General features: G+C 64.0%; 48 protein-coding genes. 23 read left to right on the top strand and 25 right to left on the bottom strand.

The window, feature by feature from the left end:
• Positions 1–351: 351 nt before the first annotated feature.
• From DFR48_RS01805 to DFR48_RS01795, 3 genes are all read left to right on the top strand, one after another.
• Positions 352–1,566 carry a pyrophosphate--fructose-6-phosphate 1-phosphotransferase gene (locus DFR48_RS01805; RefSeq protein ID WP_114361431.1) on the top strand — a complete coding sequence of 405 codons (1,215 nt, stop codon included), beginning with the start codon at positions 352–354 and terminating at the stop codon, positions 1,564–1,566.
• A gap of 49 nt (positions 1,567–1,615) precedes the next feature.
• A complete protein-coding gene (locus DFR48_RS01800; RefSeq protein ID WP_114361430.1) occupies positions 1,616–2,251 on the top strand; it encodes a LysE family translocator in 636 nt (211 codons plus the stop codon).
• 111 nt (positions 2,252–2,362) lie between these two features.
• Positions 2,363–3,292, top strand: coding sequence for a lytic transglycosylase domain-containing protein (locus DFR48_RS01795; protein ID WP_170141775.1), 930 nt, complete (start codon positions 2,363–2,365; stop codon positions 3,290–3,292).
• Positions 3,293–3,294: 2 nt separating this feature from the next.
• On the opposite strand, the gene DFR48_RS01790 is transcribed toward DFR48_RS01795, so the two are convergent.
• The gene (locus DFR48_RS01790; protein ID WP_114361429.1) at positions 3,295–4,668 is read right to left on the bottom strand and encodes a serine hydrolase domain-containing protein; all 1,374 of its coding nucleotides are present in this window, start codon (positions 4,666–4,668) and stop codon (positions 3,295–3,297) included.
• Positions 4,669–4,885: 217 nt separating this feature from the next.
• Here DFR48_RS01790 and DFR48_RS01785 point away from each other — a divergent pair, with 217 nt between their 5' ends.
• The 4 genes from DFR48_RS01785 (at position 4,886) to DFR48_RS01770 (ending at position 9,045) form a co-directional block, all read left to right on the top strand.
• On the top strand, positions 4,886–6,133 hold the full coding sequence (locus DFR48_RS01785; protein ID WP_114361813.1) for a BtaA family protein: 1,248 nt from the start codon (positions 4,886–4,888) through the stop codon (positions 6,131–6,133).
• A complete protein-coding gene (locus DFR48_RS01780; protein WP_114361428.1) occupies positions 6,133–6,798 on the top strand; it encodes a class I SAM-dependent methyltransferase in 666 nt (221 codons plus the stop codon). The genes DFR48_RS01785 and DFR48_RS01780 overlap by 1 nt, the downstream gene beginning before the upstream one ends.
• A 126-nt stretch (positions 6,799–6,924) precedes the next feature.
• Positions 6,925–7,704 carry a glycoside hydrolase family 25 protein gene (locus DFR48_RS01775; protein WP_114361427.1) on the top strand — a complete coding sequence of 260 codons (780 nt, stop codon included), beginning with the start codon at positions 6,925–6,927 and terminating at the stop codon, positions 7,702–7,704.
• A 150-nt stretch (positions 7,705–7,854) separates the two neighbouring features.
• Positions 7,855–9,045 carry a lytic murein transglycosylase gene (locus DFR48_RS01770; RefSeq protein ID WP_114361426.1) on the top strand — a complete coding sequence of 397 codons (1,191 nt, stop codon included), beginning with the start codon at positions 7,855–7,857 and terminating at the stop codon, positions 9,043–9,045.
• Between the two features lie 7 nt (positions 9,046–9,052).
• Here the strand turns inward: DFR48_RS01770 and DFR48_RS01765 are convergent, their stop codons facing one another.
• From DFR48_RS01765 to DFR48_RS01755, 3 genes are all read right to left on the bottom strand, one after another.
• Positions 9,053–10,474 (bottom strand): cation:proton antiporter, encoded by a 1,422-nt coding sequence (locus DFR48_RS01765; protein ID WP_245415486.1) that lies wholly within the window; start codon positions 10,472–10,474, stop codon positions 9,053–9,055.
• A 472-nt stretch (positions 10,475–10,946) separates the two neighbouring features.
• Positions 10,947–11,855: a methylenetetrahydrofolate reductase [NAD(P)H] gene (gene metF, locus DFR48_RS01760; protein WP_114361424.1), complete on the bottom strand. Its 909-nt coding sequence runs from the start codon at positions 11,853–11,855 to the stop codon at positions 10,947–10,949.
• Between the two features lies 1 nt (position 11,856).
• Complete coding sequence (locus DFR48_RS01755) at positions 11,857–12,867, bottom strand: ArsR/SmtB family transcription factor (protein ID WP_114361423.1); 1,011 nt, start codon at positions 12,865–12,867, stop codon at positions 11,857–11,859.
• 200 nt (positions 12,868–13,067) lie between these two features.
• On the opposite strand from DFR48_RS01755, the gene DFR48_RS01750 reads away from it, so the two are divergent.
• Genes DFR48_RS01750 through DFR48_RS22380 form a run of 3 tightly spaced genes read left to right on the top strand, consistent with a single transcriptional unit; the run spans position 13,068 to position 15,173 of the window.
• Positions 13,068–13,712 carry an MT-A70 family methyltransferase gene (locus DFR48_RS01750; RefSeq protein ID WP_245415485.1) on the top strand — a complete coding sequence of 215 codons (645 nt, stop codon included), beginning with the start codon at positions 13,068–13,070 and terminating at the stop codon, positions 13,710–13,712.
• Positions 13,709–14,764, top strand: a complete 1,056-nt coding sequence (locus tag DFR48_RS01745; protein ID WP_114361422.1) for a hypothetical protein — start codon at positions 13,709–13,711, stop codon at positions 14,762–14,764. Before DFR48_RS01750 ends, DFR48_RS01745 begins: the two co-directional genes overlap by 4 nt.
• Positions 14,751–15,173 carry a type II toxin-antitoxin system VapC family toxin gene (locus tag DFR48_RS22380; protein WP_114361421.1) on the top strand — a complete coding sequence of 141 codons (423 nt, stop codon included), beginning with the start codon at positions 14,751–14,753 and terminating at the stop codon, positions 15,171–15,173. The genes DFR48_RS01745 and DFR48_RS22380 overlap by 14 nt, the downstream gene beginning before the upstream one ends.
• On the opposite strand, the gene ettA is transcribed toward DFR48_RS22380, so the two are convergent.
• Positions 15,174–16,823 carry an energy-dependent translational throttle protein EttA gene (gene ettA / locus DFR48_RS01735; protein WP_114361420.1) on the bottom strand — a complete coding sequence of 550 codons (1,650 nt, stop codon included), beginning with the start codon at positions 16,821–16,823 and terminating at the stop codon, positions 15,174–15,176. It abuts the gene before it with no gap.
• Between the two features lie 117 nt (positions 16,824–16,940).
• Positions 16,941–18,668, bottom strand: coding sequence for a hypothetical protein (locus DFR48_RS01730; protein WP_114361419.1), 1,728 nt, complete (start codon positions 18,666–18,668; stop codon positions 16,941–16,943).
• A 236-nt stretch (positions 18,669–18,904) separates the two neighbouring features.
• Here DFR48_RS01730 and DFR48_RS01725 point away from each other — a divergent pair, with 236 nt between their 5' ends.
• From DFR48_RS01725 to DFR48_RS01715, 3 genes are all read left to right on the top strand, one after another.
• Positions 18,905–19,837: an alpha/beta fold hydrolase gene (locus DFR48_RS01725; RefSeq protein WP_114361418.1), complete on the top strand. Its 933-nt coding sequence runs from the start codon at positions 18,905–18,907 to the stop codon at positions 19,835–19,837.
• Positions 19,838–20,021: 184 nt separating this feature from the next.
• Entirely contained in the window at positions 20,022–21,218 is a 1,197-nt protein-coding gene (gene caiB / locus DFR48_RS01720) for a succinate--glutarate CoA-transferase (protein WP_114361417.1), read from the top strand.
• Between the two features lie 2 nt (positions 21,219–21,220).
• Positions 21,221–22,873: a thiamine pyrophosphate-binding protein gene (locus DFR48_RS01715; protein ID WP_114361416.1), complete on the top strand. Its 1,653-nt coding sequence runs from the start codon at positions 21,221–21,223 to the stop codon at positions 22,871–22,873.
• A 38-nt stretch (positions 22,874–22,911) separates the two neighbouring features.
• On the opposite strand, the gene DFR48_RS01710 is transcribed toward DFR48_RS01715, so the two are convergent.
• On the bottom strand, positions 22,912–23,811 hold the full coding sequence (locus tag DFR48_RS01710) for a LysR family transcriptional regulator (protein ID WP_114361415.1): 900 nt from the start codon (positions 23,809–23,811) through the stop codon (positions 22,912–22,914).
• A 95-nt stretch (positions 23,812–23,906) separates the two neighbouring features.
• Between DFR48_RS01710 and DFR48_RS01705 the strand changes: the two genes are divergently transcribed.
• Positions 23,907–24,527 carry a LysE family translocator gene (locus DFR48_RS01705; RefSeq protein WP_114361414.1) on the top strand — a complete coding sequence of 207 codons (621 nt, stop codon included), beginning with the start codon at positions 23,907–23,909 and terminating at the stop codon, positions 24,525–24,527.
• A gap of 38 nt (positions 24,528–24,565) precedes the next feature.
• Here the strand turns inward: DFR48_RS01705 and DFR48_RS01700 are convergent, their stop codons facing one another.
• The 4 genes from DFR48_RS01700 to DFR48_RS01685 form a co-directional block, all read right to left on the bottom strand.
• A complete protein-coding gene (locus DFR48_RS01700; RefSeq protein WP_374591088.1) occupies positions 24,566–24,736 on the bottom strand; it encodes a Rid family hydrolase in 171 nt (56 codons plus the stop codon).
• Between the two features lie 191 nt (positions 24,737–24,927).
• On the bottom strand, positions 24,928–25,269 hold the full coding sequence (locus DFR48_RS01695) for a RidA family protein (protein WP_114361413.1): 342 nt from the start codon (positions 25,267–25,269) through the stop codon (positions 24,928–24,930).
• Positions 25,270–25,313: 44 nt separating this feature from the next.
• Entirely contained in the window at positions 25,314–25,652 is a 339-nt protein-coding gene (locus tag DFR48_RS01690; protein WP_114361412.1) for a protein tyrosine phosphatase family protein, read from the bottom strand.
• A 78-nt stretch (positions 25,653–25,730) separates the two neighbouring features.
• The gene (locus DFR48_RS01685; protein WP_114361811.1) at positions 25,731–26,564 is read right to left on the bottom strand and encodes an aldose 1-epimerase family protein; all 834 of its coding nucleotides are present in this window, start codon (positions 26,562–26,564) and stop codon (positions 25,731–25,733) included.
• A gap of 228 nt (positions 26,565–26,792) precedes the next feature.
• Between DFR48_RS01685 and DFR48_RS01680 the strand changes: the two genes are divergently transcribed.
• A complete protein-coding gene (locus tag DFR48_RS01680; protein WP_114361411.1) occupies positions 26,793–28,127 on the top strand; it encodes a L,D-transpeptidase in 1,335 nt (444 codons plus the stop codon).
• 68 nt (positions 28,128–28,195) lie between these two features.
• Here DFR48_RS01680 and DFR48_RS01675 read toward each other — a convergent pair whose 3' ends face one another.
• Positions 28,196–28,459 (bottom strand): hypothetical protein, encoded by a 264-nt coding sequence (locus DFR48_RS01675; RefSeq protein WP_114361410.1) that lies wholly within the window; start codon positions 28,457–28,459, stop codon positions 28,196–28,198.
• Positions 28,460–28,815: 356 nt separating this feature from the next.
• Here DFR48_RS01675 and DFR48_RS01670 point away from each other — a divergent pair, with 356 nt between their 5' ends.
• Positions 28,816–29,178 (top strand): 5-carboxymethyl-2-hydroxymuconate Delta-isomerase, encoded by a 363-nt coding sequence (locus DFR48_RS01670; protein ID WP_114361409.1) that lies wholly within the window; start codon positions 28,816–28,818, stop codon positions 29,176–29,178.
• Between the two features lie 229 nt (positions 29,179–29,407).
• Here DFR48_RS01670 and DFR48_RS01665 read toward each other — a convergent pair whose 3' ends face one another.
• The 9 genes from DFR48_RS01665 to DFR48_RS01625 form a co-directional block, all read right to left on the bottom strand.
• Positions 29,408–30,880, bottom strand: coding sequence for a TIR domain-containing protein (locus DFR48_RS01665; protein ID WP_114361408.1), 1,473 nt, complete (start codon positions 30,878–30,880; stop codon positions 29,408–29,410).
• Between the two features lie 313 nt (positions 30,881–31,193).
• Entirely contained in the window at positions 31,194–31,913 is a 720-nt protein-coding gene (locus tag DFR48_RS01660; RefSeq protein WP_114361407.1) for a ParA family protein, read from the bottom strand.
• 217 nt (positions 31,914–32,130) lie between these two features.
• Positions 32,131–33,276, bottom strand: a complete 1,146-nt coding sequence (locus DFR48_RS01655; RefSeq protein WP_114361406.1) for an iron-containing alcohol dehydrogenase — start codon at positions 33,274–33,276, stop codon at positions 32,131–32,133.
• Entirely contained in the window at positions 33,273–34,658 is a 1,386-nt protein-coding gene (locus DFR48_RS01650; RefSeq protein ID WP_114361405.1) for an aldehyde dehydrogenase family protein, read from the bottom strand. The genes DFR48_RS01655 and DFR48_RS01650 overlap by 4 nt, the downstream gene beginning before the upstream one ends.
• A 24-nt stretch (positions 34,659–34,682) precedes the next feature.
• On the bottom strand, positions 34,683–36,053 hold the full coding sequence (locus tag DFR48_RS01645; protein WP_114361404.1) for a glutamine synthetase family protein: 1,371 nt from the start codon (positions 36,051–36,053) through the stop codon (positions 34,683–34,685).
• A 98-nt stretch (positions 36,054–36,151) separates the two neighbouring features.
• A complete protein-coding gene (locus tag DFR48_RS01640) occupies positions 36,152–37,198 on the bottom strand; it encodes a TRAP transporter substrate-binding protein (RefSeq protein ID WP_112688005.1) in 1,047 nt (348 codons plus the stop codon).
• Positions 37,199–37,315: 117 nt separating this feature from the next.
• On the bottom strand, positions 37,316–38,641 hold the full coding sequence (locus DFR48_RS01635; RefSeq protein WP_112688003.1) for a TRAP transporter large permease: 1,326 nt from the start codon (positions 38,639–38,641) through the stop codon (positions 37,316–37,318).
• On the bottom strand, positions 38,638–39,147 hold the full coding sequence (locus tag DFR48_RS01630; RefSeq protein ID WP_114361403.1) for a TRAP transporter small permease subunit: 510 nt from the start codon (positions 39,145–39,147) through the stop codon (positions 38,638–38,640). The genes DFR48_RS01635 and DFR48_RS01630 overlap by 4 nt, the downstream gene beginning before the upstream one ends.
• 129 nt (positions 39,148–39,276) lie before the next feature.
• On the bottom strand, positions 39,277–40,047 hold the full coding sequence (locus DFR48_RS01625) for an N-formylglutamate amidohydrolase (RefSeq protein ID WP_114361402.1): 771 nt from the start codon (positions 40,045–40,047) through the stop codon (positions 39,277–39,279).
• 180 nt (positions 40,048–40,227) lie between these two features.
• Here DFR48_RS01625 and DFR48_RS01620 point away from each other — a divergent pair, with 180 nt between their 5' ends.
• From DFR48_RS01620 to DFR48_RS01595, 6 genes are all read left to right on the top strand, one after another.
• Positions 40,228–41,100: a MurR/RpiR family transcriptional regulator gene (locus DFR48_RS01620; RefSeq protein ID WP_114361401.1), complete on the top strand. Its 873-nt coding sequence runs from the start codon at positions 40,228–40,230 to the stop codon at positions 41,098–41,100.
• A gap of 148 nt (positions 41,101–41,248) precedes the next feature.
• The gene (locus DFR48_RS01615) at positions 41,249–42,355 is read left to right on the top strand and encodes an ABC transporter substrate-binding protein (RefSeq protein WP_114361400.1); all 1,107 of its coding nucleotides are present in this window, start codon (positions 41,249–41,251) and stop codon (positions 42,353–42,355) included.
• 106 nt (positions 42,356–42,461) lie between these two features.
• A complete protein-coding gene (locus tag DFR48_RS01610) occupies positions 42,462–43,352 on the top strand; it encodes an ABC transporter permease (protein WP_114361810.1) in 891 nt (296 codons plus the stop codon).
• On the top strand, positions 43,349–44,131 hold the full coding sequence (locus tag DFR48_RS01605) for an ABC transporter permease (RefSeq protein WP_114361399.1): 783 nt from the start codon (positions 43,349–43,351) through the stop codon (positions 44,129–44,131). Before DFR48_RS01610 ends, DFR48_RS01605 begins: the two co-directional genes overlap by 4 nt.
• An 11-nt stretch (positions 44,132–44,142) precedes the next feature.
• Positions 44,143–45,204 (top strand): ABC transporter ATP-binding protein, encoded by a 1,062-nt coding sequence (locus DFR48_RS01600; protein WP_114361398.1) that lies wholly within the window; start codon positions 44,143–44,145, stop codon positions 45,202–45,204.
• A gap of 88 nt (positions 45,205–45,292) precedes the next feature.
• Positions 45,293–46,444: an ABC transporter substrate-binding protein gene (locus tag DFR48_RS01595; RefSeq protein ID WP_114361397.1), complete on the top strand. Its 1,152-nt coding sequence runs from the start codon at positions 45,293–45,295 to the stop codon at positions 46,442–46,444.
• Positions 46,445–46,609: 165 nt separating this feature from the next.
• On the opposite strand, the gene metH is transcribed toward DFR48_RS01595, so the two are convergent.
• On the bottom strand, positions 46,610–50,383 hold the full coding sequence (metH, locus tag DFR48_RS01590; RefSeq protein WP_114361396.1) for a methionine synthase: 3,774 nt from the start codon (positions 50,381–50,383) through the stop codon (positions 46,610–46,612).
• Between the two features lie 198 nt (positions 50,384–50,581).
• On the opposite strand from metH, the gene DFR48_RS01585 reads away from it, so the two are divergent.
• Complete coding sequence (locus DFR48_RS01585; protein ID WP_114361395.1) at positions 50,582–51,844, top strand: AGE family epimerase/isomerase; 1,263 nt, start codon at positions 50,582–50,584, stop codon at positions 51,842–51,844.
• A gap of 223 nt (positions 51,845–52,067) precedes the next feature.
• Here DFR48_RS01585 and DFR48_RS01580 read toward each other — a convergent pair whose 3' ends face one another.
• The 3 genes from DFR48_RS01580 to DFR48_RS01570 are packed head-to-tail and all read right to left on the bottom strand — an operon-like array spanning position 52,068 to position 56,350.
• Positions 52,068–53,270 (bottom strand): efflux RND transporter periplasmic adaptor subunit, encoded by a 1,203-nt coding sequence (locus DFR48_RS01580; protein ID WP_114361394.1) that lies wholly within the window; start codon positions 53,268–53,270, stop codon positions 52,068–52,070.
• 5 nt (positions 53,271–53,275) lie between these two features.
• Positions 53,276–55,636, bottom strand: a complete 2,361-nt coding sequence (locus DFR48_RS01575) for an ABC transporter permease (RefSeq protein WP_114361393.1) — start codon at positions 55,634–55,636, stop codon at positions 53,276–53,278.
• A gap of 6 nt (positions 55,637–55,642) precedes the next feature.
• The gene (locus DFR48_RS01570) at positions 55,643–56,350 is read right to left on the bottom strand and encodes an ABC transporter ATP-binding protein (protein ID WP_114361392.1); all 708 of its coding nucleotides are present in this window, start codon (positions 56,348–56,350) and stop codon (positions 55,643–55,645) included.
• Positions 56,351–57,671 lie beyond the last annotated feature (1,321 nt).

The following is a 57,671-nucleotide window of genomic DNA, read 5'->3' as shown; positions in this document are numbered from 1 at the left end:
ATCAAGCATCACCAGATAACCGGCGAAAATGCAAGCGGAGCCCGTCTTCGACCAGGTTAAAGTTTGTTCACAATCCGGTGGTCCAACCGTGGCCGCGGACAGTGGTTCCGACCGTCGCGGAAGGGCCGGATGCCGGCGATCCGCAGACCGGCGTTCTTATCCACAGCCTTGCTCGCAGGCCGCTCCCGGATTGAAACGATTATATCCGCGCGGCCGCCGCATTTGTTGCCACACGAGCCGGAAACGCCCGGATTTCCTGATTTTTTCCCTTTACAGCCCTGCCCGTCTGTCGCATCCATTCGCGCCGAACGCTTGTACTGAGAAGCGCACCGAGGCGCTGAAGGAGGAACGATGGCCAAACAGAAAGTTGCAATGCTGACCGCCGGCGGTCTCGCCCCCTGCCTGTCGTCCGCAGTCGGCGGACTGATCGAACGCTATACGGACATCGCCCCCGACATCGAACTCATCGCCTACCGCTCCGGCTATCAGGGCGTGCTGCTCGGCGACAAGATCGAGATCACCGCGGACATGCGCGAGAAGGCGCATCTCCTCCATCGCTACGGCGGCTCGCCGATCGGCAACAGCCGCGTCAAGCTGACGAACGCCGCGGACTGCCACAAGCGCGGACTGACCAAGGAAGGCGACAATCCGCTGCGCGTCGCCGCCGAACGGCTCGCCGCCGATGGCGTCACCATCCTCCACACGATCGGCGGCGACGACACCAACACGACGGCCGCCGATCTCGCCGCCTTCCTCGGCGCCAACGGCTACGACCTCACCGTGGTCGGCCTGCCGAAGACCGTCGACAACGATGTCGTGCCGATCCGTCAGTCGCTCGGCGCCTGGACGGCGGCGGAAGTCGGCGCCCGCTTCTTCGATCACGTCTCGAACGAGCAGAGTGCGGCACCCCGCACGCTGGTGATCCACGAGGTCATGGGCCGCCACTGTGGCTGGCTGACCGCAGCAACCGCGCGTGCCTACATCCAGCGGACGCGCAACAACGAGTATGTCGAAGGGCTGATGATGAACACCCAGCTCAAGAACATCGACGGCCTCTACCTGCCGGAAACCCATTTCGATCTCGAGGCCGAGGCCGCGCGCCTCAAGGACATCATGGACCGCACCGGCTTCGTCACGCTCTTCGTCTCGGAAGGCGCCTGCCTCGACGAGATCGTCGCCGACCGCGAGGCCGCCGGCGAGGAGGTCAAGCGCGACGCCTTCGGCCACGTGAAGATCGACACGATCAACGTCGGCAACTGGTTCCAGAAGCATTTCGCCAAGCTCCTCGACGCCGAACGCTCGATGGTGCAGAAGTCCGGCTACTATGCCCGCTCCGCCCCGGCGAACTACGAGGACCTGCGGCTGATCCAGAGCATGGTCGACCTCGCCGTCGAAAGCGCGCTCAACAAGGTCTCCGGCGTCACCGGCCACGATGAGGACCAGGGCGGCAAGCTGCGCACCATCGAGTTCCCGCGCATCAAGGGCGGCAAGGCCTTCGACGTGAAGACGCCGTGGTTCGCGGAAGTGATGGATTTCATCGGCCAGAAATTCACCCCGGCCGATTGACGGCCCCGGAGAAAGGTGGCTTGCTTTCTTCAAAAGAGGAGTGAGGCAAATGTCACTGGAACACTGGCTGGCCTTCGCCGCCGCCTCGGCGGTGCTTCTGGCGATCCCCGGACCGACCATCCTGCTGGTCATCTCCTATGCGCTCGGCCACGGGCGCAAGACGGCGCTGGCCACGGTCACCGGCGTGGCGCTCGGCGACCTCGTCGCGATGACGGCCTCGGTCGCCGGGCTTGGCGCCTTGCTCGCCACCTCGGCTACCGCCTTCACGATCATGAAGTGGATCGGCGGCGCCTACCTCGTCTATCTCGGCATCCGCCTCTGGCGGGCGCCGGTCGGTGACGAGCCGATCGCCGACAACGACAACCTGCCGGAAGAAAAGCCGCTGCGCATTCTCGGCCACGCCTTCGCGGTCACCGCGCTCAATCCGAAGAGCATCGTCTTCTTCGTCGCCTTCGTGCCGCAGTTCATGCTGCCGTCGGCCCCCTTCCTGCAGCAGGTCGTCGTGCTCGAGGCAACCTTCGTCACGCTCGCGATCGTCAATGCGCTCATCTACGCCTTCATCGCCGACTCGGCCCGCCGCTTCATCCGCAAGCGCTCCGTGCGCAAAGCCGTGAACCGCACCGGCGGCACGCTGCTCATCGCAGCCGGCGCCGTGACGGCGGGTTATCGCAAGATCGCCGCGTGAAACCGCAAATTGCGGCGGGCTTGCCGCAATTCCGCCCAGCGGCTATGAAAACCCATGTTAACTTTTCGTAAGCTGCTTCGCGGCAGTCGTCGTTTACATACGGATGGCCGGATGATTTCTCGATTGGACCGCAAGACCTCGCTCAGCCTCGCCGGCGTGCTTGTCGCCGGGATTGCAGGCTGTACGAGCGGCATGGACCAGGCGGCCAGGCAGGAACTGAAGGCCAATCCCACGGCCGGCGCGCCGGTCGCGCAGACCGCTGCGGCGACGCCGGCGACCACCGAATCGAACACCGCCCTGATCTCGACCGCCGGTGCCGAACCCGGCCCGATCATCCCCGGAACCTCGACGCCGGCGCCGGTCCCGACCTTCAAGGCGATCGCGCTCGCAAACCCGGCGGCGACGCCCACGGCGCTGGCCATGGCCGCCGGCCAGGAACAGCTCGCGATGCAGACCGCCGCCATGCCGGCAACGCCCGACGCTGTGCCGGAACTGGCCAGCGCCGAATCCGTGTTGCCTGAGGAAGTGACGGCGATCCAGACCGTTGTTCCGACGCAGAAGCCGGCCGGCGTGCTCGCCTACGCGGCCCCCTCCGCATCCTCCTCGCTCGCAGCCCTCGACACACAGTTCGACATCTCCCCGCCCGGCGCGCCGCCGGCGGTCGAGAAGGAGAAGGTGCCGCAGGCAGCCAAGGGTCCGACCGTCATCAACGCCCTCATCAGCAAATACGCCGCGTTCTACAAGATCCCCGAGGAACTCCTCCACCGCGTCGTCCGCCGCGAAAGCACCTACAACCCGCAGGCCTACAACAACGGCCATTACGGGCTCATGCAGATCAAGTACAACACCGCGAAGTCGATGGGCTACGAAGGTCCGGCCTCGGGCCTGTTCGACGCCGAGACCAACATCAAGTACGCCGCCAAGTATCTGCGCGGCGCCTGGCTGGTGGCCGACAACAGCAATGACGGCGCAGTGCGCCTCTATGCGCGCGGCTATTACTACGACGCCAAGCGCAAGGGCATGCTCCACGTCCTCGAATAGGATCAGTCGAGCGCGTCCGCGAGTGCTTTGACAAGCAGCTGTGGACGATAGCCGAGCTTTGACGGCGTGAGCCCGAGCCTGACCACCACCAGTTTCTTCGAAGGAACGATCGCGATCGTCTGGCCGTCATGACCGACGACCCAGAAGGTGTCGTCGGAAAGCCCGTATCTGCTGTCGGGCTCGTCCCCTGGTCCCACGGCCCAGGCCTGGATTTCCGTATAGGTGCCGCCCGAGGCGCGCGTCGGCCGCTGCATCGCCGCGACGAAACCCGCCGGCAGCAGCCGCTCTCCCTTCCAGACCCCGTCCTGCAGCAGGAACTGGCCGAAGCGCGCCCAGTCGCGGCCCGTCGCATACATGTAGGAACTGCCGACGAACGTGCGGACCTCATCTGCCTCGAGGACGGCGCTCGCCATGCCGAGCGGCCGGAACAGAGCTTTCCGCGGATAGCCGAGCGCCGCGTCGCGATCGCCGATCCGGCCCATCCAGATCTTCGAGAGCAGCACGCTTCCCCCGGATGAATAGCTGAAGGCCTTACCGGGTTCGGCGGCAAGCGGCCGCGCGGCGGCGAAGGCCGCCATGTCCGGCTCCAGGTAGAGCATGCGCGTGACGTCGGTCACGTCACCATACTCCTCGTTGAAGGCAAGGCCGCTCTCCATCGCGAAGAGGTCGCGGATGCGGATCGCGGCGCGACCGTCACCCTTCCATTCGGACAGCAGGTCACGGTCGTCGAGCGCGATGCGTCCTTCGGTCATCAGCCGGCCGATGATCGCCGCATTGACGGTCTTGGTCATCGACCAGCCGAGGAGCGGCGTTGTCGCCGAGAACCCGGCGCCATAAGCCTCGCCGACCAGCCGGCCGTTCTTGATCACGACCACGGCCCGCATGCCGGGACCGGCAAGGGTGGCATCGGCGAGCACGGCCCCGAGCGTCGGATCGGTCGGCGTCGCCGCCTCGCCGTCCGGCCACGGCACGTCGGTGGGGGCGGCGGCAACCTGTTCGAGAACCGGCGCAGGAATGGGTCCGGCCATCGCGCCACCGCCGTCCGGGGCGCTCGCGCAGCCGAGGCCCTCGCGGTAGACGGCACTGTTCGGCGCGACGAAGCCGAGAAGGCGGGCGGTCACCCGCTTGTTCTCGCGGTCGGTGTCGAGGCCGACGAGCTTCAGGAGCGGATGGCCCGGCGCCTGGACGTCGACCCTCAGCACCTGGTCGGGATCACGACCGGCGACGAAGACGTTGGAGCAGACGATCTTTGCGGCATAGCCGGTGCCGACCCGCAACAGCGCCGGCGGCGCCACGGCGAGCCAAACGACGACGGCCCCGACGGCCGCCGCGAGCAACAGGAAGAAGCCCTTCATGATTCGCCTGATCAGTCTCATCCGCGCTACGCTCCTCTTTGCCGGGCGCTTGCCGCCTCGTGCGGCCGCACCATAGCGCCGCCGGTTCGTCTCCTGCAAAGTCTTTGAAGCCCGGCTGGAAAAGCTGGCTGCTTTCTCCCCGACCAAAACCGACCCGATCGCCCGCCAACAGGGCGCTTCATCAAACTGTTGCATCGCCGCGCTACATGCCGGAGACCTTCAACGGATGGCCTTCCCGATGACAGACCTCGCCCCGGAGACCGAACTTCCCCGCAGCAGCAAACTCAAGGCCGCGCTCCTCCAGCACAGGGCGCTCAGTAGGGATGGTCTCTCCGAACGGCTGTTCGGCATGCTCTTCTCCGGCCTCGTCTACCCGCAGATCTGGGAGGACCCGGAGGTCGACATGGCCGCGATGGAACTCGGCGAAGGCCACCGCCTCGTCACCATCGGGTCGGGCGGCTGCAACATGCTCGCCTATCTCTCGCGCTCGCCCGGGCGCATCGACGTCGTCGATTTGAACCCGCACCACGTGGCGCTCAACCGCCTGAAGCTCGCCGCCTTCCGCCACCTGCCAGACCATGCGGCCGTCGTGCGGATGTTCGGTATGGCGGGAATGCGCACCAACAGCTGCAACTTCGACCGTTTCATCGCGCCCAATCTCGATGCCGAAAGCCGTCGCTACTGGAGCGGACGCCGGCTCGACGGGCGCCGGCGGATCACCGCCTTCAACGGCAATTTCTGCCGCACCGGCCTGCTCGGACGCTTCATCGCCGCCGGCCATCTGCTCGCCTCCCTGCACGGCGTTCGCCTCGACGGCATCACCCGCGCGAAGACGCTTTCCGAGCAGCGGCGCTATTTCGACACCCGCGTCGCGCCCCTCTTCGACAAGCCGCTGGTGCGCTGGATCACGCGGCGCAAGAGCTCGCTCTTCGGCCTCGGCATCCCGCCGCAGCAATATGACGAACTCGCAAGCCTTTCAGATGGCAACAGCATCGCACCGGTCCTGAAGAGCCGTCTTGAAAAGCTCGCCTGCGACTTCCCCGTCGCCGAGAACTGGTTCGCCTGGCAGGCCTTCGCCCGCCGCTATCCGCGACCGCAGGAGGGTCGGCTCCCGACCTATCTCCGCAAGGAGAACTATGACGCGATCCGCGCCAATACCGGTCGCGTCGCCGTCCATCATGCGAGCTTCACCGAACTGCTCGCCGGCAAGCCGGCGGCGAGCGTCGACCGCTTCGTCCTCCTCGACGCCCAGGACTGGATGAGCGACCGCCAGCTCAACGCGCTGTGGAGCGAGATCACCCGCACCGCCGCTCCCGGAGCGCGCGTGATCTTCCGCACCGCGGCCGAACGCAGCGTGCTGGACGGGCGCCTCTCGTCCGCCCTCCTCGACCAGTGGCATTATCTTGCCGAACGCTCGCGCGAACTCGGGGTCGAGGATCGCTCGGCGATCTATGGCGGCTTCCACATCTACGAGAGAAAAGGCTGATGGCGGAGATCTTGTTCGGGCAGGACGACCGGAACGGCCATGCCGAGCGCATGGACCGCATGTACCGCTACCAGCGCCACGTGTACGACCTGACGCGGAAATACTATCTCCTCGGCCGCGACCGGTTGATCGCCGAACTTGCTGTGCCGGAAAACGGTTCGCTGCTGGAAGTGGGCTGCGGTACCGGCCGCAATCTCCTGCTCGCCGCCCGCCGCTATTCCGGCGCCAGGCTCTACGGCCTCGACATCTCCGCCGAAATGCTCGCCCAGGCGGAGCGCAATTTCCGCGGCCGGCCGCTGCCCGTATTCCGGCTCGCGGATGCGACAGGCTTTTCCGCAGAAGAATTCGGGATCGCCGGTTTTGACCGGATCATGATCTCGTATGCCCTTTCGATGATCCCCGACTGGGAGAGCGCAATCGACGCAGCAATCGCGGCGCTGGCGCCAGGCGGTTCGCTGCACATCGTCGATTTCGGTCAGCAGGAGCGCCTGCCGGCCTGGTTCCGGCGCCTGCTCAGGGCCTGGCTTTCCCGCTTCCACGTCAGCCCGCGCGCGACCCTGCGGGAGGCTCTGGAAACGCGGGCGACGGCCGCCGGCGCGGACCTTCGCTTCGAAACCGTGGGCCGCGGCTATGCCTGGATTGCGGTCGTGCGGATGCCCGGCTGACATCGACAGTTGCAAATAACCGCTTTTTAACGATGATAGTGCCACAATTGGGCTTGCACCTGTTGTGTCCTGCGTTCGTGTGCGCCGCCTCAGGAGTACGGTTCAAATTTCATCTACGGGCCTTCGATGCGGTTGCTTGTCCTGGCTTTCCTGCCCCTTTTCCTGCTTCTCGGCGGCTGCACCTCCGCGAGCTACGACCTGATGGAAACATCGTCGATCAAGCCGCGCTTCCAGGATACCGACCCGCAGGATTTCGGCGACAACACGCCCTACCGTCACAAGGTCCACGGCATCGACGTCTCGAAGTGGAACGGCGACGTCGACTGGGCCTCGGTGCGCAGGTCCGGCGTGTCCTTCGTCTTCATCAAGGCGACCGAGGGCAAGGACAGGATCGATCAGCGCTTCGATGAATACTGGCGCGCAGCGGCAGCAGCCGGCCTGGCGCACGCGCCCTACCATTTCTACTATTTCTGCTCGACCGCCGACGAGCAGGCCGACTGGTTCATCCACAACGTGCCGAAGGCCTCGATGCATCTGCCGCCGGTGCTCGACGTCGAGTGGAACCCGAGCTCGAAGACCTGCACGCTCAGGCCGGACGCCGCGACGGTCCGCGCCGAGATGAAGCGGTTCATGGACCGGATCGAGGCCTATTACGGCAAGCGGCCGATCATCTACACCTCGGTCGACTTCCACCGCGACAATCTCGCCGGCTATTTCCAGGACTATCATTTCTGGGTGCGCTCTGTGGCGAAGCACCCGCAGGAAATCTATGCCGACCGCCGCTGGGCCTTCTGGCAGTACACCTCGACCGGCGTCGTGCCGGGCATTCGCGGCCAGACCGACATCAATGTCTTCGCCGGTACCGAACAGAACTGGAAGAAATGGGTCGCTTCCGTCTCGCAGTAACGGAATCCCGCGCGGGAACGTTCGACGACCGGGCGTGACGATCGAACGCCCCGTGCCCCGCACAAGGTCACCCGAAGCCGGCGTCCTTTCCTCGCTTTGGCCAAAATCTCTTCCGATACCACGTCCACCGAAACCCATGAGGAAGTCCGCATGTCCGCCCGTACCCGCCTGACCACCTTCGTCACCCTCGCAAGCCTGCTCGCCTCGACCGCCGTTGCCGGCGCGGCCGAGTGCGGCGGCGATCTCGCCGCCTTCCTGCAAGGCGTAAAGGCCGAGGCCGTATCGAACGGGGCGTCCCCCGACGCTGCCGATCGGGCGCTCGCCGGCGCCGCGATCGACCAGAAGGTGCTGTCGCGCGACCGTGCCCAGGGTGTCTTCAAGCAGACCTTCCTCGAATTTTCGAAGCGCACCGTCAGCCAGGCACGCCTCGATCTTGGCCGGCAGAAGATGAAGGAGTATGCCGATGTGTTCGCCAAGGCCGAGCGGGACTACGGCGTGCCGCCCGGCGTGATCACCGCCTTCTGGGCGATGGAGACCGACTTCGGCGCCGTGCAGGGCGATTTCAACACCCGCAACGCGCTGGTGACGCTCTCCCACGACTGCCGCCGCCCCGAACTCTTCCGGCCGCAGCTCTTGAACCTCATCACCATGGTCGAGCACGGCGATCTCGATCCCTCGACCAATACCGGCGCCTGGGCGGGCGAGATCGGCCAGGTGCAGATGCTGCCGAAGGACATCGTCGCCTACGGCATCGACGGCGACGGTGACGGCCACGTCAACGTCAAGAAGAGTTCGCCGGACGCGATCCTGACCGCCGCCCGCTTCATCCAGAGCCTCGGCTGGCGCGCCGGAGAGCCGTGGATCCAGGAAGTCACCCTTCCGGAAAACCTGCCCTGGGAGAAGACGGGCCTCGAAGGCGGCATGACCGCGGGCGACTGGTTCGCGCTCGGCGTCAAGCCGCGTGACGGCAACACCGCGTCCGCCGCCCTCCCCGTCGGCCTTGTCCTGCCGCAGGGACGGAAAGGTCCGGCCTTCCTCACCTATCCGAACTTCAGCGTCTATCTCGAGTGGAACAAGTCCTTCATCTACACGACTTCGGCGGCCTATTTCGCCACCCGGCTGATGGGGGCCGAGCCCTACCAGAAGGGCAATCCGGAACCGGGCCTCAGCGACACCGAGATGAAGGCGCTGCAGACCCGTCTTCAGACCCTAGGCTATGACGTAGGCGAGATCGACGGCATCCTTGGTTCCGGCACCCGCATCGCCGTGCAGAAGGAACAGCTGCGCCTCGGCATTCCCGCCGACGGTTGGGCGACGCCCGCTCTGCTCAACGCCCTCTGAGAAGCCTTCAGTCGTCGTCGCCGCGATGCGCGCGGCGACGCTGTTCGTAGGCGACGCGGGCCGCCCGGAGACGGACCCGCAACCAGTCGATGCCGCGGGCCAGCACGTCGCGCCCGCGGCTCACCTCATGCAACTCATGCGCATAGGCGACGGCGAGTGCCTGCCTATAGTTCTCGAGCCCCTCGGAGGCCATGTTCTCCAGCCGGTGCATCACGTTGACCCAGAGCGGCGAGACGAGCAGCGAGACGGCCGAGACGGCGATCGACAGCCGGAAGAGATCATAGCCGAGCGCACCCGCCGCATAGCCCGCCGACGACAGTACGAACGAGAACTCGCCGATCTGCGCCATCGACAGGCCGGCAACCAGCGCCGTCTGCGGGCTCGACCCGGTCTTGCGCAGCAGGAAGATGTTGAGCACGGATTTCGCCGCGATCACGAAGAGCGACACGAACAGCACCTGCCAGAAGCGTTCGGCGATGAAGTCAAGATCGATCAACAGGCCGATCGACAGGAAGAAGACGACGAGCAGCAGGCTCTGGATCGGCTCGATCACCGGGATCACGCGGCTGCGCAGCGTCGAATTGCCGACGATGATGCCGGCGAGGAAGGCACCGTAGGCGGGCGAGAGCCCGGCGACACCGGAGACCGCCGCGGCGGTAAAGCAGACGGCGAGCGCGCCGAGCGCCAGCATCTCCACCTTGTCCTCGATGGCGTCGGCGAACGGCACCTTCAGCTTCATGTGCCGCCCGAACCACCACAGGAGACCGCCGAGCAGCGCCAGCGCGACCGCCATGCGGATCGCGATCAGCCGGTAGTCGACGACCTCCCCGCCGAGGCCCGAAACGAAGATCAGCATCGGGACCACGGCGATGTCCTGCGCAATCAGCACGCCGACGGCGATCCGCCCGGCGTCGCCGCGCAGCACGCCCATCTCCTCCAGCATCTTCATGGCGACGACCGTCGAGGAGAGCGCGATGATGAAGCCGAGGATGATCGTCTCGGAACTGGAGGCGCCGGAGATCGTGGCGATGCCGAGCGCGAGCACCATGGCCGCGAGCAGCTGCCCGGCCATCACCAGAAGCGCCTGCCGGAGCGACAGCACGAAGGCCTTCACCGAAAGCTCCATGCCGATGAAGAAGAGCAGCACCACGACGCCCATTTCGGCGAGCACCGCGACGTTCTCGGAACTCGAGATCAGGCCGGCGCCGGTCGGGCCGAGCGCCACGCCCGCGGCGATGAAGCCCACGAGCGGCGGCTGGCGCAGCCACAGGAACAGAAGGCCGAGCAGGGCCGCGACGGCGACCACGGTCGCAATGCCGACGAGTGCGGTGGCGTGGCCGGCGTTTTCGGCAACGGCAGTATCCAGCTGAAATCCTCCTGCGGCGATTCTCGTTCCGCGCCATGATGCACGCGACGTCGCCGGAGGCAAACACGGGCCCGCCGGCTGCGTCACGGCATCGTCCCGCGGACGTATCATTCGGAGACGGACGGCAGCCGAAGGAGCCCCGTGCGGGCAACTCCGTTAAACAAATCCACTGAAAAGCTGCAGAGCACCGAGGCCTTGATTTTCAGGGAGATGCGACAATATGACGGACGTGGAGCGGCCGCGATCACTGCATCGCAGCACACAATTCGCTTCCCAACCGACACAAAAAGGACATATTATTCCCCGGTCAACGCAAGGAGGCACACATGGGACTGACCAATTCCTTGAATGTCCTGATCGTCGGTGCAGCGTTTGTTTTCATAGCCACCATGCTGTTCATCTGAGCCAACAGATGACCAGCCGCCGGAACAGGGCATAGCAGCGTCCTAGCTGGCTAGAATATGCAAGAATTCTTAAAAAGGCGTATACCGACACCGTTCGGTATGCGCCTTTTCAGTTCAGCCGGCGCCCAAGCTCACGCCGCAGCGCCGGATCGCGCCTCGCCGTCGCGCCCCAGGCCCAGCTGTTTCAGCACAGCGGAAACGAGCGGCGCCCTGTTCATCGTATAGAGATGGAAATCCGTGATGCCGCGGCGGACGAGATCCTCGATCTGCTCGGCGGCGACCTCGGCTGCGACCTCCGCACGCGCCTGCGGCTGGTCGTCGAGGCCGGCGAACCGCTCGTCGAGGAAAGCGGGGATGCTCGCGCCGCAGAGCGAGGCGAAGCGCTTCAGCTGCGTGAGGTTCTGGATGAGCATGATGCCCGGCACGACCGGGATCGTGACACCCGCGGCGCGCACCCGTTCGAGATAGCGCTCGAAGACGTCGTTGTCGAAGAAGAACTGAGTGAGCGCCCGCGCCGCGCCGTTGTCGGCCTTGCGCTTCAGCATGTCGATATCGGCGGGAACGTCGGGGCTTTCCGGGTGCTTTTCCGGATAGGCCGAGACGGAGATGTCGAAATCGCCGATCTCCTTCAGCCCTGCGACGAGCTCGGCGGCATTGGCGAAACCGCCCGGATGCGGGGCATAAGCCGCGCCGACCCCGCCCTGCGGGTCGCCCCTGAGCGCCACGAAGCGGCGCACGCCGGCGGCGATGAACTCCTCCGCCACGTGGCGGACCTCCTCCCGCGTCGCGCCGACGCAGGTGATGTGCGCTGCCGTCGGCAGGCTCGTTTCGGCGATCAGCCGCCGCACCGTCGTCAGCGTCGGCGCCTTGGTGCTGCCGCCTGCGCCGTAGGTCACGGAAACGAAGTCGGGATTCCAGCCGGCGAGTTCCTCGATCGTCGTCCAGAGCTGCCCTTCCATCTCCTCCGATTTCGGCGGAAAGAACTCGAACGAGATGCCGAGCCGCCTCTTGCCTTGCGGATGCCGATCCTCTCGCGTCATGTCATTCCTCCCGAGTTTCGATGCTGTTTGCGCGGGTACCCTCGCCGCCCTGCCGGCGCGCAACCCAGATGGTGACGGTCAGCGCCTGCGTCGCCGGGCTTGCCGGCGGCAGGTCGACCACCTTTTCGACGGCGAGCCCGTATTTGGCGAGCCAGTCGGCCATCACCGGATGCGAGAAGCCTAGCCGGACATGGGCGTGCTCTTCCCTGAGGTGTTCGAGGCTGTGCGGCGCAAGGTCGATGATCACCAGCCGGCCGCCGACTTTGAGCATCCGCGCCGCTTCCCCGATCGCCAGTTCCGGCTGCACCAGGAAGTGCAACACCTGGTGGATCGTGACGACGTCGTATTCGCTGCCGTCGAGCGGCAGGTTCAGGATGTCGCCGTGGCGCACCGTCGCCTTGAGGATACCCGCCTTGTCGAGATTGGCGCGCGCCACTGCGAGCATGTCGCGGCTGGCGTCGATGCCGACGGCGCGGCGGTAAAGGTCGGAAAGAAGCTGCAGGATGCGGCCCGTGCCCGTGCCGAGGTCGAGGAGCGCATCCACCTGCTCCGGCCCGAGGACCTCGAGAAGGGCCGCCTCGACCTGCCGGTCGTCCACATGCAGCCGGCGGAGCTCGTCCCATTCGGACGCGTTGCGGCTGAAATAGGCCTGCGCCTTGTCGGCGCGGGTGCGCTTGACCGCGGAGAGCCGCTCGCCGTCGCGGAGCAGGACGGGATCGTCCACCCGTGCGGCCGAAAGAATGATGCCGGCGAGTGCGGCGGCATCGCCGTCCTGCTTCAGGCGGAAATAGGCCCAGGCCCCTTCCTGGTAGCGGTCGATCAGTCCGGCCTCGCCGAGAAGCTTCAGGTGCCGGGAGATGCGCGGCTGCGACTGGCCGAGGATTTCCGTCAAGTCCGTGACCGTCAGGTCGCCGGCGGCAAGCAGGGCGAGTAGCCGAAGCCGCGTCGGCTCCCCCGCCGCCTTCAGCAGTTCGACAAGCGCATCCACGCCAAATTCCATCGGCTTCGCCATTCCAATCCCCGATCAAGATATAAAGATATGTTTATGTCATATAAATGAGAGACGCAACCAAACTTTTTAACAAATTGAAATTGAAAATGATGGGAGAAAGCCGTTCGAATCGCTGCCGCCGAAGACTCGCGGGGTGGAATCGTGCGAGTTTGACAACGTCGCCTTTTGTTCCTATTTTGTTCCAACTCTTGGAGTTCCCATTGAGCAATGAAGTGATGAGCGCGAGCTTGGACCTGGTTAACAAAACAAACGGCGAGAAATTCCACACCGTTCTCGCTGATCCCCCATGGCGCTTTGTTAATCGAACCGGCAAGGTGGCGCCAGAGCATCGGCGCCTTTCTCGCTACGGAACAATGAGCACGGCTGAGATATGCCAACTCCCGGTCGCATCGCTGACCGCTTCGCCGGCGCACCTGTACCTTTGGGTTCCCAACGCCCTTCTGCCTGACGGGCTGCGGGTCATGCAGGCATGGGGCTTCGAATACAAGTCGAATATCGTCTGGCACAAATTGCGCAAGGACGGCGGCTCCGACGGCCGCGGGGTCGGATTTTACTTCCGCAATGTCACCGAAATCCTGCTGTTCGGCGTGCGCGGAAAGAATGCCCGCACCTTGCCGCCGGCACGTAGTCAGGTGAACTACATCGGCAGCCGCAAGCGCGAGCATTCCCGCAAACCGGACGAGCAATACGATCTTATCGAAAGTTGCTCAAAAGGACCTTATCTGGAATTATTTGCACGTGGCACTAGGCCAGAATGGACGTACTGGGGCAACCAGGCCGACGAAAACTACAAACCGACTTGGAAGACGTATGCCTACAATTCGGCAATGGAGGCAGCGGAGTGACGTCGAACAAACCTCAACGTGAAAGCCCTTGGAGAATCGGAAGTTTCACCAAGAACTTCAGTTGGGGAAGCGTTGACAACGGCTTCAAGCGTCTACATCACGCGATAAATGTTGGGTTCAAAAGAGATCTTAAGCCAGTACCGCGAGAGCTCTTCTGGGAACGGCTTGAGAGGGGTGGTTTCGTACCTCATATTCCATCAAATTTCTTTGTCTTCAACGGGACTATCGATCGCGAGAACTATATTTTTCCGGATGAGCTAGTATTTAAAGCACTCTCGTCTGAACATGATCGGTCGTTCGACAAACTGGCTCTTTTCACCCTGCTCTTGAGCGAAGTTGGCAAGTGGAAAGGCGCGAGGTCGGGACAATCACAACCCTCTGAATGGGCTAGGTACTTCATACTCGAAAGACTGCAAGGCAAGGACACTTGGGCGCCAACTCATTATTCTGCTAATGAGATCGAGAAATTCCTCAGCGAAACCAATCGTTTTGAAGGTGGAAGCGGAACCCGAAAACTGGCGACAAACCTCGCCTATTTTTTCTCGCTCGCGCGATTAGATCAGTTTGCCGAAGAAGATAACTTGAGCTGGATAACTGACAGCGTTTTTTTGGCGTTAGACAGATACTTTATGATCAAAAAGCCAGAAAACTTCGGCGTCGAGTGGGCTATAGACACGTTAGCTGAAAATGGTATCGCAGACCTAGCGGGTCCGTTTGAGGAGACTTTCCTCACCTATGAAGCTATCAGTGCGAGGCTATATACCGAAAGCAAGGGCGTAGATCGCCTAAAAGGAACGACCAGCACGGTTATCGGCGTATTGTCGAGAGAACCATTGTTGTACAAAGAATTACCCGCAATAGTCGGAAACTGGCTAAAAAATAGATTATTCGTAGAATTTGTCGACAAAGATAGACTTGAGCAATTGAAAAGCTTCAATGCTGAGCAGTTTTATGACAAAGCTATAGAGAAACTGCACAATAGCCTACCAAAGCCAACTCTGAATGGAAATGAACTTATAGCCTTGGTACGACCGCAAGATGACAGTGATTGATTCCTGCATAATTATAGACGTAATGAGCAACGATAGCTTTTCCACGGCATCGAAGACCGCATTGGTTGACCGAGCGCGGAAGGGAAGGCTGTTCGCTCCAGATATAGTTTTCTCGGAAGTATGCCTAGCCTACCCAAGCGCGAGCGACGCAAAGAGATTATTCCGAGACTTGGATATAAATATAGTTCATTTAGACGAAGAGTGCCTGTTCCTTGCAGCATCCACGTTCAACAGCTTTTCCTCAAGAAACAAGAAGACGAAGCGCCAACAAATACGCACTCAAAAGCGAATACTTCCCGACTTCTATATCGGGGCATTTGCTCAACACCAAGGCCTGCCTCTACTTACGCGAGATCTGAAACGGAAGTGGGGAACGGACTTCCCCACCCTCCAGATAATTACGCCATAATTACCGCGTCAGCCGCTTGTAGGTCACCCGCTTGGGGTTGACCGAGTCCGGGCCGAGGCGGCGGATCTTGTCCTTCTCGTAGTCCTCGAAGTTGCCTTCGAACCATTCGACATGGCTGTCGCCCTCGAAGGCGAGGATGTGGGTCGCCAGCCGGTCGAGGAACATGCGGTCGTGCGAGATGATGACCGCGCAACCGGCGAAGTTTTCGAGCGCGTCTTCGAGCGCGCCCAGCGTTTCCGTATCGAGGTCGTTGGTCGGTTCGTCGAGCAGCAGGACATTGCCGCCGGCCTTCAACATCTTGGCGAGATGCACGCGGTTGCGCTGGCCGCCCGACAGGTTGCCGACCTTCTGCTGCTGGTCGCCACCCTTGAAGTTGAAGGCGCCGCAATAGGCACGGGAATTCATTTCGAACTTTCCGAGCTTGATGATGTCGTTGCCACCGGAGATTTCCTCCCAGACATTCTTGGATCCATCGAGCGAATCGCGGCTCTGGTCGACATAACCGAGATGGACGGTATCGCCGATGCGGATCTCGCCGCTGTCGGGCTTTTCCTGGCCGGTGATCATCCTGAAAAGCGTCGTCTTGCCGGCGCCGTTCGGGCCGATCACGCCGACGATGCCGCCGGGCGGCAGCTTGAAGGAGAGATTTTCGAAGAGCACGCGTCCGTCATAGGCCTTGGTGATGTTCTCCGCCTCGATGACGACATTGCCGAGCCGCTCGCCGACCGGAATGATGATCTGCGCTTCGCCGGGACGCCGGTTCTCGGCCGCCGCCACCAGCTCGTCATAGGCACGGATACGAGCCTTCGACTTCGCCTGGCGAGCCTTCGGGCTCGAGGCGATCCACTCCTGCTCACGCGACAGAGCCTTCTGGCGGCTGCCTTCCTCGCGCTCTTCCTGCGCCAGGCGCTTCGCCTTCGCGGTCAGATAGGCGGAATAGTTGCCCTCGTAGGGAATGCCGCGACCGCGGTCGAGCTCGAGAATCCAGCCGGTGACGTTGTCGAGGAAGTAGCGGTCGTGGGTGACCATCAGGATGGCGCCCGGATATTCGCGCAGGTGCTTTTCGAGCCAGGCAATCGTCTCGGCGTCGAGGTGGTTGGTCGGTTCGTCGAGCAGCAGCAGGTCGGGCTGGCGCAGGAGCAGCTGGCAGAGCGCGACGCGGCGCTTCTCGCCGCCGGAGAGATTGTCGATCGTCGCGTCGCCGGGCGGGCAGCGCAGCGCTTCCATCGCCATTTCCACCTGGCTTTCGAGATCCCAGAGGTTCTGGCTGTCGATGATGTCCTGGAGCTTGGCGCCCTCTTCCGCCGTCTCGTCGGAATAGTTCATCATCAGTTCGTTGTAACGGTCGAGGATCGCCTTCTTGTCGGCCACGCCTTCCATGACATTGCCGAACACGTTGAGGCCCTCGTCGAGCTGCGGCTCCTGCGCGAGATAGCCAAGGGTGGCGCCCTCCGCGAGCCATGCTTCGCCGGTCCACTCCTTGTCGAGACCAGCCATGATCTTCAGCACGGTCGACTTGCCGGCGCCGTTCGGGCCGAGGATGCCGATCTTGGCGTCCGGATAGAAGGAGAGGTGAATGTTCTCGAGGATCTTCTTGTTGCCGTAGGACTTGTTCAGTCCGGCCATGTGATAAATGAACTGCCGTGCCATGGAAAATGTGCTCCCCGGGGGAAAAGAACTGGATGTGCCGCTATGTAGGCGAAAGGGCCTTGCGGGGCAACTGCCAATCCCCGGCGGGACACCGCAGCGCCGTGAACATGGAGCGCCTCAGCGCAGCGCCTGGTGGTCGATGCGGAAGAGCTGGAAGCCGTCTTTCGGTGAATCGACGATCCTGACGAGCCCCGGCCAGTCGCCGCCACGCGCCAGCGTGGCGTAGAGCGTGTCGTTCGGGACATAGCCGACGATCGGATAGCGGCAGACGGCGACATAGTCGAAGGGAGCGGCAGCTTCCCGGCGGACGGCGCTCTCCGTCGAGACGAAGAGGTCGAACATGCGCTTGAGCCCCGGCGCCGCGCGGTGGAACGAGATCGCACCGACGCTCATGCCTTCCGGCAGCCTGCCGGCGATGTCGAGGCCGAGCGAAGACGGCGCCATGATGCGCCCCGGCGGCAGCCCCGCAAGCGCGTTCACATCCACGCCGGTGCACGTGTCGAAGGTCAGATAGTCGATGACGTCGGGGCGGAATGGCTCGGCCGGCACCAGCCGGTATAGGCCGTAGCCGCCGACCAGCACCACGAGCGTCGCCGCGGTCGTCGCTCTGGCGACGGCGACATTCCTTCGCGCGATCTCCGCCCATACGACCGGCAGGAAGAGCAGGACGCATGCGCCCGGAAAGCGGATGAACCGCGTCTGCAACAATGTGAACAGGAACAGCGCCACGGCGACGGCGTAGATGATCACGACCGGAACCTCCCCTCGCCGCGTGCGCCGCCAGACGAGCGGCAGGGCGGCAGTAGCGACGATCGCGATCAGACCGAGGCAGACGACCTTGATCGTCTCGCCCGCCGCATAGAAGTCGAGGAACGTCTTCTCCTGCCGGACCCGGTCGAGCCACAGCGCATGGAGCTTGGCGTCGATCATCTGGAAGGGGCCCCGCAGGCACGTCGGAAAGCCGAAGGCGAGCAGAAGGGCAAGCAGCCCGCCCGGCACGACGACGGCGGCGAGGCGGGCGACGGGACGAGCCTCGCGGACGAAATGGGCGGCTGCGAAGCTGATCGCGCCATAGCCGGTGAGTGCGGCGAGATAGGGCGCGGAGAAGGCGTCGCACCGCGTGGCGAGCATCTCGCCGGGCCCGATCAGCAGGAGGGCCGCAGCCGGCATCACAACTGCGACCGATGCTGAAAGCGCGCGTTGCACCGGCCCGCTGCCTGCAAGGCCGAAGACCCACGCCGCGCCGACGCCGAGCATCACGATCAGAACCACGGGTGCCAATTCGAGCCCGACGGCGACGGAGAGGACGCAGGCGAGGCCCGCCAGCATGCCGCCCGCCGCCGACCACAGCGAGACGCCGTAAAGTGCCAGCATCAGCAGCAGGAGCTGGACGTTGTGGTGATCGATCCGGCCGGGACTGAATTCCCAGAGCGAGAGCGGCATCATCACGAACGCGGCGATGACGTGCACCGGGCGCACGAGGCCGGCCTCACCGGCGATGCGCTGCATCGTGGCGACCGCGAGCCAGCAGAAGCCGGCCAGCATTACCGGCTGCCAGACGTGGAAGGCGAAGGCCAGCGCCCGTTCGCGACCGAGAAAGGGCTGGGTCAGCTGCGTCAGGACGACATAGGGCAGATCGACGAGACGCGACCACGGAGAGAGATAGACCTCCGGCATCCGGATCGCCGGGATCGTCAGGTCGTACCAGCTTCCGCGGTCGAGAAGCGTCCGGATTTGCAGCGACCTCAGGAGATCGTCGATGTCGCGGTAGTAAAAGCGGCCGTCCATGACGTCGAACGCCACCAGCAGCGCCGCGACGGCAAAGGCGGTCACGACGAGCGTCATTCGCCCGGATGTTTCCGCCCCGCGGCTCATACCCGATGATTTCGTCGCGTCGACCATTCCCCACCTCGCCGGCAAAGGCCGGGCTCTCGTTGACACCGAAGGACCAAATCCGGCAAGACTCGCGGAGCAGGCACGGCTGGTCGGAACGACACACAGTCAATGGCCCGAGATCAAGCAAAAATAACTTAAGATTGCAATAACGAACGCATTGCACAACCAGAACAACGAGACTCCGGATGTTTGAGACGACCGATTTTCACGAGGCACCCTCGGGCGCCAGGCTCGCCTATCATCATGCGCCGGCAGAGGGCACGCCGCGCGCCATCCTGCTCGTCAATCACGGCCTCGTCGAGCATTCCGGGCGCTACCGTGGCTTTGCCGAGGCGATGGCCGCCCGCGGCTTTGCGGTCTATGCCCACGACCACCGCGGACACGGCGAGACGGTCGCCGAAGGGGCGCCGCTCGGCCGCTTCGCGCCGGCCGGAGGCGCCGAGAAGGTGATCGCCGACGTCAAGGCGATGCGCGATCTCGCCGTCTCCCGCCATGGCGCCCTTCCGGTCCTTCTCTTCGGCCACTCCATGGGCGGCCTGATCGCGCTCAACGCCGCGGTCTCCCACCCGCAGGATTTTCGGGCCCTCGCCGTCTGGAATTCAAACTTCAACCCCGGCATTGCCGGCCGCTTCGCCGAGGCGGTGCTTTTTGCCGAGCAGATGCTGAAAGGCTCGGACGTGCCGAGCACCATCCTGCCGCTTGCCACCTTCCGCGCCTGGGGCCGCTCCATTCCCGGCCGGCAGTCCGACAGCGACTGGCTCTCCCGCGACCGGGCGGAGGTCGAGAAATACGACCGGGACCCGCTCTGCCGGTTTGAGGCGAGCGTCTCGATGTGGCGCGACGTCTTCGCGCTCACCTTCCGCGCGCCAGTACCCGCCATGCTCGCCCGCCTGCCGAAGCACCTGCCGATCCACCTCGTCGGTGGCAGCAAGGACCCGGCGACGCGCGGCGGGCGCGAGATCACCTGGCTCGGGCGCCGTCTCGAACGCCACGGCTTCACCGACGTCACGACCCGGATCTACGACGAGATGCGCCACGAGACGCTGAACGAGTTGGGCCGAGAGGAAGCGATCGCCGACTTCGCCGACTGGGCCGAGCGTGCGCTCGCCGGCCGCTGACCGTCCCTCGGAGCGCTTCAGCGTCCGAAACGGAATGATCCCATGAGCGAAATTCAAGTGCCGGCTGGACATTTCGGCGCTATACCAGACGCTTAGCAACCGCTCTTCGAGGCGGACGGGGCCGACCTTATTCGACCGCTGCAAGATCGCCGCCGGTGGGACGCCCCGAAAACGAGGACGACGCATGACCGAAGCCCAAGAGCCCCGCCCACCGCTTGCCGGCATCCGCGTCATCGAACTGGCGCGGGTGCTTGCCGGTCCCTGGGCCGGGCAGATGCTGGCCGACATGGGTGCGGACGTCATCAAGGTCGAAAACCCGGAGGGCGGCGACGACACCCGCGCCTGGGGCCCGCCCTTCGTCGAAGGCAAGGACGGCGAGAACCTTTCGGCTGCCTATTATCACTCGACCAACCGCAACAAGCGTTCGATCGCCGTCGACCTGAAGAGCGAGGAAGGCCGGGACATCGTCCGCCGGCTTGCCGCCACCGCCGATGTCCTGATCGAGAATTTCAAGCTCGGCGGGCTCGAAAAATACGGCCTCGACTACGAGAGCCTGAAGGCGATCAACCCGAAGCTGGTCTACTGCTCGATCACCGGCTTCGGCCAGAACGGTCCTTATGCCGAGTTCGCCGGCTACGACTATATCGTCCAGGGCATGTCCGGCTTCATGTCGATCACCGGCGAGCCGGACGGCCAGCCGATGAAAGCGGGCGTGGCGATCGCCGACATCTTCACCGGCATCTATGCCGTCACCGCCATCCAGGCGGCGCTGATCCACGCGATGAAGACCGGCGAAGGCCAGCACATCGACATGGCCCTCCTCGACGTGATGGCCGCGGTGCTCGCCAACCAGAACATGAACTATCTCGTCTCCGGCAAGGCGCCGGTCCGCCTCGGCAACGCCCATCCGAACATTTCCCCTTATGAGGTCGTGCCGACCGCCGACGGCCACCTGATCCTCGCCGTTGGCAATGACGGCCAGTTCAGGCGCCTCTGCACCATCCTCGGCATTGCCGCCACCGCCGACGACGAACGGTTCTCGACCAACAAGGCGCGCGTCGCCAACAAGGCCGAGGTCCGCCGCATCGTCTCGTCCGAAACCGCCAAATGGATGAAGCGCGACCTCCTGACGGCCTGCGAGAGCAATGCCGTCCCGGCCGGCCCGATCAACTCGATCGCCGAGATGTTCGAGGACCCGCAGGTGAAGGCGCGCGGCCTGCGCATCGATCTCGCCGACGCCGACGGCAACAGCATTCCGGGCGTGCGTACGCCGATCGTGCTCTCGAAGACCCCGCTGCGCTACGAACGGCCGAGCCCGCGCATCGGCGAACACCAGGACGAGGTTCTCGCCGAACTGGCGGACATCGAAGGAAAGGCTTGAAGATGAAGAAGACCGGCGGACAACTGATCGTCGACGCGCTGCTCGCCAACGGCGTCGAGCGCGTGTCCTGCGTGCCCGGCGAAAGCTATCTCGCCGTGCTCGATGCGCTGCGTGACAGCGGCATCGAGACCATCGTCTGCCGCCAGGAAGGCGGCGCCGCGATGATGGCCGACTGCTGGGGCCGGCTCACCGGCAAGCCCGGCATCTGCATGGTGACCCGCGGCCCCGGCGCCACCAACGCCTCGGCCGGCCTCCACATCGCCCGGCAGGACTCGATCCCGATGATCCTCTTCATCGGCCAGATCGGCCGCGACATGAAAGAGCGCGAAGCCTTCCAGGAGGTCGAGTACCGCCGCGCCTTCACCGAATTCGCCAAATGGGTCGGCGAAATCGACGACGCCCGCCGCATTCCGGAGTTCGTGACCCGCGCCTTCGCCGTGGCGACCTCCGGCCGCCCCGGCCCCGTCGTCCTGACGCTGCCCGAAGACATGCTGGTCGAGCTGGTCGAGGCGCCGGCACCCCGCCCCGCCACCCCGGTCGAAAGCCATCCGGGTTCCGCCCAGATCGCGGCCTTCGCGGAGATGCTCGCAAAGGCCGAGCGGCCGATACTCGTCCTCGGCGGCACCCGCTGGAGCGAGGACGCCGTCGTGACGATCGAGGATTTCGCCGATCGCTGGAAGCTGCCGGTCGGCTGCTCCTTCCGCCGCCAGATGCTCTTCGACCACCTGCACCCGTCTTACGCCGGCGACGTCGGCATCGGCATCAACCCGGCGCTGGCGAAGGAAATCAAGGAGGCCGATCTCGTCGTCCTTCTCGGTGGCCGCTTCTCCGAAATGCCGTCGTCGAGCTACACCCTGCTCGACGTCCCCTACCCGTCGCAGAGCCTCGTGCACGTCCATCCCGATCCGTCGGAACTCGGCCGCGTCTATCGCCCGGATCTGGCGATCTGCGCCGCGCCCGAGGATTTCGTCGCCGCCCTGAAGACGGTTCAGGCACCGCAGTCGCCCGTCTGGGCCGCGCGGACCGAGGCGATGCATGCCGCCTATCTTTCCTGGTCGACGCCGCCCTCGAGCGGTCCCGGCGCGGTCCATATGGGACCGATCATGGAATGGCTGGAAGAGAACACCGCGAAGGACACGATCTTTACCAACGGCGCCGGCAACTACGCGACCTGGGTGCACCGCTTCCATCGCTTCCGCGCCTACAACACGCAGGCCGCCCCGACCTCCGGCTCGATGGGCTACGGGCTTCCCGCCGCGGTCGCCGCCAAGCAGCTCTTCCCCGAGCGCGAGGTCGTCTGCTTTGCCGGCGACGGCTGCTTCATGATGCACGGCCAGGAATTCGCGACCGCGATGCGCTACAACCTGCCGATCATCGTCTGCCTGGTGAACAACGGCATCTACGGCACGATCCGCATGCATCAGGAGCGGGAATATCCGGGCCGCGTCAGCGCCACCGACCTCACCAATCCGGATTTCGCAGCCCTCGCCCGCGCCTATGGCGGCCATGGCGAAGTGGTGGAGAAGACCGAGGATTTCGCCGCAGCGTTCGAGCGCGCCCGCGCCTCCGGCAAGCCGGCGATCCTCGACATCAAGCTCGACCCCGAGGCGATCACGCCCGCCCGCACGCTGACGCAGATCCGCAACAAGGCGTGACCGCAGCGGCGGACATGGGGCGACGCTTGCGCGCCCTCTTACTCCCCTGAAGAAGGGCCGGGCTCGGCGACAGCGAGCTGTGTCAGCCAATCGCGAAACACCGTTTGCGCCTGACTCGCTTGGCCGTTGCCGGGCGAGAGCAGGACATAGCGGCTGCCATCCTTCAAGAAACCCGCAGGCGATGACAAAAGGCCGGCACTGAGGTCATCGCGCACCAGATGCCAGGGCCCGATGGCAACGCCGAGTCCGGCGATCGCGGCCTGAAGGCTGAAATAGAAATGTTCGAAGGCGAGATCGGGATGTCCGCCGAGTGGTGTGCCGGTGAGACCTGCCCAGCTCTGCCAGGCAGACATCCGGGTGCGGCTGTGCAGGAGGGGAGCGCCCGGCCGCAGATGGCCATTATCGAAGAAGCGCTCGTGCAGATCCGGCCGGCAGACGGGACCTACCCATTCGCAAAACAAGGGCTCTGCCGCATAGGCGGCAGGCAGCAGAAAGTCGTCGCGGCGGATCGCAAGATCGATCCCCTCGCCCAGCGTCACTGGCCCACCACCGGCGACGAGCCTGATATCCGCCTGCGGATGCATCCGCTTGAGATCGGGAATGCGCGGGATCAGCCAGCGCATCATCAATGTCGGCTCGCAGGAGACAGTGACCGGCGCGTTGGCCTGCTCCGCGCGGATGTCGCGTATGGCGGCTTCGATATGCCCGAGCCCGTGCGCCACCGCCTGTGCCAGTCGCCGCCCCTCATCCGTCAGAAAAACCGCACGATTTCGCCGGGTGAAAAGCGCCGTTCCGATATCACCTTCCAGCAGACGCACCGCACGACTGACAGCACCATGCGTCAGGTTAAGCTTCTCTGCAGCCTTGCTGATACTCTCCACCGCAGCGGCAGCGCGAAAGCATTCGAGGGCAGGAAGTGAGGTGATCGGTCGCTTCATATGTGTCAGTTTAAATCACACTCTTTGTCAGAAGTCATCGTTATTCATCCCGCGGCCAATGCGCTATCCGAACCGTATTTCCAAAGGAGCTTCGCATGACCGAGTGGCTTGCCGTCATCACCATCACCATTCTCGCCGTCATCAGTCCTGGACCGGACTTTGCCATGGTGTCGCGCAATTCGTTGACGCTTTCGCACAAAGCGGGTCTGCTCACGGCGATTGGCATTGGCGCGGGCGTGCTGGTGCATGTCTGTTACACGCTGCTCGGCATCGGCGTAATGATCCGCTATTCCCCCAGGTTTCTTGATGTGATGAAACTCCTGGGGGCGGCCTACTTGGTCTGGCTCGGAGCAAAGATGCTGATGAGCCGCCCGCGCAGCGACGATATAGCACCCCGCGCACTGACCCTCTCCAATACCGGCGCGCTCAGGATGGGATTCTGGACGAATGCCCTCAACCCGAAGACATCGATTTTCATCGTCAGCCTGTTTACCCAAGTCGTCGGTGGCGCCACTCCGCTTTTCACCCGCATCGCCTATGGCGGGTTCATCTCTCTGGCACATATCCTCTGGTTTGCCGTGGTGGCGCTTTTCTTTGGCGCTCCGGCACTCCGCCGGAGACTGCTGAGGTCCAGCCACTGGATCGACCGGGCCTTCGGCGTTGCCCTGATCGGCTTCGGACTCAGCCTCGCCGTCTCGGATCTATCGCTTGCGTAGAGTCACGCGACCGGAAACCATCGTGCAACAAGACGGCATCACATCCCGGCCGGAATGCGGGCAATCACCTCGATTTCGAAGTCGAGGCCAGCAAGCCGGTTGAGGCGCACCGCCGTCCGGTTCGGGTAGGACGTGGAGGGAAAGACCTCCCGTTTGACCGCCATGATAGCAGGAAACCGCATCTCCGGGTCGGTGTGAAAGGTCGTCACGTCGGCGATATCGATCAGGGCAAAGCCCGCAGCACATAAGGTTGCCCCAGATTGACGAAGGTCAGGCGCACCTCATCCCCGAAAACCGACCCCGGGCTCCCGCCGCTGCGGCGGCCGACCCACAGGGCGACGTGTGCAAACGAAAAAGGGCCGGGATTTCTCCCGGCCCCGCATTCACGAAACGGTGGCGATCAGACCGCGGCCGTCACGACGAACTCGACCTTGTAGGCCGGCGTCGCGAGTGCGGCCTGGCTGGTGGCGCGGGCCGGCGGGTTCTTCGGGTCGATCCAGGCTTCCCAGACGGCGTTCATTTCGGCGAAGGTCGACATGTCGGAGAGATAGATGATCGTCTGCAGGATCTTCGACTTGTCCGAACCGACGGCGGCCAGCAGCCGGTCGACTTCGGCGAGCGCCGACTTCGACTGTTCGGTGACGGTCGCGCCCTCGCCGACCTGACCGGCGAGATAGACGGTGTTGCCGTGGACGACCGCGCCGCTCATGCGGGCGCCGGGTTCGATGCGCTTGATGCTCATGACAATTCTCCTGTTGGATGTCGAAGGATGAAGGCGGCAGCCGCTCAGTCGCGCAGCTGCAGGCTTTTCTGGTAGATGGCCGTCGAGCGGGCGCCGGAGCGGCAATAGCCGAGCATCGGACGCTCGAAATCGTCGAGCGCGTCGACCATGCCGGCGACCGCTTCCGAGGTGACGCCCATCGGGCCGACGGGCACGTGGGCGATCTTCATGCCGAGTTCCGCAGCACGCCGCTCGATCTCGGCAAACAGCGGCTGGCCCGGCTCCTCGTGGTCAGGCCGGTGGCAGACGACCGAGCGGAAGCCGAGTTCGAAAATGGTGTCGAGGTCCGACACGGTGATCTGTCCGGTGACCGAGTATTCCTCGTCGATCTGCCTGATGTCCATGGCACGGCTCTCCCTTCCTGATGCGGGACAAACCTCTACGATCAAGCCCGACGGGCGTCAATCGCCCGCCGGCCGCAATCACACGAACGCGAAGGAAAGCGCGTAGTCGCGCGCCTCGCCGGGTGCGAGCAGATCGAGTTCGCCGCGCTCGGCAAGCACGCTGCGCGGCTCCCAGCGATGCGAGACCGGCTCGATGCCGAGAACGTTCGCCGGCGCCTGCTGGTTGCGCCAGATCTGCAGGAAGGGCAGCGCGTCGGTCCGGAACCGCACCCGGAGCGTCTTGCCGCCGATCGCCTGGATCGGCCCGAGGCGCACCTCCGCCCACGGTTCGCCCTCCTTGACCGCCGGCACGCAGACGACCCCGCCGGGGTCCTCCCCGAAGGCCCAGGGAAAGCCGCCGCCGTCGAGCATGGCGCCCGAAAGCCGCACGCCGTCGTCGAAATGCCGGGCCCCGATATTCATGTGATACATGAGCATCGCCGGAAACGGTTCGTCGCCGGTATTCGTCACCCGGTCGGAAAGGTGCACTTCGCCGGTCTTCCCGTCGATCCGCCAGAACCGCTCGAGCCTGGCACTGCCGCCGTCGGCGAGCCGCACGGAAACAACCGCGCGTGCTTCCGCGTTCCCCTCGACGGTCTCGAAGGAAAGGATTTCCGCCGGATGCGACGAGAAGGAACCATGCAGCGGATAGGTGCCGCGCCCCTCGCCGATCGGCTCCGGATGGCGGATGTGGTCCGGACCGCAGGTGAAGAGGAAGCCTTCCAGCGAATGGTCGATTCGCGGATCGCCGTCGTCGGGGATCGCCCGCCCCGGCGCAAGGTCGACGCCGTCGACGACACAGGCGCCGATGTCGAGCACGGAACTACGGTCGAGGGTCAGCGAAGGGCCGGCAAGCCCCTTGAATTCGATCATGAATTGCTCCTTCGGGAGGACATCGGCCACGGCGTGAAATCAGCTGCCGCAGCTCTTTCTTGGACGCCGGACGAAGCACCGGCAATCACAATTAGCTGAATATTCACCATGAATTCACCTTTTCCACACTAGTGTCAAATTTGTCGCGTCTGTCCCGACCAGCACCGGGTTCGCGCCAGCCGATATCGCGTCTGTCGCAACCGACATCATCTGAGGAACTCCGTCATCGTGACCGACATCTGGAAAGCAGGACTGGTACTGGCAAGCCTCGCGGCCGGCTCGGCGGCGTGGACGGCGGCCGAGGCGCAAGGGTTCGATCCCTATCGCAGCGACACCCTGCTGGTGACGCCGGAAGGCGACATTCTCGGTTATACGCCAGAAGAGGGCGAGGTCGTGGTGAGCCGCGACCAGATGGGCCGCCGTGTCCTGATCGACCGCCGCGGCCGGGTGATCGCCACCGAAGTGCGCGCAGACACCTATTTCCCCCGCCGCCACCCCGGTTCGGGTGAGCCGGTCTACGAGGATTTCGGCGCCCCCGCCCCGGGCTTTGAGGATGACGGCGTCGTCACCGGCGCGATCCCCGGACCGGGCACGATCGACCGCGCGCCGCTCGACCAGCCGCTGCCGGACATGCCGTCGGGCGGTCCCGACATGCCGCCGCCGGTCGACCAGGCGCCGCAGCCCATCGTCACGCCGGACATTCCGGTCAAAAGCAATCTCTCGCAGCTCGAGATCACCGCGCTGCAGGTCTTCCTCGACCGCGAGGGCGTCTCTCCCGGCGTCATCGACGGCAAGATGGGCCAGAACGTCAACAAGGCGCTCGTCGCCTGGCAGGAGATGACCGGCGAGACCATCGACCCGAACAATGCCGAGGACATCCTCGAACGCCTGCGCATGTCGGGCGGCATGGCGGTGACCGCCTACACGATCACGCCGGGCGACGCCGCAGGCCCCTATGTCGCCTCCATTCCGGAAGACTACAGCCTGAAGGCGCAGCTCCCCTCGCTCGCCTACACCTCGACCGTGGAAATGCTGGCGGAAAAGTTCCACATGGACGAGAACTACCTGCGCGCGCTCAATCCGGGTGTCGATTTCACCATCCCCGGCACGATCATCAAGGTCGTCGAGCCGGGCAAGCCGAAGACCGGCAAGGTCGCCCGCATCGTCGCGGACAAGGGCAAGAAGCAGGTCTTCGCCTATGGCGAGGACGGCAGCCTCGTCGCCGCCTATCCGGCGAGCATCGGCTCGGCCGACACCCCCTCGCCGTCCGGCATCGTCACCGTCGAGCGCGTGGCGCTGAACCCCGGCTATACCTACAATCCGAAGATCAATTTCCAGCAGGGCAGCAACAACAAGGTGCTCGCCATCCCGCCGGGCCCGAACGGCCCGGTCGGCACAGTCTGGATGGCGCTGTCGAAGCCCACCTACGGCATACACGGCACGCCCGAACCCTCGAAGATCGGCCGCACCCAGAGCCACGGCTGCATCCGCCTCACCAACTGGGACGCGACCGAACTCGCCAAGATGGTCTCGCCGGGGGTGACGGTCGAATTTGTGGATTGAGGGGGGGGACACTCGACGCCGCAGGGCCTTCATGGGCCTCGGTCGAGCGACCTGCAGCCGCATCGGCCTCAGTCTTTAGCCTTCTCGGCCTTCGATGTCGCGAGGTAATGGCCCACCGCCATGATCGCGATGCCGAGCGGGATCAATGGGACGGTTACAATCGACTGCCCGATGGCCAGCACCATGTAGGGGTGAAAGCTGGTAATCGCGGCGATGGGAAGCAGCCCCAGAACGAAGAAGATCATCCCCAGCCAGGAAATACCCGTCTTCGGCGAAGGCACGAACCACCATGCGGCCAATGACAGAAAAACGATGGCGGCGATAGTTCCCATGATGTCTCTCCAGCTTGCAACGTGAATCAGATGAGCATGAGTGCTCATAACACGCAAAGGATCGGATGGCACGATCAGTCACCAACCTTTGGTAGAACAGCAGTCACCAGTATGGTCTCCCCCGGTGTGCCGTCGAATTCGTGGAGTGAGGGGCGAACGCGGCCGCTTTCGCGCCCGCATTCCGGTCGCTCCATCCTGCTGTTAAATTCCTGGAAGCTGCCGTTCTCCCAATCAGGCCGAATTCCTGAGAGGCGATGGTTGGTGATCGGGCGGCAGGCTGACAGGAAACGGTCAGCTAGACGCAATGCACCCCATCAGGATATACCTCTGGGCCTTGCCTCCCAAAAGAGTAACTGATGCCCCATCTCACGCTCGAGTACACCAAGAACCTAGCCAATTTCGATGCGTTTCGAGCTCTGCGCGATTTGAACGAGGCACTTGCCGCCACAAATGTTTTCGCCGAACTTAATATCAAAAGTCGCGCCATTCGGCTGGATGACTTTGCAGTCGGCACGATGCCGCGTGGTAGAGCCTTCGTGCACGTGAAGCTTGTGATTTCAGCCGGAAGAACAGCCGAAACTAAAAGAGCTTTATCCGATTCAATCGTAGAGATCCTGCGGGGCACCATTTCGCCTGCGCCTGATCTTCATGTTCAGATTTGCGCTGAAATCCTTGAAATTGATGGCGATAGTTATGCGAAGCGCGTTGTGGGTCGGTAGTGACCAGGTACGGATTTTCGGGTAAGCCCTAAGCGCTTTGCGCGGTGGAGCTAGCGCGTGCCTGATGTAACCATGAGCTGGCAGGGTCTGCAATTTCGGCTTCGACCCCTCTTGGCTGGAAAGCGCCTCCATTTCGGACATTGAGGGTGTACCCTGCCAATCGTAAAAGCGGAAGTTCAGCGCGTATCGATGGATTGCACGGAAAGGGTCACGCCTCAGTGGATTTGTTTTATAGACCGTCAAGCTTGCCCGCGATGCGAAGCACCACGTCGTCAATGATCGCATCTGACTGCGCAGCAACATCGCCCTTGTAATCAAAGTGGATGGAAACAAGGTCGGCTGGGATGCCGGGGAAAATTGTCCGGTCAAGAAAAACGGGAATTACCTCTGCCTCCGGAACTCTCGGAGTAAAGCAGTCCCTCTCGAAAGTCGGCCAAACCTTGTCCTTGTGGTGCTGATCGAGAATTGCGACAACAAGGCGCGATTTATTGACGAAGATATCTAGGAACTGCTGTGACCAGAGTCCACCTAGATAGTTGTCTTCGTAGTTCCGGTCATAGAATACCGAAATATCGAGTTCGCGGAGCTGCTGGCCTATGAAGTCGGCCAAAGCACGATTCTCACCGGCAAAAGAGATTGCGACATCCCACTCAAAATCTTTGGCATCCTCGCGAAAACCGCAACGCTGTCGAAGATCTTCCCAGTTCAGATTCTTAATGTAGTAGAAAAGGGCCGGATCTTCGATAGCGAAGTTTTTCGTATCTACGTCGTAATAGAATAAACGGGCGCATGCCTCCTTTTGCGCTAGAAGAACACCCAGCCTGTGATCTTTAACGTTGTTTATACTTCCCTTAATGTCTTGGCGAGCATTTGCAAGTTCGTTCAGGTCGACATTCGATCGCTCTTGCTCGGAGACGGCCCGCAGCAGTTTGTAGTATGGGTCATTCGTGGGGCGGAATCGACGACCGCGACAAAATTCGCGAACCGCCGGATCGTAGTTGTGATGCAGCGCGTCTACGACTTGTGCTTTGATCTCGTCCGGGGTCCAGTCGATTTGTCGTGTTTCTTCTTGCGTTTTGTCGACACCCGCGGAGACGCAGATTGTCTTGCAGATCTGTTGAGTGAGCCAGTAGTCGCCCCCGCTGTCCCTAATGACGGCTTCTTGGTCCGCTATGCAAATATTCAGCAGATTGCTTCCAAGTTCAATCATCTTGCCGATTACGCCGGCTGTTCCTGGGGCGATACGGTGGATGCCCATGCGCTTCGCGATGTCAGGGACCAGCTGAATTAGATCTGACCCAACGTTGTTGATTCCTATAATTATCAGTTTTGGAAGCCCATCACGATTGTCCCGCTCGGCGATTACTTTGGCGAGGTTTGCAAGGCGTTCCTTGGAGCCTACGTCGAGTCGATGGAAATCATCAACAACGTAAGTTTCGTCGCCGGACTCTAAGCAGATTGCCTCGATGATCGGTAGGTCTTTGGGCTCGCGCGGCGTCAAAAGCTTCGGCGTGTTCTCCGGGAAGATTTCCGCGAGTGCCTTCTTTACGGTCGTCGTCTTACCGGTCCCGGATTGGCCTTCTACCACAACTGGTTTGCCTTTGCGGCGGATGTCAACGAGGAGCGCGGTGTAGTTTGGCGGTTTTACAAAGGTGAATTCGGGCACACCTTCGGTAACAAAAACATCTTCCAAATATGCCATTTGTGCCCTCGAAGTTACTCGCTCAAACATTCAATAGGTAGAAGCAATGACGCAGCTAACTCTCTCCTTCAAGAGCATTCGTCCAACATTTGTCACCCGGCCGATAATCGGAAGTCGCCGGTAGATGCCAATTACCGCTCCGGCGTGGGGCTCCCCAGAACCCGACATTCCGCTCTCGGCCCCAAAACGGTCACTCACTCAGGCCGGCCGCTTCCGCATTCCGCCCAATCACCTACCCCCCCACCCACACAGCAAAAGGCCGCCGGCCGGGCACCCCCCCCCCGCCAGCGGCTTCCTCACTATCCTCTCACCGTCACGCCGCGTTGCCGACAACGCGAAGAAACCGGCGGGCGGGCTGCGAGCGCACCACGCGCACAGGCAGCACGCGCATGACTTCGAGCGCGAAGGCGCGGGCGTTTTCACGCGCCCGGTCGAGATTGCTGATCTTCGCCGGGTCCATCGTGTGCAGCGTGCCGCCGCAATCGAAGATCTCGCGGAAGGCGTTGCGCTCGACGATCGGCGTGTTGACGACGTTGACGCCGCGGGCCTGCAGCAGGCCCTTGATCGTCAGCAGCGCGCGGGTCGTCACCATCGAGGTCACGCGGGTCAGCACCACCGAATGCGGGATCGTCAGCCTCCCCTTCTCCTCGATGAGGCCGATGAGGTCGAGGATCTGCGCGGCGCCGCGCGCATCCATCGCGCAGCCCTGCACCGGGATCATCACATGGTCGGAAAGGCCGAGCGCGGTGGTCACGATCGCGTCGCGCGCGCCGGCGAGGTCGATCACGGTATAGTCCGCCGTCCGCCCGCACTCGGCGATGTGCCCCTGCAGCGAGGCGACGGAGACTTCGGAGATCACCTCGATATTGCGCTGCGGGCCGGAAAGCTCGTGCCACTGGCTGATCCAGTGCTGCGGATCGGCGTCGATGATCGCGACCCGGAACCCCTGCTGGGCGAGTTCGGTGGCGAGCAGCAGCGCCGCGGTGGTCTTGCCGGCACCGCCCTTGGCGTTGGCGAATGAGATGACTGGCATGCGTTTGTCCCCGAAAGTGCGGCGAGCCGACATCGCTCACTGCGACACCTTGCTCATGGCGTCGATGGCCGTCACTCTCGTTCATTATGGTTAACAAAGGGCAAACGGCCCGCCGTCCGCGACCGCCCCTGCACCCGCCAGCCCATTGATGCGGAAAAGAAAAAGGGCCCGCGCCTGGGAACGCGGGCCCTTGCATGTCAACTGAGGGTAAAACGCCTCAGAAGCATTCGAGGAAGAGTGCCTTGGTGTTCTCGAAGGTCATCTTGACCGGGTTGCCGCCGCAGCTCGGGTCCTCGATCGCCATGGCGGTCAGTTCGTCGATGCGGTCGGGCTTGATGCCCATGGCCGAGAGATTGTCCGGAACGCCGAGCTCGGCGCGCAGCGCCAGCACGTAGTCGTAGAAGCCGTCGAAACCGCCGGCGATGCCGAGATAGGCGGCGGCGCGCGCGATCTTCTCCTCGATCTCCGCGCGGTTGAAGCGAAGCACCGGCGGCATCACCACGGCATTCGTCATGCCGTGATGGGTGTTGTAGACCGCGCCGATCGGATGCGAGAGCGAGTGGATCGCGCCGAGCCCCTTCTGGAAGGCGACGGCGCCCATGGCGGCCGCGGCCATCATGTTGGTGCGCGCCTCGATGTCGGTGCCGTCGGCATAGGCCCGCGGCAGGAATTCCTTGACGAGCCGCATGCCTTCGAGCGCGATGCCCTGGCTCATCGGGTGGTAGAACGGCGAGGAATAGGCTTCCAGGCAGTGGGCGAAGGCGTCCATGCCGGTGCCGGCGGTGATCATCTTCGGCATGCCGACGGTCAGTTCCGGGTCGGCAATGACGACGCCCGGCAGGAACTTCGGATGGAAGATGATCTTCTTCACATGGGTTTGCGAATTGGTGATGACGCTGGCGCGGCCGACTTCCGAGCCGGTGCCGGCGGTCGTCGGCACGGCGACGATCGGGGCGATGCCCTCGACGTTCGCCCGCGTCCACCAGTCGCCGATGTCCTCGAAGTCCCAGACCGGCCGCGTCTGGCCGGCCATGAAGGCGACGCACTTGCCGAGGTCGAGGCCCGAGCCGCCGCCGAAGGCGACGACGCCGTCATGGCCGCCGTCCTTGAAGGCCTTGACGCCGGCTTCGAGGTTCTTCTCGTTCGGGTTCGGGTCGACGTCGGCGAAGATCGCGCGGCCGAGGCCCGCCTCTTCGAGGACGTCGAGCGCCCCTTGGGTGATCGCCATCGAGGCCAGCCCGCGGTCGGTGACGAGCAGCGGCTTCTTCATGCCGAGCGACTTGCAGGCGTCGGCGAGCTCCTTGATCCGGCCCCGGCCCATCTTGATGGCGGTCGGATAGCTCCAGTTTGCGACGATATTCATTTCGTGACCTTCTTGAGGTGGTAGGATTTCGGACGGGTGAGGTTCTGGAAGCCGATGACCGACAGCGATCCGCCGCGACCGGTGTCCTTGCAGCCGGTCCAGCAGAGCGCCGGGTCGAGATAGTCGGCGCGGTTCATGAAAACGGTGCCGGTCTCGATCTCGCGGCCGATGCGGGCGGCGCGGGCAGAATCCTGCGTCCACAGCGATGCCGTGAGGCCGTAGGGGCTGTCGTTCATCAGCTCGATCGCTTCGGCGTCGTTCTTCACCTTCATGATGCCGACGGCCGGGCCGAAGGTCTCGTCCTTCATGAACGACATCGAGTGATCGACGTTCACGAGGATCTGCGGCATCAGATAGGCGTGGCCGTCATCCTCAGGGAAGAGTTTCGGATCGACGAGCGCCTTGGCGCCCTTGGCGACGGCAGCCGCGATCTGCTCGCGCACATGGGCGGCGAAGCGGCGATGCGCCATCGGCCCGAGCGTCGTTTCCGGATCGAGCGGATTGCCGAGCTTGTAGTTGGAGACCCAGGCGACCGACTTCTCGACGAAGGCGTCGTAGAGGCTCTCGTGCACGTAGATGCGCTCGATGCCGCAGCAGCACTGGCCGGAATTGTAGGTCGCGCCGTCCATCAGCGTGTCGACGGCCGCCTCGAGATCGGCGTCCTCCATCACATAGCCCGGGTCCTTGCCGCCGAGTTCCAGCCCGATGCCTGCGAAGGTGCCGGCGGCCGCCCGCTCGATCGACCGTCCGCCCTCGACGGAGCCGGTGAAGTTGATGAAGTCGAAGCTGCCGGTGGCAATCAGCGCCGTGGTGGTGGCGTGGTCGAGGAAGAGGTTGATGAAGACGTCTTCCGGAACGCCGGCCTCGACGAAGGCGCGCACCATGCGCTCGCCGACGAGCAGCGTCTGCGTCGCATGCTTGATGACGACGGTGTTGCCGGCCATCAGCGCGGGGGCGACCGTATTGATCGCCGTCATGTAGGGATAGTTCCACGGCGCGATGACGAGGACGACGCCGTGCGGCTCGCGCTCGATGCGGCGCTCGAAGGTGGCGCTGTCCTCGATCACCAGCGGTGCGAGCGCATCCGCCGCGATCGAGGCGACGTAGTTCGAGCGCTCGTTGAAGCCCTTGTATTCGCCGCCGTAGCGGACCGGCCGGCCCATCATGTGGGCGAGTTCCGGCACCACCTCGTCCGACATTTCGTTGAGGCGTGCGACGCCCTTCAGCACGAGCTGCACGCGCTCTTCGAGCGGGCGCCGCGCCCAGGCTTTCTGCGCCTTGCGGGCACGATGGACGGCATCCTTCGCCGCTTCGAGCGACATCGCCTCGCGCTCGGCATAGACCGATCCGTCGATCGGCGAGATACATTGGATCATTGTCATGATCTTAAATCCTGTCTGTGTGGTTCAAGCTCTCTCGAAACCGCGCGCCACTTCCCAATCGGTGATGCGGCGGTCGTATTCTTCCTGTTCCCATTCGGCCGCGCGGACGTAGTGGTCCACCACCTCGTCGCCGAGCGCCGCCCGGAGCATGGCGGAATTGCGCAGCGATTCCGTCGCCGCGCGCAGCGTGCGGGGAATCTCGCGAACCTCGCGGGCTCCGTAAGCGTCTCCCACGAAGGCCGGCTCCAGTTCAAGCTTCTTCTCGATGCCGTCGATGCCTGCGGCAATCAGCGCGGCCATGGCGAGATAGGGATTGAGGTCGGAGCCACCGACGCGGCACTCGACGCGGATGCCCTTCGTCTCCTCGCCGCAGAGCCGGTAGCCGGCGGTGCGGTTGTCCTTCGACCAGATCGCCTTGGTCGGCGCAAACGTGCCGGCCATGAAGCGCTTGTAGGAATTGATGTAGGGCGCGAGGAAGTAGGTGATCTCGCTCGCATGGGCGAGAAGACCGGCCATGTAGTGCTTCATCGTCGACGACATGCCGTGCTCGCCGTTCTCGTCGAAGAACAGCGGCGTCTTGCCGTCGGCGCTCCACAGCGACTGGTGGATGTGCGACGACGAGCCGGCAGAATTGTAGTTCCACTTGGCGAGGAAGGTGATCGCCTTGCCGCGCGACCAGGCGATCTCCTTGCAGGCGTTCTTGATGATCGCATGCCGGTCGGCCATGGTCAGCGCGTCGGCATAGCGGACGTTCACCTCGCCCTGCCCGGCAGATGCCTCGCCCTTGGTGTTCTCGACCGGGATGCCGGCGCCCTGCAGACCCTTGCGGATCGCGCGCATGACGTCTTCTTCCTTGGTCGTCTGGAAGATGTGGTAGTCCTCGTTGTAGCCCGAGCCGAGCTGCAGGTCGCGGTAGCCGGACATGCGCGCGTCGTCATAGGTCTGGTCGAACAGGAAGAATTCCAGCTCGGTGGCCATGAAGGCCTTCATGCCCATGTCTTCGAGACGCTTGATCTGCTTCTTCAGGACCGCGCGTGGCGAATGCGGCACGTCGGCGTGGCTGTGGTGGTCGAGGACGTCGCAGATCACGAGCGCCGTGCCTTCGAGCCAAGGGGTCTTCCGCAGCGTCGAGAGGTCGGGCTTCATCGTGTAGTCGCCGTAGCCCTTTTCCCAGCTCGTCGCCTGATAGCCGGAGACCGTCTCCATCTCCATGTCGGTCGCAAGCAGGTAGTTGCAGCTGTGGGTTTCCTTGTAGGCGCTCTCCACGAAGAACTCGGCCTGGAAACGCTTGCCCATCAGCCGGCCCTGCATGTCCACCAGCACGGCGAGAACGGTGTCGATGCGGCCCTCGGCCACATCCATCTTCAGATCGTCAAAAGTGTACGGTGCAGACATCGGTGTTTCCTGACAGGCGTGTTTCGTTCCTTGGGGGGAATTCTCGTCGGGGGATCGTCCGGGACGCGCTGCGCCCCGGACGAGGTGTCATCAGGCGATCAGCCGTAGCGGTAAGGCTGACCGGCCTTCTGCATGACGGCCTGGTAGTCCTTGAGGATCTTGACCACCTTGGCATTGCGCTCGCTCTGCTTGGCGATCTCGTCCCAGAAGGCGAAGGCCTTCTCCTCGACCGTCTTCCATTCGGCGTCCGGGATCGAGGTGAGTTCGAGCTTGCTGCCGCCGGCGCGCAGGGCCGCCTCGCCGCCCCAGTACCAGTGCAGGCGACGATAGTGCGAACTGTCCATGCACACGCGCCAGAGCTGCTGCAGGTGTTCCGGCACTTCCTTCCAGCGATCGGCATTGGCGAAGAAGGATCCGCACCAGCCGCCCGAGATGTTGTTGGTCAGGAAGTACTTGACCACGCTGTCCCAGCCGACGGTCGTCACTTCGGTGATGCCCGACCAGGCGACGGCGTCGATTTCGCCCGTCTGCATGGCGACCGGGGTGTCTTCATAGGGGATAGTGACCGGGATCACGCCGAACTGCTCCAGGAACTTGCCGGCGGTCGGGAAGGTGAAGACACGCAGACCCTGCAGGTCGGCGAGCGACTTGATCGGCTTGTTGGTCGAGAAGTTGCACGGGTCCCACGCGCCGGCCGAAAGCCACTTCACGCCGACCTCGCCATAGGCCTCGTCCCAGATCTCGGCGAGACCGTATTTGTGGAACAGCGTCGGCACGTCGAGGCTGTAGCGCGAGGCGAACGGGAAGTAGCCGCCGAACACCTTGATGTCGACCGGCGAGTTCATCGAGTCGTCATCCGACTGCACAGCGTCGATCGTGCCGGCCTGCATGGCGCGGAACAGTTCGCCCGTCGGCACCAGCTGGTCGGCGGTGTAGAGCTCGATCACCATCTGGCCGTTGGCGGCCTTGTTGAAGGCGTCGACGCAGGGACGCACCACCTCCTCGGCGAGCGCGGCACCGGCATAGGTCTGCAGGCGCCAGGTGATCTTCTTGTCCTGCGCCTTGACGTGGGGAGCGGCCAGAACCACCGGAGCGGCAGCGGCGGCAAGGCCGGCATTCTTCAGAAAACTTCTTCTGTTTGTCATGTCCTATTCCCTCTCTGTTTTGTTTTTCACTTCTTCTTTCGGGTGCCCCCCGCGGCAGGACCGCGGGAAGCACAAGCGCACATTGCCCGCCCGGCGGGCCTTTCACTCCTGCCCGCTCTATCCCCTCACGTAGACGTGCTGGGGCAGCCACAGGGCGATCTCCGGAAACGCCATGATGATTACCATTCCGAGCATCATGATCAGGACGAAGGGGACGATCGAACGGTAGATGTCGAGAAGCGAGATTTCCGGCGGTGCCATGGCGCGCATCAGGAACAGGTTGTAGCCGAAGGGCGGCGTCATGTAGGCGATCTGGCAGGTGATCGTGTAGAGCACGCCGTACCAGATCAGGTCGAAGCCGAGCTTGCCCACGAGCGGGATGTAGAGCGGCGCGACGATGACCAGCATGGCCGTGTCGTCGAGGAAGGCCCCCATCACCAGGAACGACACCTGCATCAGGATCAGGATCTGCCAGGGAGACAGACCCATGTCGCCGACCAGCAGCTTCTCGATCGCCTTGACCGCGCCGAGCCCGTCGAACACCGCGCCGAAGCACAGCGCCGCGAGGATGATCCACATGAACATGCACGAGATGCCGAGCGTCTGTTCGAGGACGCGGTTCCACAGGGTCCGTGTCAGCCGTCCCTTGATCCAGGTCGCGAACAGGGCGCCGAGTGCGCCGACCGCCGAGCTCTCGACGAGGCTCGTGACGCCGAGCACGAACAGGCCCATCATCAGGAAGAAGATGAGGAAGGGCAGGATGCCGGCCTGCAGCAGCTTCAGCTTCTCGATCATCGGCATGTCGCGCTCTTCTTTGGTGAGCGCAGGACCGAGGGCGGGGTTGATCCAGCAGCGGATCACCACATAGATGGCGAACAACACCGCGAGCAGCAGGCCGGGGAAGACGCCCGCAAGCCAGAGCTGGCCGACCGGCTGGCGCGCGATCATGCCGTAGAGCACCATGACGACGCTCGGCGGAACGAGAATGCCGAGCGAGCTGCCGGCCTGCACGACGCCGGAGACCATGATCTTGTCGTAGCCGCGGCGAAGCAGTTCCGGAAGCGCGATCGTGGCGCCGATCGCCATGCCGGCGACCGAAAGCCCGTTCATCGCCGAAATCACGACCATGAGCCCGATCGTGCCGAGCGCCAGACCGCCACGCAAGCCGCCGAACCAGACGTGAAATGCCCGGTAGAGGTCTTCGGCAATGCCCGATTCCGACAGCATGTAGCCCATGAAGATGAACATCGGCAGCGTCAGCAGCGCATACCATTTCATTAGCTTCATGCCGGCGGAAAAGCCGAGTTCGAAGCCGCCATTGCCCCAAAGGAAGGCTGCGGCAACGACGCCGACGAAGCCGATGGCGGCGAAGATGCGCTGTCCGGTCAGCATCGACAGCATCATCGAGGTGAACATCAGGAGGGCGATCATCTCGTAGCTCATGCGATCGGTCTCCCGATTGCAAGGGCCAGGTCCTTGAGGAAGATCGATGACGCCTGCAGGAAGGTGAGCACGATGCCGATGACCATCACGATCTTCACCGGCGCCATGTACGGCGACCAGGAGGAATAGCTCGTCTCGCTGAACTTCAGCGCGTAGGCGGTGCTGGAAACGCCGCCGTAAAGGAGGAAGAACAGATAGACGAAGAGCATCAGGATCGTGATGGCGTCAACCACTGCCTTGGTGCGCGTCGACCACCGGCCGTAAAGCAGGTCCATGCGCACATGGCTGTCGAGCTGCAGCGAATAGGCGCCGCCGAGAAGATAGTAGCCCGCCATGACGAATTGGGCCGTCTCCAGCGTCCAGTTGGCCGGCAGCCGCATGGATTTCGACGCCACCGAATAGAGCATGATGCCCATCATGACGAATATGCCGTACATGACGACCCGGCCGACACGGCGATTGAAGCCGTCCACGACACGTACATAGGTCCGGATCGCTTCAGGCATAAGAGCCTCCGCCATCCGTGAGGGTGATCGCCGGCATTGTATCCGCGGCTTCCCCTTGCTTCATTCCCTTCGGCATCTGTTCCCCTTTTGATTATAAGACCATGCCAATTCTCGAACTGCAGGGATCACTCAGGAAGAAATTCGGCCAAGCCCCTCCTGCAGCAATCCGGTGAGATAGGACGCCATGGCCTGCTTGCCGGCCTCGTCCTTCAGAAGGTCGTTGCGGACCTCGATCATGACGTTCGCAAGCCCGGACGGAAGCCCGTGCAGCCTCAGAGTATGGGTGACACCGTCCTGCGGTCCATAGGGCTCGTTGCGCTCGACCCGGAACCCCGCGCCGGCGCCGGCCAGCATCGCGTCGGCAAGCCGGCTATCCTCGTCGTGCAGGATACCGACCTCGACCTCGCGGTGGCGCCCCATGTAGACGGGCGTGAAACTGTGCACCGTCACCAGCACCGTGCGTCGGCCGGCGGCCTTGCGCTCGGCGATGATGGCGTCGATCCGGTCATGGAAGGGAATGTAGAGTGCCGCGGTCCGGGCGTAGCGCTCGGCGACATCGAGATCATGATTGCCCGGAATGTCGTAGATTTCGCTCTTTTCCGGCATCGCGGCGGGCGATTCCGGCGGACGGTTGCAGTCGTAGATCAGTCTGGAAAAGCGCTGGGCGACGAGCGTGGCGTCGAGCGAGCGCGACAGCATCCGGGCCAGGTCGAGCGCGCCGGGGTCCCAGGCGATATGGCTCGACAGGGCCTCTTCGGAAAGCCCGAGATCCCCCGCCCGTTGCGGCAATGTCCGCGACGCGTGCTCGCAGACGAGCAACACGTCTCCCGCCGCCGCCGCACTCTCGACGGAAACTGCGTCCCCGTCGGCGGCCGAAAGAATATCCGTTCTCAAGAGCATTCGGCAATTCTCCCCGGAGGCTTCGCGCCTCTCTACCTTCCGAAGAGAATTCTTCACGATTTGTCACAAGTCAATCCGGTTCTGAAAATTTCTCTTCAATATGCGGATTGACAGCGTGCCGGGCACGGTTGATAAATTTCCCATGGGCCGGCGGAGACCGGACTGGGGAACAAAAAACTCGTGCTCACTACGTCGAAAACAGTCTCGGACGTAATCCACGCGCATTTCGGAGGGCTGACGCCTGCCGAACGGCGGCTGGCGGAGAGTCTGCTCGAGAACTACCCCGTATCGGGCCTGGGCAGCATCACCACCGTCGCGGAAAACGCGGGCGTCTCGACGCCGACCGTCGCGCGCATGGTGCAGAAGCTCGGCTACAAGGGCTACCCGGAGTTCCAGGCGCATCTGCACCACGAGCTCGAGGCCTCGATTTCAAACCCGATCGCCAAGCACGACCGCTGGGCCTCCAACGCGCCGGGCACCCATGTGCTCAACCGCTTCGCCGAAGCGGTGATGAACAACATGCGCCAGACGCTGAGCGAACTCGACGCCGCCACCTTTGACGAGGCGGCAAAGCTCCTCGGCGACAAGAAGCGCAGCATCTATTTCGTCGGCGGCCGCATCACCGGTGCGCTCGCCGAGTACTTCTTCACCCACATGCAGGTCATCCGGCCGAAGACGACGCTGATGTCGTCGAACGCCAGTTCGTGGCCACAGCACGTGCTGAACATGAGCGCCGGCGACGTGCTGGTGATCTTCGACATTCGCCGCTACGAGGCGGACATGGCGACGCTGGCCGCCGTCGCCAAGACCGCCGGCGTACAGATCATCCTCTTCACCGACCAGTGGACCTCGCCGGTCGTCAAGCACGCGCTGCACAGTTTCAAGGTCCAGATCGAAGCGCCGTCCGCCTGGGATTCCTCGGTCGTGACGCTTTTCGTCGTCGAGGCGCTGATCGAGGCGGTCCAGAGCTCGGCATGGGACGAGACCCGCGAGCGCATGAATACACTCGAGGGTCTGTTCGAACAGGCCCGGCTTTTTCGCAAATTGCGTTGATCCAGGAGGGGAAGAGGAAAAACGTTAGAAATCAATAGAGAAGAAGAGCAAGCCGTCCCGGCGCGCGGGGCCGCGAGCTGTCACATAACTATCATCGAACCCGAATATCAGACGCGCGTCGCCTTCAAACAAAACAAGGAGAACTTCCGTGACTAGCCACTTCCGTCGCCTACTCTCGCTTTCGACCGCCATGGTCATCGCCTCCACGGCCGTCGCCGTCGCCGAACCGAGCGCCGAACTCGTCGATGCCGCCAAGAAGGAAGGCTCGCTGACCACGATCGCCCTGCCCCACGACTGGTGCGGCTACGGTGCGGTCATCGAAGGCTTCAAGAAGAAGTACCCGGAAATCAGCGTCAATGAGCTGAACCCCGACGCCGGCTCGGCCGACGAAGTCGAAGCCGTCAAGGCCAACAAGGACAACAAGGGCCCGCAGGCTCCGGACGTCGTCGACGTCGGTCTCGCCTTCGGCCCGCAGATGAAGTCCGAAGGCCTGCTGATGCCCTACAAGGTCTCGACCTGGGACGAAATCCCGGACGGCGTCAAGGACGCCGACGGTTACTGGTACGGCGACTACTACGGCGTGATGTCGCTCATCGTGAACAAGGACCTCGTCAAGGAAACCCCGAAGGACTGGTCCGACCTCCTGAAGGCCGACTACGCAGGCCAGGTCGCGCTTGCCGGTGATCCGCGCGCTTCCAACCAGGCGATCCTCGGCGTTCTCGCCGCTGGTCTCTCGTCCGGCGCCAAGGCCGGCCAGGAAGCCGGTGAAGCCGGTCTGAAGTACTTCGCCGAACTCAACAAGGCCGGCAACTTCGTGCCCGTCATCGGCAAGTCCGGCACGCTCGCCCAGGGCTCGACCCCGATCGTCGTCGCCTGGGACTACAATGCGCTGTCCTGGAAGGACACGCTTGCCGGCAACCCGCCGGTCGACGTCGTCGTTCCGGAGACGGGCGTTCTCGCCGGCGTCTACGTTCAGGGCATCTCGGCCTATGCGCCGCACCCGAACGCCGCCAAGCTCTGGATGGAATACCTCTATTCCGACGAAGGCCAGACCGCATGGCTCGCCGGCTATTGCCACCCGGCCCGCTTCAACGCGATGTCCAAGGCAGGCAAGATCCCGCAGGAACTGCTCGACAAGCTGCCGCCGGCCGCTTCCTACGAGAAGGCCTACTTCCCGACCCTCGAGGAAGTTGACGCCAACAAGGCTGCCGTCACCGGTGGCTGGGACAAGGTCGTCGGCGCCAACGTCCAGTAATTTGCTGTTGTGAAATGCCGCCCCGGTCTTGTGGCCGGGGCGGCTTTTCTCTTCAATGAGAAACGAGAAGTCGCGCTCCAGGCGCGCGAACAGGGGGATGATCACGATGGCGGCGAACAGTACCGTCGACAGCACCACACCACGCCCGGCATTGCGCCTGCCGCTCGAATGGATAGGGGTCGCCCCGTTCTTCCTCTTCGCCCTGCTCTTCCTGATCATGCCGACGATGAAGATCGTCATCGGCGCCTTCCAGACCCCGGACGGCAGCTTCACCCTCGACAACCTGGCCGGTCTGTTCACGCCGTCGATCCTCGCGGCCTACTGGATCTCCATCAAGATCAGCCTCGCCTCGGCGCTCCTCGGCTGCGCGATCGGCTTTGCCATGGCGACCTCGGTCGTCCTCGGCGGCCTGCCCCGCTGGATTCGCGGGCCACTCCTGACCTTTTCGGGCGTCGCCTCGAACTTCGCCGGCGTGCCGCTCGCCTTCGCCTTCCTCGCAACCCTCGGTCCGATGGGGCTTGTCACCGTCTTCCTGCGCACCGAGATCGGCATCGATCTGCGCGCACTCGGCTTCAACCTTCTTTCCTTCTGGGGGCTGACGCTCACCTATCTCTTCTTCCAGATCCCGCTGATGGTGCTGATCATCACGCCTGCGATCGACGGGCTCAAGCGCGAATGGAAGGAGGCCGCCTCCATCCTCGGCGCAAGCAATGCGCAGTACTGGCGCATGGTCGCCTTCCCGATCCTGCTGCCGTCGCTTCTCGGCACCATGGCGCTGCTGTTCGCAAATGCGTTCGGCGCTGTCGCAACCGCGATCGCGCTTACCGGCTCATCGCTGAACATTGTGCCGATCCTGCTCTTTGCGCAGATCCGCGGCGACGTGCTCGGCAATCCCCATCTGGGTTACGCACTCGCCTTCGGCATGATCATGGTCACGGGGGTCGCCAATGCAATCTACATCTGGCTGCGCGCCCGCAGCGAAAGGTGGCTGAAATGAAGAAGCTCTGGGCTTGGGGCGCGCTCGCATTCGGGCTCCTCTATTTCATCCTGCCGCTCGTCGGCATGACCAATTTCTCGCTGAAGATGCGCCGCGGCGAATACTCCTTCGACGCCTATGCCAAAGTGCTCGGCGACACGCAGTTCCAGCAGACCTTCAGCTATTCGGTGACGATGGCGCTTGTGACGATCGTCTTCGGCGTCGTGCTCGTCGTGCCGACCGCCTACTGGGTGCGCCTGCGCCTGCCGTCGCTGCGGCCCTATATCGAATTCGTGACGCTCCTGCCGCTCGTCATTCCGGCGATCGTCATCGTCTTCGGCTATATCCGTCTCTACAACACCTCGAGCTGGCTGCCGCTCACCGGCACGGCCTTCGGCACCAACATCCTGCTGATGTTCGGCTATGCGACGCTGTCGCTGCCCTACATGTACCGCGCGGTCGACACCGGACTTGCCGCCATCGACGTGCGCACACTGACGGAAGCCGCCCAGAGCCTCGGCGCCGGCTGGACCCGCATCCTCTTCCGGATCATCCTGCCAAACGTGCTGATCGCCGTGCTCTCCGGCGCCTTCCTGACCTTCGCCATCGTGATCGGCGAGTTCACCATGGCGGCGCTGCTCAACCGGCCGGCCTTCGGCCCGTACATGCAGCTTCTCGGCGCCAACCGCGCCTACGAGCCGGCCGCACTCGCGGTGATCGCCTTCGGCATCACCTGGGGTTGCCTCGGCCTGATCCAGCTCGTCTCCCGCTTCCAGAAAACAATCCAACGCCCCGCCTGAGGACGAAACGCATGAGCTTCCTGACGCTGACCCACATCCAGAAGTCTTTCGGGCCTGTCAAAGTCGTGCACGACTTCAACATGTCGATCGACAAGGGCGAATTCGTCTCCTTCCTCGGCCCGTCGGGCTGCGGCAAGACGACGATCCTGCGCATGGTCGCCGGTTTCGAGACGCCGACCGGCGGCACGATCACCATCGACGGCCGCGACCAGTCGAGCCTCAAGCCCAACCAGCGCAACATCGGCATGGTCTTCCAGGCCTATGCGCTGTTTCCGAACATGAACGTCTTCGACAACGTCGCCTTCGGCCTGAAAATCCACGGCATGGCCAAGGCCGACATCGAGAAGCGCGTGAAGGAGATGCTGGAACTCATCCATCTCGGACATCTCGCCGAGCGCTATCCCTACCAGCTCTCGGGTGGCCAGCAGCAGCGCATCGCGCTCGCCCGGGCGCTCGCGCCGAAGCCGCAGGTGCTGCTCCTCGACGAGCCGCTCTCCGCACTCGACGCCAAGATCCGCGTCTCGCTCCGCGAGGAAATCCGCCAGATCCAGCAGCAGCTCGGCATCACGACGATCTTCGTCACCCACGACCAGGAGGAGGCTCTCTCGATCTCCGACCGCGTGGTGGTGATGAATGCCGGCCGCGCCGACCAGATCGGCACGCCCTTCGAGATCTACAACAAGCCGGCGACCCGCTTCGTCGCCTCCTTCGTCGGAACGCTGAACATCATCGACGCCGTCGTCGCCGATCCCGCCGCCTCGACGGTGCGCATCGGCGAAGAAGTGATCTCGCTCAAGGAATCGCTTGCCGCGAACAAGACCGGCACGACCGTCCAGCTCGCGCTCAGGCCGGAAGCGGCCTCCCTCACCGAACGGCCGAACGGCAACCTCTCGCTCACGGGCCGGGTCGTCTCCAGCCACTTCCTCGGCTCGGTCATCCGCACCGGCGTCAGCGTCGGCGGCAACGTCGTCTCCTTCGACAGCTTCAACGACCCGGGCGTCAAGCCGCCGGCCGTCGGGGAAACGGTTGCGCTGCGCCTCGACGCCGGCGATCTCCTGCTGCTTCGCGAGTGACTTTTGGCCGCGGACGGCGGACGCCGCCCGCGCCAGTTTCCCTCCAGCTTGGGCCTCTACGATGCCGCCCGGCAAGGGGATAAGCGACATGAGCACGAACGCCGACGACCGGTCTCTGGCCGGGCGGTTCAGGGATGAATTTCTGCGCTGGAAGAACGGTTCGGTCACACGCCGGCATTTCCTTGGCGTCACCGGTCTCGGCCTCGCCGCGGCGATGCTCGGCGGGACCCCGACGCTCCCCGGCAGAGCCTCCGCCGCCGATCTCGGTCGCCGCGTCTCGCTCGCCACCTGGCCGAACTACCATGACCCCGCCTCCTTCGAGGCCTTCACGGCGGCGACCGGCGTCGAGGTGGACGTCAGGGCCTACGGTTCCAACGAAGACATGTACGCGGCCATCAGCTCGGGAGCCTACGCCTGCGATCTCTGCGTCCCGACCAATTACGCAATCCCGAACTACATGGCTCGCGGACTGCTGGACGAGATCGAACTCGGCCGGGTCCGCAATTTCGACGCCTCGGCGACCGATACCCGCCTCGCCTCGGCAGGGACCGTCAACGGCAGGATCTATGCCCTGCCGAAGAACTGGGGCACCACCGGCTTCGCGATCAACAGCGGCCGTATCGGCAGCGCCGTCACTCGCTGGAAAGACTTCTTCGACCTCGCGCAGACGGACGCCAGCGGCCGCACGATCATCCACGACTACCAACTGACGGCCGTCGGCAACGCCCTTGTCGCGCTCGGCTATTCTTTCAACTCGGTCGACCCGCAGGAACTCGAAAAGGCCGAGGAGCTGCTGATCCGGGTCAAGCCGCATCTCTACGCGATCGACAGCGACTATCAGGCGCCGATGCGCTCGGAGGACGCCTGGCTCAGCATGTGCTGGGTCAGCGACGCCGCCCAGCTCCACCGCGACTTACCCGAGGTCGAATACGTGATCGGTGCCGACGGCGGCGAACTCTGGTGCGATTTCTACGCGATCCCGACGGCGGCCCCGCACAAGGCGGCTGGCTATGCCCTGCTGAATTTCCTCCTCGATCCGGCGGTGGCCGTGCGGGAGCACATCGCCAACGGCGCGCCGACGACCGACAGCCGCGTGCTGGCCCTGCTGCCGGAAGAAGTGACCTCCAACCGCATCGTCTATCCGGAAAAGGCGGCGCTCAGCCCACTCGAGTTCGGCGCCGCCGTCACCATGTTCGATGCCAGACGGAACGACGTGATGGAACGCTTCAGGGCCGCCTGACACTGTTCGGGATCAAGGATTTCCGTTTGCGGCCAATAGCTTGCCGCAGAAACCGGAATCACTTCGCGACGGTCTTGAAGCATGGCTGGGGATCCCGCCGCCGCGGCGAATTCGAATCCGAAATCAACCGCTTGCCGGCGGGCGTTGAATCAAAGTCTCGGCGTCTCAGGCGGCGTCATCCGTGCGCTCGTCCGCCTTCACCGGCACGTAGTTGAGCACCGGCCCGAGCCAGCGTTCGACCTCCGAAACCGCCATGCCCTTGCGCGCGGCATAGTCCTCGACCTGGTCCCGCTCCACCTTCGCCACCCCGAAATAGTAGCTCTCGGGATGCGCGATGTAGAGGCCGGAGACCGACGAGCCGGGCCACATGGCGTAGCTTTCGGTGAGCTCCACGCCGGTCGCGGCCTCGGCGTCCAGGAGGTCGAAGAGCGTCCGCTTCTCGGTGTGGTCCGGCTGGGCGGGATAGCCGGGCGCCGGCCGGATGCCGGCATAGGCCTCGCCGATCAGCTCCTCGTTCGTCAGCGCCTCGTCCGCGGCATAGCCCCAGAACTCGCGCCGCACGCGCTCGTGCATCCGCTCGGCGAAGGCTTCCGCCAGGCGGTCGGCGAGCGCCTTGACGAGGATCGAGGAATAGTCGTCGTTCGCCCGCTCGAAGCGCTCGGCGATCGCGATCTCCTCGAAGCCCGCGGTCACCACGAAGCCGCCGACATAATCGGCAACTCCGCTCGCCGCCGGCGCGACGAAGTCGGAAAGGGCGACGTTCGGCCGTCCCTCCCGCTTCGAAACCTGCTGGCGGAGCGTATGGAAGGTCGCAAGCGTCTCGCTCCGGCTCTCGTCGGTGAAGAGGCGGATGTCGTCGCCGACGGCATTCGCCGGCCAGAAGCCGATCACGGCGCGCGGACGGAACCAGCCCTCCGCGACGATCTTGTCGAGCATCTCCCGCGCATCGGCGAAGAGCTGGCGCGCCGCCTCGCCCTGGCTCTCGTCTTCGAGGATCGCGGGATAGCGTCCCTTCAGCTCCCACGTCTGGAAGAAGGGCGTCCAGTCGATGTAGTCGACGAGTTCCGCGACGTCATAGTGGTCGAAGACCTTCGTGCCGAGGAAGCTCGGCTTTGCCGGCCGGTACGTCTCCCAGTCGGGTTTCATCGCGTTCTCGCGGGCACGGGCGAGCGGCAGCCGCTGCTTCTCGCGCTCCGACCGCGCATGTGCCTCCGCCACCTTCTGGTATTCGGCGCGAACCGTCTCGACATAGCCGTCCTTCGCCTCCGGCGAGAGCAGTGCCGAGACGACGCCGACGGCCCGGCTCGCATCGGTCACGTAGACCGCCTGTCCGCGTTTGTATTGCGGGCTCACCTTGACGGCCGTGTGGACGCGGCTCGTCGTCGCCCCGCCGATCAGCAGCGGAATGTCGAAGCCGTCCCGCTCCATCTCGGAAGCCACATGCACCATCTCGTCCAGCGAGGGGGTGATCAGGCCGGACAGTCCGATGATGTCGACCTTCTCGGCGATTGCCGTTTCGAGGATCTTCGAAGCCGGCGCCATGACGCCGAGATCGATGATCTCGTAATTGTTGCAGGCGAGCACGACGCCGACGATGTTCTTGCCGATGTCGTGAACGTCGCCCTTGACCGTCGCCATCAGCACCTTGCCGGCGCTCTGGCGCTGATCGCCGCCATTCAGCCGCTTCTCTTCCTCCATATAGGGAAGGAGGACCGCGACGGCCTGTTTCATCACGCGAGCGGATTTCACCACCTGCGGCAGGAACATCTTGCCCGACCCGAAGAGGTCGCCGACCACGTTCATGCCCGCCATCAGCGGGCCCTCGATCACGTGCAGCGGACGTTCGGCGGCAAGGCGCGCCTCTTCCGTATCGGCCTCGATGAAATCGGTGATGCCGTTGACGAGCGCGTGCTCCAGCCGCTTCTCGACCGGCCATTCGCGCCAGGTGAGATCCTGCGCCCTCGCCTCCTTGCCGACCGCGCCGCGGAAGCGCTCGGCGATCTCCAGCAGCCGCTCGGTGGCATCCCTGCGGCGGTTCAGCACCACGTCCTCGCAGGCCTCCTTCAGCTCCGGATCGATGCTCTCGTAGACCGCGAGCTGGCCGGCATTGACGATGCCCATGTCCATGCCCGCCTGGATGGCGTGATAGAGGAACACGGCGTGCATCGCCTCGCGCACCGGCTCGTTGCCGCGGAAGGAGAAGGAAAGGTTGGAGACGCCGCCCGAGATGTGCACCAGCGGCATCGTCTCGCAGATGGTGCGGGCCGCCTCGATGAAGTCGACGCCGTAATTGTCGTGCTCCTCGATGCCGGTCGCAACCGCGAAGATGTTCGGGTCGAAGATGATGTCCTCCGGCGCAAAGCCGGCCTCCTCGGTGAGCAGCCTGTAGGCCCGCTCGCAGATTGCGACCTTTCGCGCATAGGTGTCCGCCTGCCCGTCTTCGTCGAAGGCCATCACCACGACCGCCGCGCCGTAGTTGCGGACGAGCCGCGCCTGGGCGAGGAAGTTCTCTTCTCCCTCCTTGAGCGAGATCGAGTTCACCACCGCCTTGCCCTGCACGCATTTCAGGCCCGCCTCGATGATCGCGAACTTCGACGAGTCAATCATCACCGGCACGCGGGCGATATCCGGCTCGGCGGCGATCAGGTTCAGGAACTCGACCATCGCCCCTTCGGAATCGATGAGCCCCTCGTCCATGTTGACGTCGATGATCTGGGCGCCGTTCTCCACCTGGTCGCGGGCGACCGAGAGGGCGCTCGCATAGTCGCCGGCGGTGATCAGCTTGCGGAATTTCGCCGATCCGGTGACGTTCGTCCGCTCGCCGACATTGACGAAGGGAATGTCCTTCGTCAGCACGAAGGGTTCGAGCCCGGAGAGCGACATGAAGGGCCGGTGCTCGGGGACCTGCCGCGGTGCCGAGCCGGCGACGGCATCGGCGATCGCCCGGATGTGTTCGGGCGTCGATCCGCAACAGCCGCCGACGACGTTGACGAGCCCCTCGCGCGCAAACGCCGCGACCTGGCGGGCCATGTCGTCGGGCGTCTCGTCATACTGCCCGAATTCGTTCGGCAACCCGGCATTCGGATAGGCGCAGATGAAGGTGTCGGCGACGCCCGAAAGCTCCTGCAGGTGCGGCCGCATGGCATCCGCCCCGAGTGCGCAGTTGAGGCCAATGGTGAAGGGCCGCGCGTGACGGACGGAGTACCAGAAGGCCGAGGGCGTCTGGCCCGACAGCGTTCGGCCGGAAAGGTCGGTGATCGTGCCGGAAATCATCACCGGCAGGCGAATGCCCTTCTCCGCGAAACGCTCCTCGCAGGCGAAGATCGCCGCCTTGGCGTTCAGCGTGTCGAAGATCGTCTCGATCAGGATGATGTCGGCGCCACCATCGATCAGCCCGTCGATCTGCTCGCCGTATGCGAGCCGCAGGTCGTCGAAGCGGACGGCGCGGTAGCCCGGATTGTTGACGTCAGGCGAGATCGAGGCGGTGCGGTTGGTCGGCCCGATCGCGCCCGCCACGAAGCGGCGCCGGCCGTCCTCGCGCTCGGCCCGGATCGCCGCGCGCCGTGCGACCCGTGCGCCCTCGCGGTTGAGGTCGTAGACCGCCCCTTCCATCCGGTAGTCCGCCTGGGCGATGCGGGTCGAGGAAAAGGTGTTGGTCTCGAGGATATCCGCGCCGGCCCTGGCGTAGCGATAGTGGATTTCCTCGATCGCATCCGGCTGGGAGAGCGTCAGAAGGTCGTTGTTGCCCTGCTGGTGGCAGGCGCAGCCGATGAAGCGCTCGCCGCGAAAGTCGTCCTCGCCGAAACGAAGCTCCTGGATCTGCGTGCCCATGGCGCCGTCGATGATCAGGATGCGCTCGCGCGCGGCCCTGGCGAGTGCGGCCGAAATCTCCGCCCCGTCGCGTTTGATGACGTCCGTATCAAACAATTTGTCGAGCATGGCGCACTCCCCTGTTCCGATCGCGACATCCGCAAATCACATAAAGATATGTTTATGTCAACATGCGTTTATTTTTCACCTGTCAAAACGCAACTTCCGACGCCGCAACAAGTTCCCGTGGTGACACGACCGCGACGGGCCGATATAGGATTCAACCGATTAGATGCGCTGGGGCCGATCGGCCCCGAGGAGGAAGTCATGCCAGAAACCGCCAAGCACACCGGTCTCGCCTATCGCTGGGCCGATCGCCCCTATCACCGCAAATGGCTTCTCGACCGGGCGGATGAGCTTTTCGACGTCTTCCAGTTCGCGAGCATCAATCCGAAGGGCGGCTTCTTCGACCTGAAGCGCGACGGCACGCCGCTTGTCGTCGACAATCCGGTCCGCGGCATCCACACCGCCGCCCGCATGGTCCACTGCTTTGCGATCGGCGACCTCTTCGGCCGGCCCGGATCGGCCGACGTCGTCGACCACGGCATGCAGTTCCTCTGGAACCGGCACCGCGACCAGCAGCACGGCGGCTATTTCTGGCAGGTGGACGACAACGGCCCGGTCGATGCCAGCAAGCAGGGCTACGGCCACGCCTTCGTACTGCTCGCCGCCTCCTCCGCCAAGATCGTCGGCCATCCGCTCGCCGAAGCCATGCTCGACGACGTCACCGAAATCCTTGAGGCCCGTTTCTGGGAGGATGCCCACGGGGCGATCGCAGAGGAGTTTTCCGCCGACTGGTCGCCGGTCCCCGGCTATCGCGGACAGAATTCCAACATGCACCTCACCGAGGCGCTGATGGCCGCGTTCGAGGCGACCGGCGAGCGTCACTACCTCGACAAGGCGGAACGCATCGCCGATCTCGTCATCCGCCGTCGCGCCGGCGAATGCGGCTGGCGGGTGCCGGAGCATTTCGACGAGAACTGGCAGCTCGACCGCGACTACCGCGGCAACGAGATGTTCCGCCCCTCCGGCACCACGCCCGGCCACTGGCTCGAATGGGCCCGCCTCGTCCTGCAGCTCTGGGTGCTCGGCGGCAAGCGCCACGACTGGATGGCGGAGGCCGCCCGCGGCCTGTTCTTCCAGTCGATGTCCCTCGGCTGGGACCGCACGCACGGCGGCTTCTTCTACACGCTCGACTGGGAGAACGCGCCCGCCCGCCGCTCGAAACTCTGGTGGCCACTCTGTGAGGGCGCCGGCGCCGCCCACTACCTCGCCGAACACCTGCCGAGCGATTTCCATGAGGAGAGCTACCGCCGCATCTGGAGCTTCATCGCCCGCAACAGCCTCGACCGCACCCACGGCGGCTGGTTCGAGGAACTGACGGAGGATCTTTCGCCGGCGACCACCATCTTCCCCGGCAAGGGCGACATCTACCACGCGCTCCAGGCCTGCCTCATCCCGCTCTTCCCGGCGACCGCAAGCCTCACGCGGGTGATCTCCGAAACCGGCGGCCCGACCTTGGAGGTTTGAGGCCTTCCATTCTCCCCCTGGGTGGGGGAGACTTCGGAGCGAGGCGACCTGACGGAGCGTGTTTGTGGATCCTCGGGTCAAGCCCGAGGATGACAATCTCTCATGTGCGCGGGGTGCGTTGCAGATATCTCCGCGCTCCAGGACGTCCGCTTTGCGCACCGAGTCCCCCCACCCTCGGTCATCCTCGGGCTTGACCCGAGGATCCAGACCCGATGACGACCCCTCACTCCTGCCGTGGCTCGACGAGGCTGCCGTCGCTCAGCGTGTCGCTCGGATGCAGGATCACCACGTCGCCGGGCGCGAGCCCCGAGAGCACCTCGGCGTGCTCGTCGTTCATGTGGCCGATGCCGACCTCCGTCTGGCGGGCGCGGCCGTCGCGGATGACGAAGAGGCTCCAGTTGCGGCCGTCGCGAAAGAGCGCGCTCAGCGGCACCTGCAGCACATCATCCCCTTCCCAGAGCGTCAGCCGCGCATAGACGCGGAAATTGTGACCGAGCCGCGGATCGCTCTCCTGAAGGTCGAGCACGAGGTTGACGCGCTGCTCCTCGATGCCGAGCGCCGAAACCTTGGTGAAGCCGGCCGGGTCGATGCGTCGCACGACCGCCGGCAGCACCCGTTCGCCGCCCCAGTCGACGATCTCCGCCCTGGCACCCGGCGCGATCCGCACCGCGTCGGAGGACAGAAGATCGACCGCCACCTCCAGATCCGACGGATCACCGATCTCGGCGATCTTGGTGCCGGTCGCGACCGGCTGCTCGCTCTTTGCGAAGACCGTCAGCACCACGCCGTCAACCGGCGCCGTCACGTAGACGCAACAGCTGCGCTCGCTCGCCGCCGGAGCCGATTCCGGCTGGACCAGGCGTGCCTCGGCGCTCGCGAGCTCGGCCTTGCGAAGCTCGATCGCCGCTCCCGCCGAGGCAAGCTGCGCCTCCAGTACCTCGACGTCCGTGCGTGCCTTCTGCAACTGGCTCTCGGCGATATAGCGGGTCTTGGCGAGCTGGACGGCGCGTTCGAGGTTGTCGCGCGCGAAATCGAGGTCGGACTTGATCCGCCGGTAATCGGTCTCCGACATCGAGACAGAGGCCCGCGCGGCATCACGCGCGGCGGCAAGCTCCGCCTCGCTGCGGCGGTCGATCAGCGGCGGGTCGAGCGGATGGATCGCTGCGACCAGCGTCACGTCCGCTTTGACCCGGTCGCCCTCGTCGAGCACTGTGCGGGCGAGATGGCCGGCGATCGGCGCCGAGACGGTGTAGACGTCGCGCACCCGCGTAATGCCCTCCTGCGAGATCATCACCCTGAGCCCCCCGCGCTCCACGACGCCGGTATCGACCGGCTGCGGCTTTTCCCTGAGAGCATAGACGAACCCCGCGATGATCGCGGCGACGATCAGCAGGAAGCCCGCCCGTTTCAGCCATTTGGACCACATGCACCTTACTCCCTGGACTTCAGGACACTCACGAGATCGAGCCTGTCGATGCGCCGCCGGACGACCAGCGCCGAGACCAGCGACGCGCCCATGACGACGAGGCTCGAGATCGCGAACGTAGCGGAATTGACGACGAAGGGGACACGAAAGAGGTCGCTGGTGAGCCCTTCGATCACCAGCTTCGAAAACAGGTAGCCGAGCGCCCAGCCGAGCGGCTGCGCGACGAGCACGACGACCGACAGTTCGGTGAGCAGCACGCTCGACACCTCCGTCCGCGTAAACCCGAGCACCCTGAGGCTCGCCAGTTCCCGCGCCCGTTCCGAAAGCTGGATGCGGGCGGAGTTGTAGATGAGCCCGAAGGCAACGATGACGGCAAGCGTCGTATAGACCGTCGTCATCATCGCGATGTTCCTCTCGATCGTCGCCCGGAACTGCTCCCGCGAGAGCCCGATCAGCATGATGTAGGCGACCGCCGGCGTGTTCTTGACGCTCTCGTAGAGTGCCTCCTTCAGCGAGGCGTCGACGGAGATCCGCGCGCCCGAGATCCGCCGGCCGTCGCCGATCAGCCGGTCGAGCGCGTCGATGCGCATATAGGCGTCGATGCCGACGAGGCTCTGCACGATGCCGGTCACCGGCACGTTGATCCGCCGGTGGTCCTTCTCGACCAGCTCCACCTCCACCATGTCGCCGACCTTCAGCTCCAGCGCCTCGGCGACGCGGCCGATGACGAGAAGCCCCGAGAACGGCGGCTCGATCGGCCGCATCTGCGCATCCATGATCCGCCCGAGCTCGCCGCCCTCCGGCATGCCGAGGATGGCGAGGTCCTTCTCGTGGTTCTTGTTGCGCAGCTTGACGGCGATCGAGCGGAACGGCTCGGCCCGCGTCACCCCCGGCATGTGGCGGATGGCGTCGAGGGCGGCCGGCGACCGCTCCCGGTCGAGCCGGAGCGTCGCGTCCTGCCGCTCCATCCGGAAGAAGATCTGCTCCACCATGTAGTCGACGGAGTCCGACGAGAACATCGCCACCACGAGGAGCGACACCGAAAGCGCAACACCGAGCGAGGTGAGCAGCGAGCGCACCGGCGTGCGGATGATCTGCCTGACTGCCATGATCGTCAGCTGCGAGAACAGCCTGGAGCTCAGCTGCCGATGGAAGAGCGAGCGGAACCGCACCGGCGCCGGCGGCCGCATCGCCACCGCCGCCGGCAGCACGATCACCGACCAGATCGCCTTGCCGGCACCCACGACCGCAGCGGCAACGCTGACGCCGCCCGAAATCGCGTAGAGATCGACGCTCTCGCGGAAGATCAGGAACGGAAACGAGAAGAATTCCGCATAGAGCCGCGTCAGCCCGCGGCCGATCCAGTTGCCGGCGACGAAGCCGATCGCGACCCCGATCAGCGCGATCACGATGGTGAGCTTGGCATAATGCCAGCCGACCTCGAAATCGCGGTAGCCGAGCGCTTTCAGAAGCCCGATCTGCTCGCGCTCCAGCGTGATCAGCCGCGTCAGGATCATGTTGACGAGGAAGGCCGCGACGAAGAGGAAGATCGGCGGGATGATCGCCGCCATGGCGCGCAGCTGGATGAGCTCGTTGTCGAGGAAGGTGTGCGAGATCTGGTCCTTGCGCAGATACGTGCCCTGCCCGCCATAGGGATCGAGCAGATCGTCGATCGCGGAGATCAGATGATCGGTATCGGCACCGCGCAGCACGGTGAACGACGCGTTGTTGAAGGCGCCGTCCATGTCCATGACGCCCTCGAGCGCCGTGCGGGTCATGTAGAAGACGCCGAAACGATGCGGGTCGGGCACCATGTCGCCGGGGCCGATCGCGTAGATGTATTCGGGCGAAAGCACGATGCCGGTCACCGTCAGGGTCTGCTTGCGGCCGTTCATGATCGCCTCGAAGGTGCTTCCCTGCGTCAGCCGGTGCGCGAGCGCGAAGCTTTCGAGCACCGCCGCCTCGTGCGGACGGTCCGGCTCCGGCAGCCGGCCGCTGCGGATATAGAGCCGGTTGACCGCCGGCTGGCCGTTGTCCGGGATCGAGACGGCGATGCCGGTGGCGGGCTCCGCCATGCCGGGCATGTCGAGCAGCACGTAGTCGACGATCCTCAAGTCCACGCCGCCCACCCCCTCGATCGCGGCGATGCGTTCCTTGAGGTTGAGCGGCGCCCGGTTCGCCGTGACGAACAGGTTGCCGAACCGGTAGCGCTCGTAGAAGACCGCGCGCGTCTCCTCGAGCGAGCGATAGGCGCCGATCGCCAGGATGATCGTCATCACCCCGCAGGCCATGACGAGCGCGACCGCCAGCACCTGGGCCCAGAGCCTCAGGATGTCGCGAAGGAGCTTGCGGTCGAGCATCGACATAGCGTGTCACCAGACCACGGAGGAAGGCGGCAGGCGCTCGGTATTGATGACCGTCTCGGCGATCCGCCCGTCGTGGAAGGTGAGCACGCGGTGGGCGATCTGCCGGATCGCCGCATTGTGGGTGATGATCGCCGTCGTCGTCTTGAGCTCCTCGTTGATCCGGCAGAGTGCTTCCAGCACCAGGATGCCGGTCTTCGAGTCGAGCGCGCCGGTCGGCTCGTCGCAGAGCAGCACCTCCGGTCGCTTGGCGATCGCCCGGGCGATCGCCACCCGCTGCTGCTCGCCGCCGGAAAGCTGCGCGGGAAAATGGTCCATCCGCTCCTTCAGCCCCACCATCTCCAGCGCCTCGCCGGGCTTCATCGGGTTGCGCGAGATCTCGGTGACGAGGGCCACGTTTTCCCATGCGGTCAGGCTCGGGATCAGGTTGTAGAACTGGAAGACGAAGCCGACATGGTCGCGCCGGTAGAGCGTCAGTTGCCGCTCGGAGAGGCTCGTCAGCTCGTGATCGGCGAAGCGGACCCGGCCCGATGTCGCCTGGTCGAGCCCGCCCATGATGTTGAGAAGGGTCGACTTGCCGCTGCCGGACGGCCCGAGCAGCACGAGGATTTCCCCCCCTTCGAGGGTGAGGTTGATGCCGCGCAAGGCCTGAACCACCACGTCGCCGGTTTGATACGACTTGGTGACGTTCTCGACGAGGAAAAGCGGCTCGGTCATGTCTCACCTTACAGCATGTGACGCGACCATAAAGCAGGTCGGCCGGGCCCGCGTTGACAAAAGTCAACGGCGGACCGCCCGCCGGCAAGCTTCGCGCCAGTTTTGCAGCCTAGCACTTGCTTGCAGGAAACGAGCATTGGGGGCATACTCGCCAACCGCGAATGCAGCCCTGTCGTGCAGACTGATCATGAGGATCTGTGATGGCGTATGATTGGAGTGGCGTGCGTACCCAGCGTATCAGGAGACTGAAACTGGCAGCGATCACCGTGGTCGGCCTTTTCATCATCTCGGCCCCCGTGCTGGCCTTTTCCTGACAATTCGAAGAAACCCGGCCGCCGATGGCGGCGGCGGTGCTCTCCTGAGAGCGGCGAGTTCCCTTGCCGGGTTTGCCGCGCGAGCACTGCGCGGACACCATGTCATCATCTTGCCCGTAGCCCGCTCGCGCCAAGACCGAATGGCAGCGATGGACGACGACCGCGCGGTGTATCAATCGATCCGGAAAGCCGGGGGCCTCCGACTGTCTATCGCGACGATTGACCGATCCGTACGGTCGCTTCGACCCCGGAGTGTACCGAGATAACCGCAGCACTTCCGCCGCACGAAAAGTGGCGCGCGAGATGATGCAATTCCATCACGAGCACGAGAAATCGCCACTCCAACACTGAATTGCATATGGCAACGTGGCGCGAATCATTCCGCTCTGCTTAGATGACATCCTGTTGTTTGCGTTGGAATAAGCCGGGATAGGGCTGGACCGATCAGGCCGAACCGACCGGTCAAAATTATTAGATGAGGCTTTTTTATGACGTTCTTTTTGGGGCCGCTATCGACGCGTGGCATTCTTGCCTTCGTGCGCCAAAGACTTGGCGCAGTAGCCACTGCAATTGCAGCATTCCTGTTCCTTGTCGTGGGGACATCGTCCCCGGCCCTGGCCGCTACTTGCACGCAGCAAACCGGCTACTCGCCGAATGTGTCCTCCGGCAGCACTCAGGTCGCCTACGCGATACTCTCCGCCGGCAGCACTGTCACAATAACCTCGCCGAGCGGCTACGTCAATTATACTGCCCAACCGGTGGGCTCCGCCTACTCTTACGTCTTTGCGGCAAGCCCCGCGCAGGTGACGGTAGCGACGGCCGGCACATATGACTTGCTTGCATATGCCGTGACCTCCTCTAATAACCTTACTTGGAGCGGCACGGTGCAAGTCGACTGCCCACTGCCCGCACCTGTCGCCGGTGCGGTCACCGCGACGGTTGCGGCCAATTCCTCGGCCAATCCGATCACGCTCGACATCAGCGGCGGCTCCGCAGCGTCCGTCGCA

Origin of the sequence: Ciceribacter lividus (genome assembly GCF_003337715.1) — a bacterium.
GTDB classification, from domain to species: Bacteria; Pseudomonadota; Alphaproteobacteria; order Rhizobiales; family Rhizobiaceae; genus Allorhizobium; species Allorhizobium lividum.
Note: the sequence above shows the minus strand (reverse complement) of the source record. Positions and strands in the feature narration are given on the sequence as shown.

Excerpts from the sequence above, each read along its gene's own strand:
- DFR48_RS01695 (WP_114361413.1), bottom strand. The coding sequence starts at position 25,269 with ATGAGCATCAAGCGCATCGAACCCGGCGCCCGCATGAGCGGCGCGGTC.
- DFR48_RS01660 (WP_114361407.1), bottom strand. The coding sequence starts at position 31,913 with ATGCCAGTCATCTCATTCGCCAACGCCAAGGGCGGTGCCGGCAAGACC.
- DFR48_RS01645 (WP_114361404.1), bottom strand. The coding sequence starts at position 36,053 with ATGTCTGCACCGTACACTTTTGACGATCTGAAGATGGATGTGGCCGAG.
- DFR48_RS01800 (WP_114361430.1), top strand. The coding sequence starts at position 1,616 with ATGTCACTGGAACACTGGCTGGCCTTCGCCGCCGCCTCGGCGGTGCTT.
- DFR48_RS01640 (WP_112688005.1), bottom strand. The coding sequence starts at position 37,198 with ATGACAAACAGAAGAAGTTTTCTGAAGAATGCCGGCCTTGCCGCCGCT.
- DFR48_RS01585 (WP_114361395.1), top strand. The coding sequence starts at position 50,582 with ATGCCAGAAACCGCCAAGCACACCGGTCTCGCCTATCGCTGGGCCGAT.
- DFR48_RS01655 (WP_114361406.1), bottom strand. The coding sequence starts at position 33,276 with ATGAATATCGTCGCAAACTGGAGCTATCCGACCGCCATCAAGATGGGC.
- DFR48_RS01710 (WP_114361415.1), bottom strand. The coding sequence starts at position 23,811 with ATGAAGCGACCGATCACCTCACTTCCTGCCCTCGAATGCTTTCGCGCT.
- DFR48_RS01580 (WP_114361394.1), bottom strand. The coding sequence starts at position 53,270 with ATGTGGTCCAAATGGCTGAAACGGGCGGGCTTCCTGCTGATCGTCGCC.
- DFR48_RS01570 (WP_114361392.1), bottom strand. The coding sequence starts at position 56,350 with ATGACCGAGCCGCTTTTCCTCGTCGAGAACGTCACCAAGTCGTATCAA.
- DFR48_RS01630 (WP_114361403.1), bottom strand. The coding sequence starts at position 39,147 with ATGCCTGAAGCGATCCGGACCTATGTACGTGTCGTGGACGGCTTCAAT.
- DFR48_RS01795 (WP_170141775.1), top strand. The coding sequence starts at position 2,363 with ATGATTTCTCGATTGGACCGCAAGACCTCGCTCAGCCTCGCCGGCGTG.
- DFR48_RS01610 (WP_114361810.1), top strand. The coding sequence starts at position 42,462 with ATGGCGGCGAACAGTACCGTCGACAGCACCACACCACGCCCGGCATTG.
- DFR48_RS01635 (WP_112688003.1), bottom strand. The coding sequence starts at position 38,641 with ATGAGCTACGAGATGATCGCCCTCCTGATGTTCACCTCGATGATGCTG.
- DFR48_RS01600 (WP_114361398.1), top strand. The coding sequence starts at position 44,143 with ATGAGCTTCCTGACGCTGACCCACATCCAGAAGTCTTTCGGGCCTGTC.
- DFR48_RS01670 (WP_114361409.1), top strand. The coding sequence starts at position 28,816 with ATGCCCCATCTCACGCTCGAGTACACCAAGAACCTAGCCAATTTCGAT.
- DFR48_RS01605 (WP_114361399.1), top strand. The coding sequence starts at position 43,349 with ATGAAGAAGCTCTGGGCTTGGGGCGCGCTCGCATTCGGGCTCCTCTAT.
- DFR48_RS01575 (WP_114361393.1), bottom strand. The coding sequence starts at position 55,636 with ATGTCGATGCTCGACCGCAAGCTCCTTCGCGACATCCTGAGGCTCTGG.
- DFR48_RS01780 (WP_114361428.1), top strand. The coding sequence starts at position 6,133 with ATGGCGGAGATCTTGTTCGGGCAGGACGACCGGAACGGCCATGCCGAG.
- metF (WP_114361424.1), bottom strand. The coding sequence starts at position 11,855 with ATGACGCGAGAGGATCGGCATCCGCAAGGCAAGAGGCGGCTCGGCATC.
- metH (WP_114361396.1), bottom strand. The coding sequence starts at position 50,383 with ATGCTCGACAAATTGTTTGATACGGACGTCATCAAACGCGACGGGGCG.
- DFR48_RS01690 (WP_114361412.1), bottom strand. The coding sequence starts at position 25,652 with ATGGACATCAGGCAGATCGACGAGGAATACTCGGTCACCGGACAGATC.
- DFR48_RS01685 (WP_114361811.1), bottom strand. The coding sequence starts at position 26,564 with ATGATCGAATTCAAGGGGCTTGCCGGCCCTTCGCTGACCCTCGACCGT.
- DFR48_RS01730 (WP_114361419.1), bottom strand. The coding sequence starts at position 18,668 with ATGACGCTCGTCGTGACCGCCTTTGCCGTCGCGGCGCTGCTGGTGGCG.
- DFR48_RS01805 (WP_114361431.1), top strand. The coding sequence starts at position 352 with ATGGCCAAACAGAAAGTTGCAATGCTGACCGCCGGCGGTCTCGCCCCC.
- DFR48_RS01650 (WP_114361405.1), bottom strand. The coding sequence starts at position 34,658 with ATGACAATGATCCAATGTATCTCGCCGATCGACGGATCGGTCTATGCC.
- ettA (WP_114361420.1), bottom strand. The coding sequence starts at position 16,823 with ATGGCACGGCAGTTCATTTATCACATGGCCGGACTGAACAAGTCCTAC.
- DFR48_RS01675 (WP_114361410.1), bottom strand. The coding sequence starts at position 28,459 with ATGGGAACTATCGCCGCCATCGTTTTTCTGTCATTGGCCGCATGGTGG.
- DFR48_RS01725 (WP_114361418.1), top strand. The coding sequence starts at position 18,905 with ATGTTTGAGACGACCGATTTTCACGAGGCACCCTCGGGCGCCAGGCTC.
- DFR48_RS01785 (WP_114361813.1), top strand. The coding sequence starts at position 4,886 with ATGACAGACCTCGCCCCGGAGACCGAACTTCCCCGCAGCAGCAAACTC.
- DFR48_RS01665 (WP_114361408.1), bottom strand. The coding sequence starts at position 30,880 with ATGGCATATTTGGAAGATGTTTTTGTTACCGAAGGTGTGCCCGAATTC.
- DFR48_RS01775 (WP_114361427.1), top strand. The coding sequence starts at position 6,925 with ATGCGGTTGCTTGTCCTGGCTTTCCTGCCCCTTTTCCTGCTTCTCGGC.
- DFR48_RS01705 (WP_114361414.1), top strand. The coding sequence starts at position 23,907 with ATGACCGAGTGGCTTGCCGTCATCACCATCACCATTCTCGCCGTCATC.
- DFR48_RS01595 (WP_114361397.1), top strand. The coding sequence starts at position 45,293 with ATGAGCACGAACGCCGACGACCGGTCTCTGGCCGGGCGGTTCAGGGAT.
- DFR48_RS01715 (WP_114361416.1), top strand. The coding sequence starts at position 21,221 with ATGAAGAAGACCGGCGGACAACTGATCGTCGACGCGCTGCTCGCCAAC.
- DFR48_RS01790 (WP_114361429.1), bottom strand. The coding sequence starts at position 4,668 with ATGAGACTGATCAGGCGAATCATGAAGGGCTTCTTCCTGTTGCTCGCG.
- DFR48_RS01625 (WP_114361402.1), bottom strand. The coding sequence starts at position 40,047 with ATGCTCTTGAGAACGGATATTCTTTCGGCCGCCGACGGGGACGCAGTT.
- DFR48_RS22380 (WP_114361421.1), top strand. The coding sequence starts at position 14,751 with ATGACAGTGATTGATTCCTGCATAATTATAGACGTAATGAGCAACGAT.
- DFR48_RS01770 (WP_114361426.1), top strand. The coding sequence starts at position 7,855 with ATGTCCGCCCGTACCCGCCTGACCACCTTCGTCACCCTCGCAAGCCTG.
- caiB (WP_114361417.1), top strand. The coding sequence starts at position 20,022 with ATGACCGAAGCCCAAGAGCCCCGCCCACCGCTTGCCGGCATCCGCGTC.
- DFR48_RS01755 (WP_114361423.1), bottom strand. The coding sequence starts at position 12,867 with ATGGCGAAGCCGATGGAATTTGGCGTGGATGCGCTTGTCGAACTGCTG.